The 53460-nt window shown below is 71.1% G+C and carries 50 protein-coding genes; 13 read left to right on the top strand and 37 right to left on the bottom strand.

All coding sequences use genetic code 11. The features are described 5' to 3' along the window. Positions 1 to 118: 118 nt before the first annotated feature. The 17 genes from VF647_04140 to tssI form a co-directional block, all read right to left on the bottom strand. Positions 119 to 817 carry a hypothetical protein gene (locus tag VF647_04140; GenBank protein ID HEX8451262.1) on the bottom strand — a complete coding sequence of 233 codons (699 nt, stop codon included), beginning with the start codon at positions 815 to 817 and terminating at the stop codon, positions 119 to 121. A gap of 239 nt (positions 818 to 1056) precedes the next feature. Beyond that, the gene (locus VF647_04135; GenBank protein HEX8451261.1) at positions 1057 to 1941 is read right to left on the bottom strand and encodes a hypothetical protein; all 885 of its coding nucleotides are present in this window, start codon (positions 1939 to 1941) and stop codon (positions 1057 to 1059) included. 176 nt (positions 1942 to 2117) lie between these two features. Continuing rightward, positions 2118 to 3803: an EAL domain-containing protein gene (locus tag VF647_04130; protein ID HEX8451260.1), complete on the bottom strand. Its 1686-nt coding sequence runs from the start codon at positions 3801 to 3803 to the stop codon at positions 2118 to 2120. A 293-nt stretch (positions 3804 to 4096) separates the two neighbouring features. After that, positions 4097 to 4957 carry a hypothetical protein gene (locus tag VF647_04125; GenBank protein ID HEX8451259.1) on the bottom strand — a complete coding sequence of 287 codons (861 nt, stop codon included), beginning with the start codon at positions 4955 to 4957 and terminating at the stop codon, positions 4097 to 4099. Between the two features lie 50 nt (positions 4958 to 5007). Next, entirely contained in the window at positions 5008 to 5571 is a 564-nt protein-coding gene (locus VF647_04120) for a type VI secretion system baseplate subunit TssG (protein ID HEX8451258.1), read from the bottom strand. 55 nt (positions 5572 to 5626) lie between these two features. Next, entirely contained in the window at positions 5627 to 6226 is a 600-nt protein-coding gene (locus VF647_04115; GenBank protein HEX8451257.1) for a hypothetical protein, read from the bottom strand. Between the two features lie 227 nt (positions 6227 to 6453). Continuing rightward, entirely contained in the window at positions 6454 to 7512 is a 1059-nt protein-coding gene (tssG, locus tag VF647_04110) for a type VI secretion system baseplate subunit TssG (GenBank protein HEX8451256.1), read from the bottom strand. Next, positions 7509 to 9326, bottom strand: a complete 1818-nt coding sequence (gene tssF / locus VF647_04105; protein HEX8451255.1) for a type VI secretion system baseplate subunit TssF — start codon at positions 9324 to 9326, stop codon at positions 7509 to 7511. The genes tssG and tssF overlap by 4 nt, the downstream gene beginning before the upstream one ends. Next, positions 9323 to 9796, bottom strand: a complete 474-nt coding sequence (gene tssE / locus VF647_04100) for a type VI secretion system baseplate subunit TssE (protein ID HEX8451254.1) — start codon at positions 9794 to 9796, stop codon at positions 9323 to 9325. The genes tssF and tssE overlap by 4 nt, the downstream gene beginning before the upstream one ends. Positions 9797 to 9798: 2 nt before the next feature. After that, positions 9799 to 10281, bottom strand: a complete 483-nt coding sequence (locus VF647_04095; protein HEX8451253.1) for a type VI secretion system tube protein Hcp — start codon at positions 10279 to 10281, stop codon at positions 9799 to 9801. Between the two features lie 92 nt (positions 10282 to 10373). Continuing rightward, positions 10374 to 11861: a type VI secretion system contractile sheath large subunit gene (gene tssC / locus VF647_04090; GenBank protein ID HEX8451252.1), complete on the bottom strand. Its 1488-nt coding sequence runs from the start codon at positions 11859 to 11861 to the stop codon at positions 10374 to 10376. Positions 11862 to 11909: 48 nt separating this feature from the next. Beyond that, complete coding sequence (gene tssB / locus VF647_04085; protein HEX8451251.1) at positions 11910 to 13385, bottom strand: type VI secretion system contractile sheath small subunit; 1476 nt, start codon at positions 13383 to 13385, stop codon at positions 11910 to 11912. Between the two features lie 75 nt (positions 13386 to 13460). Beyond that, positions 13461 to 14555 carry a type VI secretion system protein TssA gene (tssA, locus tag VF647_04080; GenBank protein HEX8451250.1) on the bottom strand — a complete coding sequence of 365 codons (1095 nt, stop codon included), beginning with the start codon at positions 14553 to 14555 and terminating at the stop codon, positions 13461 to 13463. Next, the gene (gene tssK, locus VF647_04075) at positions 14552 to 16021 is read right to left on the bottom strand and encodes a type VI secretion system baseplate subunit TssK (GenBank protein HEX8451249.1); all 1470 of its coding nucleotides are present in this window, start codon (positions 16019 to 16021) and stop codon (positions 14552 to 14554) included. The genes tssA and tssK overlap by 4 nt, the downstream gene beginning before the upstream one ends. Next, positions 16018 to 16404: a DUF4280 domain-containing protein gene (locus VF647_04070; protein ID HEX8451248.1), complete on the bottom strand. Its 387-nt coding sequence runs from the start codon at positions 16402 to 16404 to the stop codon at positions 16018 to 16020. The genes tssK and VF647_04070 overlap by 4 nt, the downstream gene beginning before the upstream one ends. Next, positions 16401 to 17486: a hypothetical protein gene (locus VF647_04065; GenBank protein HEX8451247.1), complete on the bottom strand. Its 1086-nt coding sequence runs from the start codon at positions 17484 to 17486 to the stop codon at positions 16401 to 16403. The genes VF647_04070 and VF647_04065 overlap by 4 nt, the downstream gene beginning before the upstream one ends. Continuing rightward, entirely contained in the window at positions 17483 to 19327 is a 1845-nt protein-coding gene (tssI, locus tag VF647_04060; GenBank protein HEX8451246.1) for a type VI secretion system tip protein TssI/VgrG, read from the bottom strand. The genes VF647_04065 and tssI overlap by 4 nt, the downstream gene beginning before the upstream one ends. Before the next feature lie 198 nt (positions 19328 to 19525). Here tssI and VF647_04055 point away from each other — a divergent pair, with 198 nt between their 5' ends. Then, complete coding sequence (locus tag VF647_04055) at positions 19526 to 19795, top strand: hypothetical protein (GenBank protein HEX8451245.1); 270 nt, start codon at positions 19526 to 19528, stop codon at positions 19793 to 19795. 183 nt (positions 19796 to 19978) lie between these two features. On the opposite strand, the gene VF647_04050 is transcribed toward VF647_04055, so the two are convergent. The 4 genes from VF647_04050 to VF647_04035 form a co-directional block, all read right to left on the bottom strand. Next, entirely contained in the window at positions 19979 to 22105 is a 2127-nt protein-coding gene (locus VF647_04050; GenBank protein HEX8451244.1) for a hypothetical protein, read from the bottom strand. Beyond that, complete coding sequence (locus tag VF647_04045; GenBank protein ID HEX8451243.1) at positions 22102 to 23349, bottom strand: prepilin-type N-terminal cleavage/methylation domain-containing protein; 1248 nt, start codon at positions 23347 to 23349, stop codon at positions 22102 to 22104. The genes VF647_04050 and VF647_04045 overlap by 4 nt, the downstream gene beginning before the upstream one ends. Positions 23350 to 23485: 136 nt before the next feature. Next, on the bottom strand, positions 23486 to 24001 hold the full coding sequence (locus VF647_04040; protein HEX8451242.1) for a hypothetical protein: 516 nt from the start codon (positions 23999 to 24001) through the stop codon (positions 23486 to 23488). Next, a complete protein-coding gene (locus tag VF647_04035; GenBank protein HEX8451241.1) occupies positions 23998 to 24582 on the bottom strand; it encodes a prepilin-type N-terminal cleavage/methylation domain-containing protein in 585 nt (194 codons plus the stop codon). Before VF647_04035 ends, VF647_04040 begins: the two co-directional genes overlap by 4 nt. A gap of 125 nt (positions 24583 to 24707) precedes the next feature. On the opposite strand from VF647_04035, the gene pilM reads away from it, so the two are divergent. Genes pilM through VF647_04010 form a run of 5 tightly spaced genes read left to right on the top strand, consistent with a single transcriptional unit; the run spans position 24708 to position 29326 of the window. Then, positions 24708 to 25790, top strand: a complete 1083-nt coding sequence (gene pilM / locus VF647_04030; GenBank protein HEX8451240.1) for a pilus assembly protein PilM — start codon at positions 24708 to 24710, stop codon at positions 25788 to 25790. Next, on the top strand, positions 25787 to 26440 hold the full coding sequence (locus VF647_04025) for a PilN domain-containing protein (protein ID HEX8451239.1): 654 nt from the start codon (positions 25787 to 25789) through the stop codon (positions 26438 to 26440). The genes pilM and VF647_04025 overlap by 4 nt, the downstream gene beginning before the upstream one ends. After that, complete coding sequence (locus VF647_04020; protein HEX8451238.1) at positions 26437 to 27198, top strand: hypothetical protein; 762 nt, start codon at positions 26437 to 26439, stop codon at positions 27196 to 27198. Before VF647_04025 ends, VF647_04020 begins: the two co-directional genes overlap by 4 nt. Then, positions 27198 to 27596 carry a hypothetical protein gene (locus VF647_04015; protein ID HEX8451237.1) on the top strand — a complete coding sequence of 133 codons (399 nt, stop codon included), beginning with the start codon at positions 27198 to 27200 and terminating at the stop codon, positions 27594 to 27596. The genes VF647_04020 and VF647_04015 overlap by 1 nt, the downstream gene beginning before the upstream one ends. After that, a complete protein-coding gene (locus tag VF647_04010; GenBank protein HEX8451236.1) occupies positions 27593 to 29326 on the top strand; it encodes a hypothetical protein in 1734 nt (577 codons plus the stop codon). Before VF647_04015 ends, VF647_04010 begins: the two co-directional genes overlap by 4 nt. Before the next feature lie 38 nt (positions 29327 to 29364). On the opposite strand, the gene VF647_04005 is transcribed toward VF647_04010, so the two are convergent. The 3 genes from VF647_04005 to VF647_03995 all read right to left on the bottom strand — a co-directional run bounded on the left by VF647_04005 (position 29365) and on the right by VF647_03995 (position 33195). Next, positions 29365 to 30153, bottom strand: coding sequence for a hypothetical protein (locus VF647_04005; GenBank protein ID HEX8451235.1), 789 nt, complete (start codon positions 30151 to 30153; stop codon positions 29365 to 29367). A gap of 3 nt (positions 30154 to 30156) precedes the next feature. Beyond that, positions 30157 to 32571 (bottom strand): N-6 DNA methylase, encoded by a 2415-nt coding sequence (locus VF647_04000; protein HEX8451234.1) that lies wholly within the window; start codon positions 32569 to 32571, stop codon positions 30157 to 30159. 105 nt (positions 32572 to 32676) lie between these two features. Continuing rightward, positions 32677 to 33195 carry a hypothetical protein gene (locus tag VF647_03995; protein ID HEX8451233.1) on the bottom strand — a complete coding sequence of 173 codons (519 nt, stop codon included), beginning with the start codon at positions 33193 to 33195 and terminating at the stop codon, positions 32677 to 32679. A gap of 413 nt (positions 33196 to 33608) precedes the next feature. Here VF647_03995 and VF647_03990 point away from each other — a divergent pair, with 413 nt between their 5' ends. The 4 genes from VF647_03990 to VF647_03975 all read left to right on the top strand — a co-directional run bounded on the left by VF647_03990 (position 33609) and on the right by VF647_03975 (position 37249). Then, the gene (locus VF647_03990; GenBank protein ID HEX8451232.1) at positions 33609 to 35210 is read left to right on the top strand and encodes a hypothetical protein; all 1602 of its coding nucleotides are present in this window, start codon (positions 33609 to 33611) and stop codon (positions 35208 to 35210) included. 87 nt (positions 35211 to 35297) lie between these two features. Further along, the gene (locus VF647_03985) at positions 35298 to 35906 is read left to right on the top strand and encodes a hypothetical protein (protein ID HEX8451231.1); all 609 of its coding nucleotides are present in this window, start codon (positions 35298 to 35300) and stop codon (positions 35904 to 35906) included. A 9-nt stretch (positions 35907 to 35915) separates the two neighbouring features. Next, the gene (locus VF647_03980) at positions 35916 to 36530 is read left to right on the top strand and encodes an ADP-ribosylation factor-like protein (GenBank protein ID HEX8451230.1); all 615 of its coding nucleotides are present in this window, start codon (positions 35916 to 35918) and stop codon (positions 36528 to 36530) included. Between the two features lie 248 nt (positions 36531 to 36778). Further along, positions 36779 to 37249 carry a type II secretion system protein gene (locus tag VF647_03975; protein ID HEX8451229.1) on the top strand — a complete coding sequence of 157 codons (471 nt, stop codon included), beginning with the start codon at positions 36779 to 36781 and terminating at the stop codon, positions 37247 to 37249. Positions 37250 to 37693: 444 nt separating this feature from the next. On the opposite strand, the gene VF647_03970 is transcribed toward VF647_03975, so the two are convergent. The 8 genes from VF647_03970 to VF647_03935 form a co-directional block, all read right to left on the bottom strand. Continuing rightward, the gene (locus tag VF647_03970) at positions 37694 to 38077 is read right to left on the bottom strand and encodes a hypothetical protein (GenBank protein ID HEX8451228.1); all 384 of its coding nucleotides are present in this window, start codon (positions 38075 to 38077) and stop codon (positions 37694 to 37696) included. 99 nt (positions 38078 to 38176) lie between these two features. Beyond that, complete coding sequence (locus tag VF647_03965) at positions 38177 to 39295, bottom strand: tail fiber domain-containing protein (protein HEX8451227.1); 1119 nt, start codon at positions 39293 to 39295, stop codon at positions 38177 to 38179. 42 nt (positions 39296 to 39337) lie between these two features. Beyond that, positions 39338 to 41032, bottom strand: a complete 1695-nt coding sequence (locus VF647_03960; protein ID HEX8451226.1) for a hypothetical protein — start codon at positions 41030 to 41032, stop codon at positions 39338 to 39340. A gap of 175 nt (positions 41033 to 41207) precedes the next feature. Beyond that, positions 41208 to 41363, bottom strand: coding sequence for a hypothetical protein (locus VF647_03955; GenBank protein HEX8451225.1), 156 nt, complete (start codon positions 41361 to 41363; stop codon positions 41208 to 41210). A 148-nt stretch (positions 41364 to 41511) separates the two neighbouring features. Beyond that, positions 41512 to 42465: a hypothetical protein gene (locus VF647_03950; GenBank protein ID HEX8451224.1), complete on the bottom strand. Its 954-nt coding sequence runs from the start codon at positions 42463 to 42465 to the stop codon at positions 41512 to 41514. 19 nt (positions 42466 to 42484) lie between these two features. Then, complete coding sequence (locus VF647_03945; protein HEX8451223.1) at positions 42485 to 44161, bottom strand: hypothetical protein; 1677 nt, start codon at positions 44159 to 44161, stop codon at positions 42485 to 42487. A gap of 78 nt (positions 44162 to 44239) precedes the next feature. After that, positions 44240 to 45892 carry an FAD-binding dehydrogenase gene (locus VF647_03940; protein HEX8451222.1) on the bottom strand — a complete coding sequence of 551 codons (1653 nt, stop codon included), beginning with the start codon at positions 45890 to 45892 and terminating at the stop codon, positions 44240 to 44242. 23 nt (positions 45893 to 45915) lie between these two features. After that, positions 45916 to 46836: an aldo/keto reductase gene (locus VF647_03935; protein HEX8451221.1), complete on the bottom strand. Its 921-nt coding sequence runs from the start codon at positions 46834 to 46836 to the stop codon at positions 45916 to 45918. A gap of 220 nt (positions 46837 to 47056) precedes the next feature. On the opposite strand from VF647_03935, the gene VF647_03930 reads away from it, so the two are divergent. Together VF647_03930 and VF647_03925 are read left to right on the top strand one after the other, a co-directional pair. Beyond that, complete coding sequence (locus tag VF647_03930) at positions 47057 to 48067, top strand: hypothetical protein (protein ID HEX8451220.1); 1011 nt, start codon at positions 47057 to 47059, stop codon at positions 48065 to 48067. Continuing rightward, positions 48064 to 49083 (top strand): saccharopine dehydrogenase NADP-binding domain-containing protein, encoded by a 1020-nt coding sequence (locus VF647_03925; GenBank protein ID HEX8451219.1) that lies wholly within the window; start codon positions 48064 to 48066, stop codon positions 49081 to 49083. Before VF647_03930 ends, VF647_03925 begins: the two co-directional genes overlap by 4 nt. 3 nt (positions 49084 to 49086) lie before the next feature. Here VF647_03925 and VF647_03920 read toward each other — a convergent pair whose 3' ends face one another. Together VF647_03920 and VF647_03915 are read right to left on the bottom strand one after the other, a co-directional pair. After that, positions 49087 to 49839 carry a hypothetical protein gene (locus VF647_03920; GenBank protein HEX8451218.1) on the bottom strand — a complete coding sequence of 251 codons (753 nt, stop codon included), beginning with the start codon at positions 49837 to 49839 and terminating at the stop codon, positions 49087 to 49089. 22 nt (positions 49840 to 49861) lie between these two features. Next, positions 49862 to 50536: a hypothetical protein gene (locus VF647_03915; GenBank protein ID HEX8451217.1), complete on the bottom strand. Its 675-nt coding sequence runs from the start codon at positions 50534 to 50536 to the stop codon at positions 49862 to 49864. A 514-nt stretch (positions 50537 to 51050) separates the two neighbouring features. On the opposite strand from VF647_03915, the gene VF647_03910 reads away from it, so the two are divergent. Then, on the top strand, positions 51051 to 51929 hold the full coding sequence (locus tag VF647_03910) for an Abi family protein (GenBank protein HEX8451216.1): 879 nt from the start codon (positions 51051 to 51053) through the stop codon (positions 51927 to 51929). Between the two features lie 59 nt (positions 51930 to 51988). On the opposite strand, the gene VF647_03905 is transcribed toward VF647_03910, so the two are convergent. From VF647_03905 to VF647_03895, 3 genes are all read right to left on the bottom strand, one after another. After that, complete coding sequence (locus VF647_03905; protein HEX8451215.1) at positions 51989 to 52396, bottom strand: hypothetical protein; 408 nt, start codon at positions 52394 to 52396, stop codon at positions 51989 to 51991. Further along, complete coding sequence (locus tag VF647_03900; GenBank protein HEX8451214.1) at positions 52381 to 53040, bottom strand: hypothetical protein; 660 nt, start codon at positions 53038 to 53040, stop codon at positions 52381 to 52383. The genes VF647_03905 and VF647_03900 overlap by 16 nt, the downstream gene beginning before the upstream one ends. A gap of 227 nt (positions 53041 to 53267) precedes the next feature. After that, positions 53268 to 53460: hypothetical protein (locus VF647_03895; GenBank protein HEX8451213.1), on the bottom strand; the 193-nt coding region annotated here is incomplete at its 5' end.

Genomic DNA, 53460 nt, shown 5'->3' with positions numbered 1-53460 from the left:
CGCCGGCGCGTTCCCGCACCCGGATGCGACCCCGCCAAGCCTGCGAAGGCAGGCTTCCCGCCGTTGTTGCAGCGGTTTCAACCGCCGGGTCGAGCCCCAGCTTATCGAACCGCCCCCCCTACTGCTCCACCGGCAGCACCGCCAGGATCGCCTGCACGAGGAGCACGGTGTAGTCGTGGATCTGCCGGTCGGTGAGGCGGTCGCGGAGGCGGCCCATGCGGCGCGACATGCGCAGGGGCTGGATCAGCGCGCGCCCCAGCTCCTCGCCGATCTCCACGCGGAGCCGCGCGGAGTCGTAGTCGGCCTCGGACGCGCGCAGGTGGCGCTCGGCACGGCGCACCAGCTCCACGTGCGCCTCCCGGACGGCGGTGCGCCCCAGGCCGCGCAGCTCGTTCAGGTAGGGGAATTCGGAGGCGATGGCCTCGTCGATGGCGTCGTCGCGCTCCTTCTTCCGCATTCGCAGCCGCCGCTGCTCCCCCTCGTCCGTCGGCTCGCCCTCGCCCAGGATGATCCAGCCGGTGCGGAACCCCAGCACCGCCGCGGATTCTTCCCAGAAGCTGATCGGCGGGTTGTCCACCGCGCCCGTGAGGTAGCGGTGCACCGTGCTGTACGACGAGATCCCCTCCATGCCGCGAGCCAGGAGGGAATCGTGGAGCCACTTCCCCGGCTTGCCGCGAGTCTTGAGGGCGAGGTCCACGCGCTCGCGAGGCCGCGCCGGCGTCTGGTTGAACTGGGTCCAGAACCCGGAATCCACGTCGTGCTCGACGGAAACCTCCAGCGGGAGATCCGCCTTCTTGCGGGTGGGCGTCTTGGGCACCGGCGATCGGGGAGCGGGGGAGCTGCGGAAGCGCGTGGTACCAAAATACGCGCCCCTACCCCCGCACGAAAGAACGATTTCGGCCATCTCACGCCAGACGGGGCACCGCTTTCAATCTGAAGCGTGCGATTCGTGGCGCACCCGGCACGGCAACGCTCTTCAGAAGCCGGTCAGCGTGGGCATCGGGTGTGACGTTGTGGATGCGGAGAAAGCGCGGAAGGTCTCTCTTCCCCGCCTTGTCAGTTGAGGCGTGCCCAGCGGGTGTTCGCGCCGGCGGGGGCGGCCTGGAGGCCGGCGTTGGGGATGGCGGGCTCCACTGCGGCGAAGAGGACGTCGAACATCTCCGCGGCGAGTACGTCCCTCACCAGCAGGGCATCCACCGCATCGGTGACGGCGCGCACGAAGGCACCCGCGGTGGGCTCATCCCAACCCCCGGGGAGCTCACGCAGGAAGTGGTGGATCCGGTCCACCTCCGCGTCGTGGTAGCCGCGCTCCATCACCCACACCTCGATGGCGTGCGTGGCGGCGGCGCGCGCCTCCCGGTACGTCAGCGTCTTCGCGGCCTCGCGCGAGCGCGCTGCGATCGCTTTACGCTCAACAGCGTGCGTGCCCTCCAGCCGCTCGCGGAAGCCGCCCAGGAGCGCGCGGTTGAGGTCCAGCTTCGCCTCCGTCTGCGCGATGCGGTCGGCGCCGATGGAATGCTGGCAGCGGAAGAGGCAGCCGGCGCGCGCGTGCCACTCCCCCGCCACCACGGCCAGCAGATCGAGCGTGGTGAGCGCGTGCGGCTTGCGCTTCGGGCACCACTCCTCGCTGCAGTCACAGGCAAAGAACCCCAGCGCGCTCCCGAACTCCAGCATTGCCTGCCGGAGCAGCTCCATCGGCCCCACCCCGGGGTCTTCCGGGAGGTCGTCCGGGTCCCACTCCCCGGCGAGCACTCCGAGGATGCGCCCCAGCGTAAGCGTCTCCACCGCCGCGTCCGGGCAGCCCGGGCGCGTGCACGCGTCGTGGTCGCAGGTGACGCGCTCCAGCATGTTCATCTCCGTGCCGAAGCGGAGCGCCGCCTCGCGCAGGAGGTGGATCTGCCGGTCGATCTCGCGCAGGGTCGGGGTATGGACGCTGTCCATCAAAGGCGGGGGAAGGGGCGGAAGGATTGCAGAGGGCGCAATCCGGCTTTCCCAAAATGCAGCCAAAGTGGACGAAACGCCAGCTTTGCGGGACGTGCGTGTGCTACGGGCCACGGCGTGGCGTTCCGCGTTTGCGGAACACGTCACAAGCCCGACTTGCCCGCTGCGGGCTTGGCTCACCTGCGCAGAAGAGCGCAGAGCGCGTCGGCCGGGACCGGGCGCGAGAAGAGGAAGCCCTGCGCGTAGCCACATCCCAGCTCGCGCAGGATCTCGTGCTGCACGGGTTCGGAGACGCCCTCGGCGATCACGCGCACGCCCAGGCTCCCCGCCAGCGTAACGATGGACGACACCACCTGGCGGCTCCACGGCTCGTCGCGCAGCCCCTCCACGAACGACCGGTCGACCTTGATGGCGTCCATCGGCAGGCGGTGGAGGTAGGCGAGCGAGGAGTAGCCCGTGCCGAAGTCGTCGATGTATACCCGCATCCCCGCCGCGCGCAGATCTCGGAGGACGTGCGCCGCCGCGTCGAGCCGGCCGAGCAGCGCACTCTCGGTGATCTCCACCGCGAGGTCGCGCGGCGCGGTGCCGGTCTCGTGCAGCGTGCGGCCCAGCCGCTCGGCCAGGTTCCCCCAGGCGAACTGGTGCGCGGACAGGTTGATGGAGAGCGTGAACCCGTCGCCGCCCGCCGCTTTGAGCGCGGGAAGGGCGCGGCACGCCTCGCGAAGGACCCAATCGCTCAGCGCGTCGATCATCCCCGTTTCCTCGGCGACCGGGATGAACTCGGTGGGTGAAATCGGACCGCGCTCCGGGTGGTTCCAGCGCAGGAGCGCCTCCGCGCCGACCGCGCGCCCCGTCGCCATATCGACGACGCTCTGGAAGTGGAGGTGCAGCTCGCCGCGCTCCATCGCGTTGCGGAGGTCGCACTCCAGGCGGAGGCGCGCGCGGGTCTGGGCGTGCATGGCGCGGTCGTACCACTGCACGCGCGCGCCGCCGGCCGTGCGCGAGCGCTGCATCGCCACCTCCGCGCCGCGCACCAGCGCCTCGGCGTCGCCATCGTCGGCGGCGAGCGCGACGCCCATGGCCGCCGCGGCGACGACGGTGTGGTCATCGACGGCGAACGGCTGCGCCAGCGCGGACTGCATCCGCTCGCAGAGGCGCCGCACCCCCACCGCGTCGCGTACGCCGCGTGGGAGGACGGCGAAGGCGGCGCCGCCGAGCCTTCCCAGGGTGTGCTCGGGGCCGAGCGATGCGCGCAGACGTGCGGCGGCTTCCACCAGCATCCGGTCGCCGGCCGCGTAGCCGACGCCCTCGCTCACCCGCTCCACGCGGTCCACGTCCAGGCAGACCACGGCAAACGCGTCGTCCGCCTCGCGCACCTCGCGCACGAACTCCGCGCGGTCGGCGAGGCCGGTGAGGGGGTCGTGCCGCGCTCGGCGGAAGCGCGCCTCGCTCTCGCCCAGCGCGTGCTCGGCGGTGGTGTCCAGGAGGAAGACGCCGGTCCCCTCGCGGTCCGCGAAGGCGCGCACGCGGTACCAGCGCGTCGGCGTGCCGAGGCGGAGCTCGCCGTCCGCCGCGCCTTCGCCCACGCACGCGGCATGGAGGAGCGGCTCCAGCCCGGCGGCGCGCAGCTCCGGGAGCTCGTCCCAGATGCAGCGGCCGACCAGCGAGTCGCGGCCGCGCCCCAGCGCCCGCTCCGCCGCGGCGTTGACGAAGCGGACGTGCGCGTCGAAGTCGAGGAGGAAGAAGCCTTCGGCGCCGCGCTCCACTCCCGCGAAGAGGGCCTCCGCGAGCGCGCCGGGCGCCGGGTTGCGGCCGGGGCGGGTGGCGCGGGATTGCCGGGGGCGGGCGCTGCTCTCGCTCATCGGGGAGGTGGGTAGGGGCTTCCGCCGCAAAGGGCACGCGTCTCCCACCAGATACCCCGGAGCCACGGACGGGGCCCACGGGGAGAGGGTAACCGAACACGGGTTGGCGGATACACGTCTGAACGGAACCGGGGCCCCCAGAAGCCCCCGCCCCTGCAGCCCCGGCGTTTCCAGCCCCACCAGCGCGCGCGGGCGCGGCACCTTCCACCTTCGCTCCATGGGGTGATTTGCCATTACCCGCAGCAGCATCATGGGTAGCCGGGAAGTGGTGATTCACGGGGCCCATACCATGATCACTGGATGTCGAACTGGGAGACGCCGTTGACGTTGCTCTCGTCCCCGGGCGGAAGAAAGTAAGCTATCCAAAGGATACCGTTTTTTGGATCCAGGACGCACCCACCCCATTTACCTTTGTAGACCGACGATTGCGCGCCGTGGACATTTGATCCGCGGTTTGTGCGCAGGTCCTGAAAGTCGGGGGTATTCTGCCGCAAGCGTGTCACGTGCTTGGTCACGCTTTCCCCAAGCCGTTTGGTAAGGTCGTCGCCGCCGGCAGCGTTCCCGAGCAGCACCACCGAGAGGTCTCCGCCCCTTGCCTTTCCCTTGTTGAGCGTTTGCATCATTGTCTCCAAGGCCCCGTCCACCACCGCGGGGTAATCGGCGGCGGCGGCGGCTTCCACGTGCGCGACAATGCCGCACTGGCCAGCCTGGTTGTAGATCACGATCCCCAGACAGTTCATCAAGCCTGTGGTGCCGATGGGGGGTCCTTCGCTGTACACGGCATATCTCTGCTTGACCCCTCGGTACGGCGGTGGCGTCCCCTTTACGTCCAATACGGGCCTGCTAGGCGTGAACAGGTCTGCCGGCGAGGAGGAGGAGGAGGAGGAGGAGGAAGCATTTTCGAGCGGAGCGCCAACGGGCTTTCCCCACGCCTTTACAAGGAGTTCTATCGCCCACCTGTACTTTCTAAGGCGCGGATCATTGCTGTCGCCGCACTTTGCCAGGGCTTCGTAGTCGTCCTCCAGGGGTTTGGGGGCCGTCTTCGTTTGCTCCAGGTAGTCCAGCAGGCCCTTAAGACTACTGGCGGCCTTGCGGAAGCCCTTGTTTGTCTTGCGAATGTTGGCCATGAACCGGTCGAGATTTTCCTGCGACATGCGTCCTCGCCTCGTGTAGGTGAGTTAGAACGAAGCCCGTGGCGTGAAAACTAAGCCCCTGCGCACCCGCACGCTGTCCCTGGATCGATCCGCGCCTCGGCGTCTCCGGCAAACGGTCGCGTCCGCACCCACGCGCTCCATCCCAGCCGCGGCGACTCCGCCGTGCGGGCGGCGGAGAGGCGGGCGCGGGGCACCTCGGCAGCGCGCAGGACCAGGGTGACCACGAAGTCGGTCTCCACGCCGGCGTAGAAGCGCACCAGCTCGCGCAGCTCCACCAGCGCGCGCCCGTCCGCCGGGTCGCCCGTCACGGGGTCGGCGGGGAGGAAGGAGCGGTAGAGGTCGATCCCCATCGGCCCCAGGCGGATGCCCACGGCGGCCTGCGGATCGTGCCAGCGCGTGCCCAGCACGGCGTCGCTCCCCAGCGTGCGGCTGGCGCCCGTGCGCCCGATGCGCGTCTGCTGGTCGTCCGGAATCGGCAGCCAGCGGCCCACGAGCGGCTCGACTTGGACGGGCGCCCCGAAGTGGTCGGCCGGCGCCGCCGCGATCTCCTCCCACACCCACGCGCCCCCTCCGCCGCTCCCCCGCGGCACCCACCGCGCTGCCCCCGTGCCCATGCGCCCGGCACCCACGCCGCGTGCCTGCGGACGAGTGGAGGGCGTGCCGCACCCGTCATAGCGTTCGGTATTTCTGCATCGGTAAACCCGTCCTGGGGGCCTGCGTGTCGATGCTGCGGTAACCTCCGGAATCGGCATTCCATTCCAAAAGCACATGCTTGTTTGGCGCTGCCCTTCCAAACGTCATCTGTCCCGCGAAGATGACACTGGAGGCTAGACGAGCCAGGTGAGCGTGGTTGACGGTCATGGTCCCGCCAATGCGCAGCGGCGGGCCGATGAAGACTTCGCGGCGTTGCAGCATGACGAACGGCACGGACAGCACGGGCTCCAGGTCGCGCTCGCTCTGGACCACGGAACGCGCCGTCACGGGGCGCCCGTCGATCAAGTCGGCGAAATCCCTGCTGAGTTCCGTGTCGGCGATGCGCCATCGGAACGGGAAATCCGCGGCTCCCTCCAGCGCCTTCATATATTTCGTCAGGCTGTCCGTCTTGCCGCCCCGTGTCCCGGCCAGACCCAGGCGTCCGGCGCCGGGCGTCGTGGTTCCGAATTTCGCCTGTGTACGAGCCATATTGCCGAGGCGCTGCCAGTTCGCGCGGGCCCTGTAGGAATTGTGTTCCGGGGCCACCCTTCTTCCCGGGATGATCGGGGAAAGCATGGCCTCCTCTAGATCACGGGTGATCGTCGAGCCGCCCCCCGTACCCCCGTGTCGAACCCTGTACCCTCCTCCCCCGAGAGGGTGGACGACCTGGCCGTACCAGGCAGGACCCCCATCGTCCACACGAACGTATTCTCCGATTGCGAAAGGCATTGCGACCTCCGTAGTGTGATGATGCCGCGCCGTTGGCGTGGCGCGGACGTGAGTTGGAACCGGAACTGGGGGCGTCAGCGTGTGACGCGTGCGCAGCCGCAGCCCTCCGCCGGGTCCACGAGCACCGCGGGATCTTCGCCCAGCGGCCGCGTCCTCACCCACGCGCTCCACCCCAGCCGCGGCGATACGTCCGCCCGTGCCGCGGAGAGGCGCGCCCGCGGCACCTCGGCGGCGCGCAAGACCAGGGTGACCACGAAGTCGGTCTCCACGCCGGCGTAGAAGCGCACCAGCTCGCGCAACTCCACCAACGCGCGGCCGTCCGCAGGGTCGCCCGTCACGGGGTCGGCCGGGAGGAAGGAGCGGTAGAGGTCGATCCCCATCGGCCCCAGGCGGATGCCCACTGCGGCCTGCGGATCGTGCCAGCGCGCGCCCAGCACCGCGTCCATCCCCAGCGTGCGGCTGGCGCCCGTGCGCCCGATGCGCGTCCGCTGGTCGGCGGGGATCGGCAGCCAGCGGCCGACGAGCGGCTCGACATCGACCGGCACCCGGAAGTGGTCGGCCAGCAGCCCCCGCAGTCCGGCCTGCGAGCGGACCTCGTGCGCCAGCAGCCCGGCGCGGGCCAGCAGCGCCCGGTCGTCCACCCCCGGCAGCCGCCCCCGCAGCCCCGGCGTGCCCAGCCCCACCAGCGCCCGCAGGTAGCCCGCGGTTTCCGTCTCTTCCGGCGGCACCTCCTGCAGCACCGGCCGCGTCCGCCTCCCGATGCGGTAGGCCAGCGAGACCAGGCGGTGGTGGAACAGGTCCAGGAAGTCGCGGGTGGCGGTGTCGTTGTCGGAGAGCCGGTCCTGCACCCGCTCGGCCAGCGGCACGGGGAGTGGGCCCTGCGCGCCGCCCAGCGCCAGGAACGCCACCGTCATCTCGGGCTGCCTGCCGGGCTCCGCGCGCACCGACACCAGGTCCGCCGGGGGAAAGGCGAAGTCGTTGGCGGCCCGGAAGCGCACCGGCTCGGCCGCCGGGTCGGCGCCCTCGCCCGGGCTGGCGACGGCGTGGCCGGTCCGCTCCAGCAGGCGCACCGCCTGGTAGAAGTCGAAGGCGCCGGGGTGCGCCCGCAGCCGGGCCAGCAGCGGCGCGCTCACAGCAGGGGCCGGTCGCCGATGCGGGCGTCCCACGTCTTCCACACGCCCTCCTTCCCCTGGCGCCGCACCGAGAGCCGCGTCCACGAGTTGAGCGACGCGTACAGCGCGAAGAAGCGGTCCAGCACCGTGGCCAGAAGCAGGGCGCTCCCCCCGTCGTACGCCGCCTCGTCCATCAGCAGCTCGATCTCGGTGCCCCGGGCAAAGCCCGACCACGGCGCCGTGCCCGCGCGGCGCACGCCCGGGGTGGCGGTGAGCTTCCGGAGGCCGCCCACCTGCACCTCCGCGGTGGGGTCGCCCCAGGCGGCGTACAGGCGCAGCATCTCCTGCAGGGCGCGCAGGCTGGCGTCGGCGTCGGCGCCCGCCAGGGAGAGGTGGTTCAGCGACAGCTGCGAGACCAGCCGCCACAGCGCCTGCGCCCCCAGCGGCGGCTGCACCGCGGGCGAGGGCGGATGCAGCACGGTGACGGAGCGGACGGGGGCCGCTACCTCCATCTGCAGCGGGTCGCCGGGAAGGAGCTGCTCGGCCAGGCGGCGGTTGGTGCACAGCACCCGCCCCCACACCGTCTGCGCGGGCGGGGCCACGTGCGCCCCCCGCAGGTCCAGAAAGGAGAGCATCACGTCGCTCCCCGGCAGCCCCGCGCGCTGCGAGGGCACCCGCCGCGCATGCCAGAAGGTGCGCTGCCCGGCGTCCATGGCGTGCGTATACGAGTAGAACGGCTCGAACACCGCCGCCTGCCCGCCGCCGGGCGCGGCCGTGAGCTCGAGCACCGAGTGGATCTCGGTCACGCGCTCGCGGCGCGCGTCGGCTACCAGCCGATACTCCACGCGCTGCTGGTCCACCCGCAGCGGCTCGGAAAGGCGCTCGAACAGGTTCACCACCGGCGTGCACCCCAGCCGGAAGTTCTGCGCGGAAACCGCCAGCCGCCCGGGCGCGCGGCGGTCCAGCACGAAGAGCAGCTCCACGTACTCCTCGGCCCGGTGCCGGTCCACCCCGTCCAGGTCGAAGAAGAGCAGCTTGCGGGGGATGGTGAAGTACTCCTGCAGCAGCCGGTACGCGGGGTGCGCCGTGGTGGGGGAAGGGAGCAGCCCCTCGCCGGCGCCCAGCCCCACGGGCGCCAGCGCGCCGGGCGGCAGCATCCGCGGCCCGCCCTCGGGCAGCTGGCCGTCGGAGAGCACCGCCACCCCCAGCAGGTGCCCGAACAGCAGCTCGTACAGCACCGCCGCCGTGCTCATTTCGCCGCCCAGGTAAAAGCGCAGGCGGCCGGGCCGCACCTGGGCCATGGGCACGCCCTGCGGGTCCAGCCGCACCCGCACCACCTGCACGGCGCGGGGCACCCCGCGCAGGAAGGGGTACGCGGCCGCCGGCTCCAGCGCCGCCTCGCCCACCTGCAGCGGATGCAGCGTCACGGGGTAGCCGGTGCGAAAGCGGCACACCTCGCCGCTGCCGTCGGCGTTGGCGGCGAAGAGGGGGGTCCCGGCGGGCACCTCGTACGGGGTGCCGGGCCTGGCCTCCGCCGCCAGCTCGGCCACCGTCACCGGCGGCACCGGGGCCAGGTAGTGCGGATACAGCACCTCCAGCAGCGCCGACGAGATCCCCGGCACCTCCACCTCCAGGGTGCGATGCAGGCGGGCGGTGAGAAAGGCGAACGACTCGATCAGCCGCTCCACGTGCGGGTCGGGGCACTCGTGCGCGCCCAGCTGCAGGCGCGACGCCACCTTGGGGTGCGCGGCGGCGAACTCGCCGCCCACGTTGCGCAGGTACGCCAGCTCGGCGTTGTAGTAGTCCAGCAGCCCCTGGGGCGGCAGCTCGCTCATGGCGTCCTGGGGCGGGGAGCGCCCAGTGGAAGGGTGAACCCGACGGGGACCGGGGCGGTCCCCGCCGCCAGCACCGCGCGCACCTGCGCCACCAGCTCCAGCGGCCGCCCGTGCACCGGCTGCACGGTGACCTCGGCGTTCCTCAGCCGGGGCTCGTAGGCGGCGATGGCGGCCCGCAGGCGCGCCGCCAGGTCGCCGCGGGTTGCGGCGTCGGCCGGGTAGGCGGGGCCGCCGCCCGGCACGCCGTACTCAAGGGTGGTGCGGGCGCGACGCTGCAGCTCCGCCTCGGTGAACGAGGAGCGGGTGTCGAGCAGGTCGCCCAGCTCGCGCAGCACCGAGGCGCGGAGCTGCTCCCCGTCCAGCGCGCGCAGCGGCACCCGCTCCCGGGGGGCGGCCAGGTCCATGTCGGCCAGGCGGTCGAAGAGGAGCGCGGGCGCCGGCGGCGCCGGACGGGGAGAGGGGTTGGCCATGGCTACTTGGCCGAGTTGTCGGCCACGTTCCAGCTGGTGGACGCCGTTCCGCCCTTGCCGCCGGTTTCCTTCTGGGCCTGGTAGGCCCACTGGATGGAGCCGTAGTTGATGGACAGCGACTCGACCGGCTTGTCGCCCCCGCCGCCGCCCACGCTCATCGACGACAGCATCGCCTGGCCGAAGGTGTAGACGATGAGCGGGATCACGGTGCCGTTGTCGTTGCGGCCCACGGTGACGATCACGGCGCCCAGGTCGGCACCCTGGCACAGCTTCTGGTAGAGCGTGGGCGACGACTGGTCCATGTACTTCGTGACGTGGAAGTCCTGGTGGCGCGGCTTTCCCGAGGTGCGCTCGGCGTTGCTCACGTCGCCGGTCACCTGCATGGAGATGCCGTGGCTGTACGACATCAGCTCGATCTGCCCTTCGAATCCCTTCACCATGCTGGTTCCCGTCACGCTGGGGACCTTCATCAGGATCATGTCCATGGTTCGTTCCTCGTTCGGTGGTTGGTTGCGGTTCGCGGATCAGGGGGTGCCCCCGGACGCGCCTTTCGCGCGTCCGGCGGGCGGGTTCGGGCTCAGGACGCCGACGGCGCCGCGGGGAGGCTCGCCACCAGTCGGATGGAGGCGGTGAGCTCTTCGAGCTGGAAGTGCGGCTGCAGGAACACGGTGGCGTTGTACGACCCCACCGAGCCCGTCACCTCGGTGACGTCCACGCGCGCAGCGCGCAGCGGGTAGCTCGCCTTGGACGTCTGCGACGCGTCGTCGTTGATCAGCACGTAGTCGGCGATCCAGTTGTTCAGGTAGTTCTCCAGCTCGAGGCGCGTCTGGAAGCTGCCCACCTTCTCGCGCACCATCTTCTTGATGTAGTGGGCGAAGCGCGACGCGGTGAGCATGTACGGCAGCAGCGCCGAGGCCTTGGCGTTGGCGTTGGCGGCGGGGTTGGTGTAGACCGCCGGCTTCTGCACGGTGGCGCCGCCGAAGAAGCACGCGTCGGTGGTCCCCTTCTCGTAGCACAGGGCGATGAAGCCCAGGTCGTTCAGCTCCTTCTCGCGCCGGTCGGTGATGGCCACCTCGGTGGGCACCTTGGCCGTCACGTCGCCGGCGGGGGTGGTGAAGGTGTGCCACGGCAGGTCGCTCACCAGGCCGCCCCCCTCCTTGCCGCGGATGGCCGCGCACCACTGGAACTGGCTGAACGCGTCGGTGATGCGCTGCCCCAGCGCCCACACCGCGGTGCCCCACAGGTAGTCGGCGTGCACGAGCGTCGGCTCCTCGAAGTCCATCCCGTCCACCGGGGTCATGCCGGTCACCTTGTCGGTTTCGAGGCCGTACGGCAGGCGCATCAGCACCCGCGGCATCACCAGCGACAGGTACCGCGAGTCGTCGTTCTTGGCCCGCAGCTCCGCCCACGGCAGCATGTCGAGGCTTTCGAAGATCTTCGACAGGTCCCGCGGCACGCCGAGCCGGGTGTAGTCCGTCCAGTCGGCGTCGAACAGCGAAGGATCGGCGGCGGCGATCAGGGGGGCGTGCGCCGCCGCGGCCACCCCGGAGAGGCGCTTGGCCAGGTCGATGTCGTTGACGTGGTCCGGGCCGCGGCCGAACTCGTAGTCGTAGAGCAGCACGCCGTACGGGTTGCCCCCGAAGGTGCCGTACTCCTCCTCGTACAGCTTCTTGAACAGCGCGCTCTGGTCCGGGTCGATGGCGTTGGAAAGGTCGGCGTACAGCTCGGCGGCCGTGGCGCTCAGCACGCGCAGCTTGAGCATGTCGCAGGTGTCGGTGTTCATCACCAGCCCCTGCAGGCCCCGCCACGACGCCTCCAGCGCCTGGAACGTGGAGTCGTGCAGGATGTCGCTTACCATGGCGCTCAGCAGCAGGTCCAGCTCGGTGATGCGCTGCAGGATGGCATACGCCAGCGGCTTGCCCGGGGTGAAGATGATATTGCCGTTCGAAACCTGGGTGGTGAACTCCGTGGCCAGCGCGCTATCGCTCACCAGGGCCATGTTCCCAACCTGGACGCGCGCGAGGGCGGCCGTGGAACCGGTGAGGGTCGTCTGCGTGTCGATCATGGGTACGAACTCCGGAAAGGGTGAAATGGATGAACGCGAGGTGCCGAATCAGGCGCTCGTGGACGGGTTGGCGGTGAGGAGGCCGGCGGCATACCCGGGCAGTGCCATGAACGCGGGCTCCACGGTGGCGGCAGCGGCGTCGGCGGCGTTCACGGCAGTCACCGCGGCGGTCTGCTGCGGCGTCTTCGCGTTGCTGACCCAGGGATCGGTGAGCCCGTGCAGCGTTGTGAGCTGCGCGCGAATCGCGGTGTTTACCGTCGCCGCTGCCGCCGCAAGCGCCTGGATCTTCCCCGATGCGTCCGTTGCCTTGGCACCGCTGGTGGGTGCGCCATTCCAGGCAGTGATTGCGGACGTGGCGCCGGTGAGCGCCGTACCGTACGCGCTGCTGGAACCCTGCTCGCCGTCGACCGTCGTCTTGAGGGCGTCCGTTCCGGTGGCTCCGGCCGCCTTCGCCGCATCAGCCGCCGCGTCGAAGACCTTGACGACCGCGGTGAGCACGCCATCGGCGGCGTTGATGGCCGCGGTGGCGCCGTCGAACGTCCATTGGGGCGCGGCCGGCGGGTCGGACGGATTGAGCGCGAGGATGCTCCTGACGTACGCGTCCAGCTCGGCAAACGCGGACAAGGCAGCAACGGCCGCCGCGCCTGCGGTGCTGGTGGCAGTCACCGCATTGGTCTGGGCGGCCGGCGGGTTGGGCGTCGTCTGCCAGGGGTCCGTGATCGCGTGAATCTGAACGAGCGCACTGCTCAGGTCGTTGCTCACCGTAGTTGCGGTAGCTTGGAGCGTTGCGATGGCGCTGGACGCGGCCATGGCATTGCTGCCGGTGGAAGGCGAAGCCTGCCACGTTTTGATGGCGCCTTTCGCGGCGTTCAGGTTGGAGGTGTACGTGGAGTCCGTCGCGACGGTGAGCCCGTTGGTGGGCACGTCCGGATCTGCCGCCACCGTTGCGTCCACCGCGGTGCCGAGTAATGTGATGGCGGTGCTGAGCGCGGCGTCCGCGGCGGCGATGGCCGTCGTGGCAGCGGCAAAGGTCAGCGGGGCTACCTGCGGGAAGAACGTTGTAGACAGCGTTCGGCTGGTGTCCAGCCGTGCGGCCAGCGTGGAAAGCTGCTGGCGTTGCGTCATGAGCGCCTTCAGCTGGGGGATGTTCTGGATCACGGTCGCCGGGCCGAAGTCGTCCAGCTTCGTGAACGCCAGGCTTTCAATCGTGAGCGGGCCGGTGCCGTCGGGGACCGCGACGTTGCCGTTGCCGCCGCCTCGCTGGATTGTGCGGCTTTGGATGCCCGTGATGCTGAGCGTGGGTGCCAGGCCGCTCATCACGGTCGCGAAGTTGTCGCGGTCGATCTCGGTGAAGCGGCGGTCGGCCATCGCGGGGAGCGTGGTGTCCCCGGCGAAGTCGCCGATGATCCCTACCACGAACGGGATCTCGGCCTGGACGGTGGAGTTCAGCGTTTCCACGTCGTAGGTGATCTGCACCCGGGGCGGCCGGTTGCTGCCCAGCCAGTGCTGCATTTCGTTGATCATTGCATCTGCTCCTGAAAAAAGGTGTGGTGCGTTCTCCCGCCCGGACGGATGGGGGACCGCGGCGGAACTCTCCGCCTACGAACGCCCGTCGCCGGCCATGCCGAGGAGAAGGCGCAGGGACTTCAGGTCGTATCCTTCGTCGATCAGCGTTTCCAGCAGCTCGCCCAGCTCCATCCCGCCCCACGCCACGGCGCGGCGCACCAGCCAGGGCGTGGGGCTGTGCGGCTCCGTGCGGCCCAGGTATCCCGCCGCCGCCTCGAGCAGCGCGTACGCCTCGTCGCGGCCGCGGATGGAGGGCCCCGCCGGGAGCGCCCGGGGCGAAGGGTCGACATCTCCCGGATCGTCCGCCGCGATGTGCTCGAACTCGGCGGGGTGGTCCGCCCCGCGCGGGGCCTCCGCTTCCGCTTCGTCCACTCGGGCCAGCTGCGCCTGCACCCAGGCGCGGATCTCCGCCGCCCTCCGGTGCAGCGGCTGCAGCGACGGGGGCGGCCCCTCCCAGCGGCGTTGCAGCAGCGCCTGCAGCCGCTCCACCCCGTCGATCAGGGCGTCCAGCTCCCGCACCGTGCGGGCGTGGAGCTCGGCGGGGGTGCGCGCGGCGGCCTGGTCCACGTCGTCGGGACTGGCCTCACCGGGGGCGGAGCGCTCGCCCGCGGCACCCTGCACCCGGTGCCGGTGCAGCGCGGCTTCGCGCTGCGCCCAGGTGAACCCCGGTCCGCCGCCGGCCGCGCGGGTGAGCTCCACCCGCGCCAGGGCGCGCGGAAGGTGGGTGGCCATCCAGGCGAAGGGCCGCTCCAGCGCCTCGGGGTCGTACGCGCCCCACAGGGCGTCCCACCCGCCCTCGCACAGCCCCAGCACCACGCCGATCCCGGCGCCGGCGCCCGCGAAGCCGTCGCTCATCGTCCACGCCTGCGCCAGCCACCCGGCCACCTGCAGGTCACACGCGCCACCCTCCAGGGCCTCAAGCGCCAGCGTGGCGGCCAGCCGCGGGTCGGCGCGCTTGAGCGGCTTCTCCCAGATTCCCTGCGGCAGAGAGGGGTCGTCTTCGCGCAGCGCTTCCTGGATGTGCGCCCAGGTGCCGTCGGCGCGCAGGTCGGCGGGCGCGGGCGCGGCGGCAAGCACGCGGCGCACGCGCTCGTCCAGCCCGGCGAGGAGGGGGGCGGTGGCGATCATGCGGGCACCATGGGCTCGCGGGTGGAAGCCGAGGTGGCGGAGGGCGCCAGGGAGAGGCACAGCGCAAGCTGGCGCGGGGTGGCGCCGGCGCAGGCCACGGGGGGAAGCACGTGCAGCCGCTCGCCGGGAACGATCCAGGGGCACTCCGCCACCACGCGCAGGTACAGGCGCCCCTCGCCGCCCGGCAGGCCGCCAGGCGCGGGCACCACCTCGCGGGGGGCGCCCACGCAGTCGCCCGCGGCCAGCCCGCGGATGCGCGAGGCGCTGGCGATGCGGGCACGGGCCACCCACTCGCGCAGCTCGGCCGGGCCGGCGCACGCCGGGCCCTGCACGCGCACCGTCAGCTCGCGCAGCTCCCTCCATGCGGCGCGCGGCGCCAGGTCGAAGCCGCCCCGGCGATGGTGGAAGGGGACGAGGACGTAGCCGTCCTGCACCTCCTGGGTGGCGCGCTCACAGAACCTGAGCACGGGGCCCAGGGAGCCGTCCGGGTCGTCGTGGTCGTAGGCGGGGAAGAGGGGAACGGCGCGCCCGGGCCCGGCCGCGGCCAGGTGCCCCGCCAGGTCGCACAGCGCCAGGTGGATGGCGAAGGGGTGCGCCGCGCCCGAGTTCACCAGCGCCTCCAGACGCGGCAGCGCCGCGCACAGCGCCGCCATCCCGCACTGCGCCGCCGCAGCGCGTCCGTGCTCGCCCGCCGCGCGGGCACGGCGCAGGGCGTGGCCCATCTGCACGGCGCGCGCACGGACGGCGCACGCCAGCCGCGCGCAGCGCCGGCCCAGCGGCACCCCGGGGGGAAGGGAGAGCAGTGGAGGGAGCGCCTCGGCCAGGGCCCAGCCGTGCTCCGTGCGGCGCACGCGGGCCAGCGGCAGCGACACCCACCCGCGCGGCCGCTCCGCCGACAGCTGCAGCGACAGCCGGGGGCGCAGGCGCGGGACCTCCACCGCGCCCTCGCCGGTCAGCTCGTCGGCCACCGGCGCGCCCGTGTAGCACTCGTAGCGGGCCAGGGCGCCGCTGGCGGCGGGGCGGGCGGCGCGCGAGCGCACGGCCAGGTGCACCGTGAGCACGCCGTGCCGCGCGGTGTCGGCGTATGGCTTCAGCACCACCGTCAGCGCGCCGCCGTCGCTCGCGTCGTGGCGGGCCACCAGCCCGTCGGGAAGCACCGCCTCGAGTTCCTGCACGGTGAAGGTGCCGCCGGGGAGGGCCGCGCAGTCCAGCACCAGCCGCCGCACGCCCCAGTGGTAGGGCGAGAGCGCGGCCAGGTGGTAGCCCAGAAGCTGGTCGGCCTGGAGCTGCGCCTGCTGGAAGTGCTGGGGCGCCAGCAGCATCCCCTCGTACCAGGCCACGGCGTCGTCCACGCGTCCGAAGCGCGTGGTCTGCCCCGTGGCGGATGCAGTGCCGCATTCGCCGTGCGGGCCGGGCTCGGCCGCGATTGGGGGGCAGCCGGGCGATCCGCCGTCGCGCGCCCTCACGGGACCAGCTCCACGGCCTGACCCGGCTCCAGCACCTCGATGGTGCCTGCCCAGGCGCACGCCAGCGTGGAGGAAGTGTCGAGCGCGGGGCCGTTGCCCAGCACGACCGTCGCGGCGCCGGGCATCCACGGCGCCGGTGTTACGGGGACGCACGGCATGGGCGTGAGAACGCCCTCCGCCGCCGCGGTGGCCGCCACCACCACGGGGTTCGCCAGCGACGAGCACAGGCCGAACGACGGCACGTTCACCACCGGCAGGTGGTCCATCACGCTGGCCGCGGGGGTGCCCGTCAGCACCCGGTTGTGCGGCGGCACCGCCAGCGCGCCCGGCACCTCGCCCATGCTGCACCGCAGCAGCGCGCCCATGCACACCTGCAAGCTCATCGTCCGTACTCCTGGTGGAGGTCTGTCCCCGCGCCGCGGCGGCGCCGGGCGGCCCAGCGCGCCCGGAAGCGCTTCCATGCGTCGACGATCCTGGACAGCAGCGACCGCCCCGGCCGCGCCGCGCCCCCGCCGTCCTCTGGCGCGCCGCCCGCCCCGGCTTCAGTTTCGTCCTCGGCCGGCGCGGGGGGTGCGGCGGGAGAAGGCGCGGCGGGAGCGGGAGATGGGAATGCGGCGCCGTGCCTGCCGTCCTCGTTGGACGCGGGGTGGGCGGACGGTGGGTTGGTGGCGGCGGACGCGGCGCCGTGGGTGCCCTCCACGATGGACGTGGGATGGGCGGTGGACGGGATGTCCACGGCGGGCGCGTGCGGGTCGGACGCGGGGCCGGGCGCGGTGGTCTTCCAGAGGCAGCTGGTGCGCCAGAGGGGCTGGCCCTGGTCGAACCAGGCGCGCATCAGCACGCGGCCGTCTTCGGCGTACTGGGTGAGGGCGCCGTGCAGGGCGCCCGCGCGGTACTCCGAGCGTGACCGGACTGCCTCGGCGGCGCTCGCGGGGAAGAAGTCGATGGTCTCCCCGTCCAGCGCGCCCGCGCGGTAGGCCGAGCTGCGCGTTCTGCGGCCCGCGGGCGAGAACCATTCGGCCGTTCCCTCCAGCCGGTCGTCCACGTAGGGGAGCGACGAGGCGGTGGTGCCGTCTGGCCACCAGGTGAGCGTTCTGCCCTGGCGCCGGCCGGCCGCATACTCCACGGTCTCCACCCGCACCGCGAGCTGCCAGGTGGTGACCGGGCCGTCGGGCACGCCCGCGCGGTACCCGGCGCTCCACGAGACGCGGCCCTCGGCATCGCGCAGCGTCATGGGTCCGTGCAGCACCCCGCCGCGGAACTCGGCGCGGCCCTTCTCGCGCCCTTCGGCGGTGTAGAAGACGGTGGTGCCGTCCAGCAGGCCTCCCCGCGTCTCCGCGCGCTCCAGCAGGTGCCCGCCGGGGCCGCGCGTCTCCACCACCACGAGCGGCGCGTGAGGGGCGGGCGGCGGCACGGGGGCCGAGCCCGGGGGGCAGACGGGGAGCACGGGTTCGCGCGATCTCATGCGTTCACCTTCACCAGGGTGCCCTTCACCGTCGACACTCCGCCGCTCGACAACTCGGCCGAGATCCCGCCCGCGGCGCTGAGCGTGGTCCCCGCGGTGATGCGCAGCGAGGTCCCCGCGCTCAGCGTGATGGAGCCGGTGGCGCTGATGGCCAGGTTCCCGGTCACGCTCAGCACGTAGTCGCCCTCGGTGGTGTGCCTGAAGGTGGCGCCGTTCGCGTGGGTTTCGGCGCCCTGCACGTTCACCGTCCGCGTGCCCTTGCTCACCTTGAGCGTGTCGCCGCCCTCGTACACCGTCACCGAGCGGCTCCCCTTCTTCACCACCAGGGTGTCGCTGCCCTGCTGCACCGTGGCGGTGCGGTCGTGCACCACGTCCACGGTCAGGTCGCGCCCGGCGTGCAGGTACAGTTCCTCGGCGTCCTTTGCGTCTTCGAAGCGGATCTCGCTGCATGCGGCGCCACCCGGCGAGCTGCTGCTGCGGAAGGTGCTGCGCGTCTGCCCGGCCGGGAGCGCGTACGGCACCGTCTGCGCGGCGTTGTAGACGCACCCGGTAACCAGCGGCCGGTCGGGGTCCCCTTCCAGGAAGCTGACCACCACCTCCTGGCCGATGCGGGGGAGCACCATCGCCCCCCACCCCTTCCCCGCCCACGCCTGCGCCACGCGCACCCAGCACGAGCGGTCCTCGCCGTTGCGCTCCGCGCGGTCCCAGTGAAAGCGCACCTTCACGCGGCCATAGCTGTCCGTCCAGATCTCTTCGCCGGCCTTGCCCACCACCACCGCGGTCTGCGTCCCCGCGATCACGGGGCGCGGGGTGCGCAGCGGGGGGCGGAACGTGACCGACGCGGGGAACGCCTCGAAGTCGTTGGCGTAGCCATCCTGGTTGGCCCGCAGCGTGACGACGCGCAGCACGTAGGGAGCGTTGGCGTCGGCGCGCGGGTGGCCGGCCAGGGTGAAGCGGTGCCCCGCCACGAAGCCGCGGCAGGTAGAGGCGCCCGCCAGCCTCGCCGCGCCCGCCACCCGGGCTTCCCAGCGCCGCCGGGCCACGCCGTCGCCGTCGGCCTTCGCCGCGTAGCCGCCGGGGTAGTCGAACACCGAGTAGCGGTCTGCTTCGCCCGCCGAGCTCGCCAGCAGGTCGGTGGCCGGCGTCAGGAAGCTGTAGTCGTCGAGCTGCACCCGGTCGGGGGCGGCCGCGTGCTCCAGGGTGCAGGCGGTCACCGCGTCGCCGAGCTCCTTGCCGGTCACACCGGGGCGCAGGTGCGCGGTGGAAAGCCCGGGACAGGGCCCGAACCCCTGCGCGTCGTCCACCAGCACCAGGGTGTGCCCCCCTTCCGCGTGCTCGAAGCAGTAGGCGATCCCCGCCTCCTCCATCAGCCGCGAGGCGAAGGCGAAGTCGGTTTCGCGGTACTGCACGCAGAACTCGAGGGCGTCGTACGTCGCCGTGAGCGCGCTCCGCACCGCCTGGCCCGCGAACAGCACGTCCAGGATCTGGGGAACCGTCTTTCCCTGGAAGATCCGGCAGTCGGCGCGCAGGGTGAGCAGCCACAGCCACGGGCGCAACTCGGCGCGGTAGCGGGCGGTGCGCACGGGGGCGGGCGCCTGGGCGAACCGCGTCACCACGCCGTGGATCCAGCGGGGGGTGGCACCTGTTCTGCTGACCGCGACCGCCAGCTCCTTTCCCACGGCGCCGGCGAGGTCGATGGCCCACTCGTCGCTCTCCAGCTCCACCTCGAAGAGGAACGGCTCCGACACGGCCTCGCGCCCCTGCACCGAGCCAACCCGTAGCGAGCCCGCCGCAAACGGGGAGGTGACGGTGAGCGGGAGGTGGTTCTGGGAGATCGGCATGGGGTGGCGGTGTGGTTGGGCGGTTCGCGGCGGACCCGTGTCGTTCGCGGAGAGCGGGCGCCGCGGCAAGGGGCCTTTCAGCGCCCGCTCGCGGTGACGTATATCTATGCGGCTGGGGCGGGGCCCCTGTATCCGCAACGGCCACCCGTCGGGCCGGTGCGGCCACGCCGCCGTCGTCCACGCCGCAGGCGCGCTGGAATGGGGCACGGCCAGCCGCAGCCCGCCGCGGTCGCGCAGCTCGCGCGGGGCAGGCCGGTGGGCCGCATCAGGCGCTTCCGGAGCGCCGAGCCGCTGGAGAGTTCCGGGGTGCAGGCGACGGCCGTCGTCCATCAGGCGGACGGCGTAAAGGACGCAGCTCCGCGCCGCGCAGTCCTACGGCGGGGAGCAACCGCCGCAATTTGTGCGGGCTGCAACGGGTCGCGCTGCGCCGTGGCACCGGGCGACTACGACGACGCCCGCGAGCTGTGAGCCCGGGGGCACGCACAGTTCACGGGCGTATGGCCCTTTTGGCGTGTCGGCTGAGCCCTGCCGCGCCCGCAGGGCCGAAGCGGTGCAGCCGCTCCGTGACGGCCTTCTTCAGGTCGTTCCTGCCGTTGGCAACATCTTACTGCGAGGCTCCGTCGGGTCTCCCTGTGAGCCTGCGGTCGCCGCTCAGAGCGCCGGCGGCAGCGCTGGCATCGGAATGGGTGTGGGCGTGGTGCGGCCCGTGGGGCGCAGGGCGGAGCCGCGCCGGGCGGGCGGGATGGTGCGCAGGTCCTGGATCAGGCGCAGCACCGTCGTTCCGCCGAATGCGTTGATCTGGCGGCCGCGCGTTCGTGTGGGCGCGCCGGGGATCGCGGTGTTCAGGTAGTCGAAGTTGTCCCAGTGCCACGAGCCGGGCGGCTGGCCGTCGGGGTGCAGGAGGCGGCGGTTGAAGAGGACGCTCCGCTGGAAGGGAGGAAGCACCGGGACGTCGCCGGGCTGCGCGCCGTTGAGCGGCGCCCAGTACGCCCCGCACGCGGCGGCCCCGGCGGAGGTCAGGTCGTAGCCCTCCACGGCGCCGTTCACCCGCAGCGCGGCGCGGCTCCAGTCGCCGTACGCGGCGGGGATCCCTTCGAACGAACCGCCGAAGTACGCACCGCCGATGCTTCGGCAGAAGCCGGAGCGGAGCACGGCGTAGATGGTCGCGTTGCTCTGCGCCTGCACGGGCATCACAGACGGCAGGGTCTCGCCTTCGCCCGCCACGCGGTCCCACGCCATCGCGAACCCCAGCTGCTGCTCCGTTTCCGCGGGCATCACCGTGATGCGCGGGGCGGAGATCATCGCGGGCTTGGGGTTGTTGACGTTGAAGCTCCCCCAGATCACCACCGGCACCTCGGAGACCAGCGTCAGCGGCCCGGCCAGCGTGCCCGCGTTGCGGAGGAGGACGACCTCCTGCGCGCCCGGGCTGGCCGCCGCCTGGCGCCGGATGGCGATCATCCCGCCCTGGATGGCCGGGAGGAGACTCAGGTCCAGGTGGAAGCCGTAGGCGTTGGTGGGGCAGCGAAAGGTGGCGTACGGACGCCCCACGATCTCCGACGCATCGCACGCGGCCTCGCGTCGGAAGTCGGGGAAGAGGCCCCGCCACAGGTGCCCGGCGTTCGCGGGATCGGGATCGCGCGCCGCCTTTCCCGCGGGCGGTGCAGCGGCGAAGGGCCAGGGGAGGTAGCGGATGGCCGGCGCGCGCGCCACCGTGCCGCAGGTGTACGTCCCGTCATCGTAGTACGCCGTGCCGCAGCTGTACGAGTACTCCGTGCCGATGCCGGTGGTCACGCGGCGCAGGGTGATGGCGGGGCCGAAGCTCGCGCGGCCGAAGCAGGCGGCGTCGAAGTCCGGGCACTCCCCCGTGCCCGCGACGGAGGAGCTCTGCATCCGCCCCGGCCCCAGCCCGCCGCCGACCGACGGGCGGATGCGCACGCGCCCCTGCCACGGCGCCAGCATGGCGGCCGGATTCGCTTCCGATGCGGCGCGCGTGAGGCTGGAGAGCGCGGGCGCGCCGCCGACGTAGCTGGTGCCGGACACCACGTGTTCTGCCCGCCCCACCGTAATGCCGTCGCGCGCCTCGATCCCGCCCAGGTACGTCATCAGGTGGGTGCCCCGGCCGAACTCCGCCACCCCGTCCACGCGCAACGGTCCGCCCACCAGCCCTTCCGATCCCCAGCCGGCCACCTCGGCGTGGCCCTGCGCGTAGAGCGCGTGCTGGTGTGGCGCGATCACAGAGACGGCCAGGCGGCGCGTGACCATCCGCCGCCCCTCGCGCGGGCTGTGCGCGGTGGCGTACACCTCCACCTCGATGGTGCGCGCGGCCACGCTTCCGCCCACCTCCGGCAGCCCGTCGTACGAGACGCGGGGCTGGTGCGTCCACGCGTCCAGGATCTTCTCGTCATGCGGGATGACCTCCCACTCGCGTACGTCCACGATGCGCACGCCGGTCAACGCCGTGTCGGTCTGGACGGTGGCGCCGGTCGTCTTCAGGTCGGACGCCAGGCTGCTGGCGCTGATGTTGATGGCGAGCATGTCCGGCCAGGAGAGGTTCCCCAGCCGCTGCGCCGCCACGGCGCGCACGCGGTCGGTGAGCACCTCCACGGCGCTGGCCGCCGCCAGCTCAGTGCGCGACACGGAGTTGCGCTCGTACATCCGCCGCTCCGCCATGCGCGCCAGGAGTTGGCTGGCGCTGATCACAATCCCCAGCGTCACGATGAACCCGAGCACCCACAACAGGGCGCTCCCCCGCTCGCCGCGAAACGCCGCGCGCGTCACCAGCCCCCCTCGCTTCCGTTGCGCGTGCCGCCGTTGGTGGCGACGACGGTCACGTACGGCACGTTGTGCACGGTGCCGTCCGCCTGCTCGGTGGGGACGGTGAAGCGGATGCGGACCGCGCCCACGTCGTGGTAGCCGCGGCGGAAGGAGAACCCGGGCTCGGCCGTAGCGGTGGGGAAGACGGTGTAGGCGTAGTTGGGATTGCCGGTGGAGTGCCCCAGCGCCGCGGCACCGACCCCCACGCCGCGCCGCCAAGCCGTCTCGCCGGTGTGCAGCGTCTCGACCTCCAGCGTGGCGACGGGCCCGCCGATGGGGACCGCCGCGCTCCAGGCGCCCCCGTCGTCCAGCCCCGTCTGCCGCACCAGCACCGGGGCGCCGCGCGTGCCGTCGCGCCGCACGAAGAAGCGCGACGCCGTCACCCGCTGCGTGCGCACGCGCGGGGTGAGCGACGCGCCGGACTGCGTGGGCGACCCGACATCCGGGAAGCCGAGCGCGGCCGTCAGCTCCGCGACCGGCACCTCGGTGTACGCGGACACCCGGCCGCGCGCGCGGCAGTCCCACGTCCGCTTCGGCCGCGGCGCGTTCACCCGCTCGCGGCGCTCCGTGCAGACTCCGCCGTCCTCGTAGTACGTCTGCCTGCAGGCGGTTACGGGCGTGGGATCCACGGGTGGCGAGGACCGTGTGTACGTGCCGCCGCTGACCACCGTCACCTGCTCCGCCGTCTCGTCGGTGTAGGTGGGGCACACGACCTCCTCCTCGCAGTCGGCGCCGCAGGCGGCGTGGTTGGCGTGGGGCTCTCCCGTCACACGGTACACGCGGGCGCCCATGGCCGGCGCGCTCACCAGCAGCACTTCGCCCTCCCCGATCACCCCGCTGTGGTCGCCCACCAGCAGGAGGCACGCGCCGCCGCCGGGGCACGGGCGCGTGGAGTTGGTGATGGGCGCGTACTCCGCGCGCAGCACCAGCAGCGTGTCGCTGGATGCCGCGCCGCTGCCCGCCACCAGCACCTGCACCGGCCCGGCGTTGGGAGCGGCGAGCGTCCCCAGCGTGGCTTGGCGCAGGGCGTTGCGCAGCACGCCGTCTATGGAGGCCACGGCGCTCGCGCGGTCGCCGTCGTTCATCGCCTGCACCTGCCCGCGCGTGACGGACTCGGCGACCGACCACACGCCGGTCGCGATGACGGCCGTGACGACCAGCACGCCCAGGATCTCGATCAGCGTGAACCCCGCGCTTCGGTGCGACATCTTCAATTCCTGCTGGAGAGGAGAACGGCAACCGGCTCACACAGAGACATGGAGACACAGAGGAAAGGCGAAGAGGTTCTCTCTGTGCCTCTGTGTCTCTGTGTGAGACCGCTGTTTGGATCACCGCGGCGTCGCATCAGCTTCCGGGGGACCACGCGGTGCCGTGGCGGTCGCGGGGCCAGAGGGTGATGGTCTGCTCGAGGGCGCTCGTGCCGTCGTCCGTGTAGCGCGACGGAAAGACGACGCGCACGGTGAACTCCGCCACCGGACCGGAGCCGGCGCCGCACCCGACCTGCGTGTTGGGCGCGGTGGCGTTGTCGCGCACCTCGGCGCCGCCCAGGCAGCGTATTCGCCGCGAGACCGTCACCGCCTGCGACCCGGGCCCCGCCGCCGCGACCTGGTTTCCCGCGCGGTCGGTGAAGAAGCTGGCCGGGAACGTCCCGGACAGCGGATCGGCCGCGCGCAGCCGCTGCACCTCGTTGCGCAGGGTTCGGTGCGCCACCAGCCGCGCCGCCCGGTCCGCGTCCGCTCGCGTGTTGTCGGCTGAATACTGCACTAGCGTCAGCAGCGAGATCCCCAGCAGCGCCAGCGCCAGGATCACCTCGAAAAAGGTGAAGCCCTCCCGCCCCAACCGATCCTTGCGGATGCTCATCGCGGTGCCTCCGTGCTCCACGTGGCGCCGTTCGGGATGTAGCGGTACAGGTGCGCGATGCCGTCTGGCGTGAGCACCACGGCGGCGACGGCGGATGCGTCGCGGGCGTGCGTCAGGTAATACGTGACCGAGCCGCCCACCCCCACGTTGCATCCGCGCCCCGCCGAGCAGCGCACCAGACGCGGGACGGGGCCGCCGTTGGTCGCGCTCCCCAGCGGCCCGGCGATGGCGGCGCCGGCGCCCCACTGCACGCCCGCGGTCAGGCGCGTCCACTCGCGGTCCAGCACGTCCGCCTCCTGCATCCCCACCGTGTCCGCCGTCGCCAGGAAAGAGCCGCCCACCCCGCTCCCCGCGGTCGCGTCCGCCACCAGCAGCGCGTCGCCGCCGCGCGCCTCGGCCACGGAGACGGCCTGCGCGGCGTCCGCGCGGATCTGCACCGCTTGGTGGTAGACCAGGCGGTGCGGGTTCTCGCGGTTCGCGGCCAGCGCCACCGAGGTCAGGGCGACGATGATCATCGCCACCACCATCACTTCGATCAGTGTGAAGCCGGCGCGGGGGTCCCGCGATGCGAGTGCTTTCATGGGCCGGGGAAGCGGGTCGTGAACCAGATCGGCGGATGCTCGGTATCTGGTCTCAGGCATAGGAAGATACCCCGGACCGCGAAGAGCGGTTTCCGAACGGGCAAACCCATTCCCGCATAGCCGCCGTGTTCACCGACAGGATCCGCTCCCTCCTCCCCGCCCGCCGGGGCCACGTCCGCGCCTCCGTCTTCGTGGGCGTTGACCTGGGCGAGCGCCGCACCAAGCTGGTGGGCGTCGCCCGCGGCGATGAAGGCGTGTGCGTGACGCACGCCGCCGACGAGCCCACCCCCGCCGGCCTCTTTCGCGACCGCCGCATCGCCGATCCGGCCGCGGCGGGCGCCTTCCTGGCCGGGCTGGTGCGCGCCCGCGGGCTCACCGGCGCACACGCCGCTCTAGCCGTCCCCGCGGGTGATGCGCGCGTGCAGCGCCAGCAGCTCCCGCGCATGGACGACTCGGCGCTGCGGAACGCGGTCGAGGCCGATCCGGCTTTGCGACTGGGTGGGATGGAGACGGTGGCGGCCCGCTACGCCTTCGCCGAGTTGGAGCCCGACGCGCGCCGCGGCGACCCCGCGCTCATGTCGCTCCTCACCGTCTCCGCGCGCGAGGAGACGATCCGCGCGCTGCAGACGGCGGCGGAGTTGGCGGGGCTCGCCCCCGGGCCGGTGACCGTGGCTCCCGTGGCGCTGGCCAACGCGTGGACGGCCGCGTTCCCGGAGCGGGTAATGGCGGGGTCGCGCTCCGTCCTCCTGCACGGCGGCTTCGGCGGGATGCTGATCGCGGTGCTGGACGGCGGCGTTCCAGTGACGGCGTATGAGGCCAACCTTGGCGTCGACTACCTGGCCGAGCGCTCCGGGCGCGCCGGCGAGGCGCTCCTATTCGAGCCGGGCGGGACGGACGAGCTGGTGCTTGAGGAGTGGGTGCGGCGCGTGGTGGGCGACGCACGACGCGCCGCCGGAGCCATGTCCGCCGGCTACGGCGTGCTGGGCGACGCGGATGGGAGCGGCGCAGTGTGGATCTCGGGCGGAGTCGCCCGGCTTCCCGGGATCGCGGAGCGCTTCCGCGCCGCGCTAGGGGTGCCGGTGCACCTCTTCGATCCGCTCGCCCCCTTCCCCGCGACTGGCGACGCCCCCCTCCCCTTCGCGCCCGCACTGGCGGTAGCCGCGGGGCTGGCGCTGGAAAACCTCACGCTCGCGCCGGTGCACCCGTGATTCACCTCGACCTGCGAATCCACAACGCGGGGCGCGCCGAGGGCCCTGTCACCCCCCGCGAATCGCTCCACGCCGCCGCGCGCGACCCGCTGCTGATCGGCGCCATCCTGGCCGCGCTCACAGCGACCGGCGGAGTCAGGATGGGAAATGCCCGCCTGGATGCCCAAGAGGCGCGCGTGGAGGAGGAATCTGCGGCGGCGGCGCGCGATGCGGTGCGGCTGCGCGGCTCGCTGAAGCGGGTTGCGGCGCTGACCCGCGAGCAGGCGCGGCTGGCCTCCACCGTGAGCGCCATCCGCGCGCTGGACCCGGACCGCTTCGCATGGGTGCGGCTGATGGACCGCGTGGGGAGCGCCGCGCCGGAGAACGTGTGGGTGGACCGCATGGAGATGACGTCGCAGGACCACGCCACCGGCGGCCTGGGCTTCCGCGTCACCGGCTTCGCGCCGTCGGTGGAGCTGGCCGCCGCCTTCCAGCGCCGTCTGGCAGCATCGGCGGGGGTGCGCGACGCGGTGCTCTCCGGCACCACCAGCACGCAGATCGCCTCCTTTCCGGTGGTGCGCTACGAGATCACCGGCACCGCCGGGGACGGCACGCCCGACCCGGGGTATCTCGTAGAGCAGACCGCCGTTTCCCCGGAGCCCGCGCCGTGACCCTATCACCCTACCTGCGCTCGCGAATCGCGCTGGGACTCTTCCTCGCCGCCACAGTCCTTTCGGGGATGTGGTTCTGGAAGACGTACCGCCCGCGCGCCGCCGAGCTGGCCGAGCGCGAAGCGGCCCTCGCCGAGATGCGCACCGCAAACCGCGACGCCCGCGCCCGCGAGATGGCGATGGGCGCGGACAGCGTGGAAGCGCTCCGCCGCCATTCGCGCGGCGAGGCCGACCAGCTCGCCATGCGCGTTCCGCCGCAGGGTGGGAACGCGGGGAGCACGCAGCCTTTCGTGGAAGCGCTTTCCGAGGCGGCCCGCCGGCTGGGCGTGCGCGTGCACGACTACCAGCCGCTGCAGCCCGCCACCGAAGGACAGTTCCAGGTAGACGGTCTCAAGGTGCTGGTGGCCGGCCGCTATCACGACATCGGCGCGCTGATGACCGAGCTTCTCTCGCAACCGCGCCTCACACAGATCCGCGGCGCGCGGCTGGCCGTCGTGCCGGACTCACTGATGAACGCCTCCGTCGAAGCGCCGCGCCCCGGCGCCGGCCCCGCGTTCGCCACTGCTGCGCCCACCGATTCAGTGCTGACCATCCCATCAGGCGAAGCGCCGTTCAACGTGGTCGCCGCCTTCTCGCTGCACTGGTTCTCCGTGGCCGGCGCGCCGGCACTCGCGTCCGACTCCACCGCACCCGCGCCCGCCCTGGTGCAGCAGGTTGGCGAAGAGGTGACCGTCCCCCTCTCCGGAACCACCCGCTGATGCGCATCGTCGTCGTGCTGGCCGTGCTGGCGGTGCTCCCCGTGGCCCGCGCGCAGGCGCAGGCGGGCCCCGGCCCCGCTGAGTGGAGCTACCCGCGCTCGCCCACCCGGCGCGACCCCGTGATCCCCCCTGAGGCGCTGTACACCGGCGACGGATTCCCCGAGCTGCGGGTGCACAGCATCGTGCACGACGCGCAAGACCCGCGCGACTCGCGCGCGCTGGTGGTGCTCACCGGCAAGAACGGCGGGCGCTCCGTGGTGCGCGTCGGCGACCGCGTGGGACAGTACCAGGTGGTGGCGGTGCAGCGCGGCTGCATCACCGCCCGCCAGAACGTCCTCGGCAGCACCCGCAACGTCGTGCTCTGCCTTCCCCGCCCGGGCGAAGCGGCCCGGCCGTGAACCTCCTGCGCAACACGCCCATGCCCTCCCCACTCGCCCCCGCGCCGCACCTCCGCGCCGCCTTCGCCGCACTGGCCCTGGCAGCCGTGGCGGGCGCCTGCGCGTCTGCGGCTCCCCGCCAGGGGACGTTCGTGACGCTCGACCAGATGCGCGCCCGCGCCGCCGCGGACTCGTCCGTCGTGGCCCCCGTGTCACCTTCGCCGCGCGCTACCGAACGCCGCGCCGCCGAAGAGGTGGAGCTGGAGATGCCCCCCGCCGCCCCCGCGCCGCGCAACCCGTCACGCCGCGACCGTCAGGCGCAGCAAGAGGCGCCGCGGCAGGAGCGTCCGCAACGCGGCCGATGGATCACCCCGCCACCGGGACGCGAGCCGCCGGTGGTGGACCTCTCCGTCTACGAGCGCCCGCTCGCCGACGTCATCTCGCTGATTTCGGCGCGCGCCGGGGTGGCCATCGTCCCCTCCGACGAGAAGGCCGTGCGCGAAAAGGTCGTCACCGCCGAGATCCCGGGCTACCCCTGGCACATCGCGCTGGAGGCGCTCCTCTCCGCCCACGGGCTCCGCGCGGTGCAGGAGCCGTCCGGGATCATCACGGTGGTGACCGAGGGGCGCGCGGAGGTGGAGCGCACTCCCATGCCGGTGCGCCTCAAGTTCCTGTACGCGCGCGACTTCCTCCCCTCGCTGGAGCGGGTCGTAGCGGCGGGGGACAGCAGCGAGAACAGCGTGGAGGTCTTCGGCGACCCCGAGAACAGCCGCGACCTGATCGTCTACGCCTCGCCCGACCGGCTGGACAAGGTGCGCGCGCTGGTGGACTCGATGGACCGGCGCCCGGCCACCATCACCGTGGAGGCGCGGCTGGTGAGCGTGAACCGCTCGCGGCTGCACAAGCTGGGGTTCAGCTACTCCTTCGTTCCCTTCAGCAACGACAGCACCGGCCGCCTCACCACCGGCGTGGACGTGCGGCAGAGCAGCCAGTCGCCGCGCGGCGGGTTCAGCAGCGAGGGCGGCCCCGCATTCCGCGTCCTGCGCCGCTTGGCTGGACTTGGAACGCTGCGCCTGGACGCTTTCGTGGACGCGCTGGACGACAACGGCATCGCCGAGACGGAGACGACGCCCATCATCACCGCCACTTCGGGGCGCACCTCAGAGATCCTGGTAGGCGACCAGATCATCCTCCCCAACCCGGGCTACAGCGTCTTCGCTGGCGTCGGCGGCGGGGCGGTCCCCTTCCAGGCCCCCGCGCAGGGCGGCCAGAGCGGCTACCCCGGCGGCGGGCAGGCGGGCGGCTCCCTCGGCGGCTCGGCCGGCATCCCGGCGGGAACGCAGCTCGGAGGCGGTGGGGGCGGCGGGTTCAGCCAGTTCGAGACGGGCACGCGCCTCAAGGTTACCCCGCACTACCTGGGCGACGACATGGTGCGCGTCAACATCGAGCTGGTCCGCGACGGCGGGCAGCTCGACCCCGCCGGCCGCTCCATCACCGGCGGAAAGCAGACCGCCTTCACCGAGGTCACGGTGCGCAACGACGAGCCCATCGTCATCGGTGGCCTCACGGTGAACGGCCGCTCGCAGACCGCCAGCGGCTTCCCCCTCCTGTCGCAGCTTCCCGTGGTCGGCCGCGCCTTCCGCAACGAGGCGACCAGCGAGAACCACAACGACCTGGTCATCATCATCACCCCCCACGTGCATCCGGACGGGGCGGTGACCGTCACCCAGACACCCCGCGCCCCGCGCTGACTGAAGGCGGGCGCCCGAGCCGGTCGGACACAGAACTGCTAAGCAGCGAGATCCAACTGGACCAGAAGGTAGGTGATGCACCGGTCCAGCCACCGTGCAAGGCTCGTTTCGGTAAAATGGACTGAGTGTCCGCCCTCGTCCTTGTGCCACTCGGCGGACATGGCCAAGTGCACGTTTTCGCCCCCGATGCTCGTCATAACCAGCTCCAAATCACCAACAGCAACGGGGTGGGGCTTGGGGACAGCAGCGGGACGGTCGGTAAAAAGGGGTTCCCCGGGCCGATAGTCATCCAAACTCCGAACCACCGCAAGCTGTGGCTCTTGCGGCGGTGGTAGCACCAGGTCTTGCACTGCTTGACGCTGGTACACATGCCAATGCGGCTGCGCGTGGCGCCGCCGCGCGTCGCTTGAGGGGCAGTCCCACTCAGCCCGCAGGATCGGCACGCGCGGACCGTCACGGGCGCCATGGAACACAACAAGACTGGCGGCAGTGAGGCGCAGGTGTGTCTTTATAAGGACAAAGTCCATGTGCAGGCCAACCCAGAACGGGTCCGTTAGGTCGCGGAGCGGGAACACAGTGTAACTGCGCGAGCCCGCCTTGGCCTCGAACGACGATCCCTTTAGCTCAAATCGGATGTTGTTGTTGGCATAGTTGTTGGCTACGAGCCGTAAGCTAGGAGCATTCAGCCGTGACCGCAGTGTCATCTCACAGCGCCGTGCGACCGAGTTTGAGAAATCCTTTTTTTCATCGAATCTCACGTCGAGTGTCTGCGGAGGATCTGGCTCCTTCATCCGCTTCGGAATCTTCCCTTTCGGCTTCTGTCGCATGATCTACAGATCTGGAGGGAAACCATAGACAGCAGCCACGGTCTCCTGGTATGTGCGACCAAACCGCCTCCGCGCCTCACCAACCCCCTGAACGGAGATTGTCTCACCGATAGCAGCGAGCAACGGGAACGCCGAGCCGCCGAGCGCCTCTGACCGAAGCTCGGGAAGTGGCAGCAGCTTCGTGAAGCGTGCGGAAAGGTTCCACTGCCCGCCCGCCATACTGTTCGATGTCGCGGCAAGTAGGCGAGAGAACAATTCGCTGTTCAGGAGCGCTAGGTACGCGTGACCGTACGCTGGCTCCAAGCGCACCGACCCACGAGCCTGCAGGTTCAGAAGACGCTTCCTGGGATTCCAGCCGTATCCCTGCACAACCACAAACTCCTCATCGGCGTTGTCCCAGGCGAAAGAACCGGTATCCCCGAAGTAGGTGGACACCAGCTTCGGCGTAGGCTCGAGCTGCCACGCACGCGCGCGGGTCAACTCCCACCATCGCTTTGCGATGACGCCGGAGCGCTGTTGCAGCGCGGGACGATTCGGGTGGAGCACGGCCTCAAAGTAGCGCGGAACCGCCCGGCGCAGGGCAGGCTCGTCCTTGAGCGTTCGCTCCCCATGCGGATAGAAGACGTACCACTTAGCTGTTAGCACACCGTCGACGATTGAGTCGTTGAGGATTGCGGGCCGGAAGTAGTGCCTCTCCTCCCCCCAGCCGGCGAGTTCGGTGTCACGAACGATAAAGACCTCGTTGAGACCAGTGAGGGTACCCTGCTTCACGTCGAACAACTCGGAGACACGCGGGAGCGATTCCGTCGCCCGCATGAGCAGGCGCGCGCTTCGAGGGCGCGGCGCCCAACTGGCCTCTGAAGTACCTAGTTCGGGAGCGAGATAGATGCTGTACCCCTCGGTCTCAGTGTTCGCCTCTAGATCCGGCTCGGACCGGGTAAAGCGAAGACGGCGCAGGTGCCGCAGCGCTGCGGGCCCTGAAGACTCCCGGAAGTCAGCCCAGACAGCCAGGGGAGGCTCTGCCGCGCCGCCCGCTTTGCCTATGTAGACTCCCGAGTCGACGAGGGCGCCGGCGAATAGCTGCTGATTCCCTAGGCGCGCGGTGAGCCGCGGCGACATGCGCTCCGCGATGGCCGCCCGCACAGGTCGTGTCAGAGTCCCGTCCAGGAAAGATGCAGGTAATACGGTCCCAAGCACGCCACCGTCGCCCAAGCACCGGGCGGCGAGCCAAAGGAATGCGGTCGCCATATCCTGTTTCGCCGGAAATCCTTCCCTCATCACTTTGGACACCGCGTCGCGTTGCGCCTCGTCCATCTCCCGCCAGGATACGAAGGGTGGGTTCATCAGCACTAGGTCAACGCCGCGCGGCCAGTCCTCGGCTCCAAGCAGTGAGTCGCGCAATACGACATCCACCTCGCAAGTACTCCCGAGGTCCCGCGTCTCCCAGGCGAGCGCAAAACGCGCCATGTCCACCGCTGGCTGTGAGTGGTCCCAGCCAATAACGCGGATTCGCTTGACCTCGCGGTGCAGTCCAATCTGGCGGACAGCTTCCCGTAGGAACTCCCCCGAGCCGCAGGCAGGATCGAAGACGGTGACCTCGCGCCTTGCGTCGGACCAGTCGAGCGCGGCGAGAGCTTCCTGAACGATAGTGCGCACCAGCGACAGCGGGGTAAAGTGCACTCCGGTAGTCACGCCGCCCTGCCGCACTGGTGAGACATCGGGAAGCAGCCCGAGGTCGAGTTCGAGAACTCCCTCTGTCGCTACGTAGTGCGCATCCTGGAATAACCGGCCGGATGCATGCCGCAGGATTAGGTGGAGATCCGGCACTAGGCCGTCGTGAGGCCGCGGGCGAGTCAGTTCCTCTTGGAACCGTGCCCAGGCGTTGGGGCCGATCCGCTGCGCGGCTTCGACGGCGGATTCGTCCAGCCCCCACCGGCCAAGCGCCACTACGTCGCGGTCCCGCTCGGTGACCGAGGCCATCAGATACAAGAAGGCACGTAGCGCGTCCTGACCTTCAGGTATCACCGACCGCATTCGGCGGAAGAGCTTAATGGAGTGGGCGACTACCGATGCTTCGGGACGACGCGGCGCCGCGCGTTCGAGAAGGTGGTGGAACTCCGGCAGGCGCCCGGCGATCTCCGCCTCGTTGAAACGGACCAGCGCATGGGGGCCAACATCCCACTGCCGCACCTCCACGAACCCGCGGTAGACACGCACGTGGTGGCGTACGTCCGCAGACCAGGCGGTACTGCGGGGATCCGCCTCTCCTTCTTCCGAGAGGTCGAGGCAGAAGTTGCCGGCCGCGCCGTTGAGAAGCACGTACCGCGGTGCCGTCGATGCCCCATACAGCGAGACTGGCAACAGGCCGAGTCCTAGCTTCCATGTGTCTAGTTCGCTGAGGAGGAGGCGCTGCCTCATCATAGATCCTTCCCGCCGAGCGGGGGCATCTGAGCCGGCGACGCGGTCGGCTAAACCAGACCAGTATGCGTGCAAATTGACAAGTGCATGTGCACGCGCGCCTGTTTAGCTCGCGATCATCTTTAAGGGAGCCTCGCGCTGCAGAGCGTCGAGGTGGCGGAGCAATTCGTAGCCTGCGTTCGGAACAGTCACGCCAGCCTCAGCGACGCTGCCCAAAACCGCGGCGGTTGCGGCTCGCGTGGCACGCACTCGCGCAGCCGCCGGTAAATCCCGGAGGATTAAAGCGAGTTCGCTGAGGAAGTCTGTAACATCCCTCAGAGCGGACGTCTGCGTCGGTACAGCAGCCGGCCAGAACTCTAGCTGCCGGGTAAGCGTGGTGCGGAAGAACTCACTGGGATCCTCTCCAAGAGCAAGAAGCACGGCCCGCAAGGTCGCCTCGTGAGGCCTCTCGGTCTGACGTTTTCCCGGATAGAGCCCGAAGTAACGGGCAAGCGTGGAAGCCTGCACGCCTGCCTCCCTGGCTAGACGGCCGATCACCGTTCGTGACGCGCTCCCACGACGTGCTTCGATCAAAGCAATCAACCTGCTTCGGATCTCCGCGGGAGTGAGCGGGACGTTCGCCATCAGACCCTGGTCGTTGCGGGTTGATAATCCACCGGTCCAGTATCGCAGAAGCGTAACACATGTGCAAGCGAGTTGTGCAAACCGTGCAAATGCAAGCCGCATGCGCGTGGGGGCGAGGATGACCACCGCGGTCGGCGGAGGCTAGATCACGTTTCCTTGCACCTGCCAAATACGAGCAACCTAAGCTAGCATCCGAACTCGTCTGGAAACCGGTTTTGCGCAGCGGGGTATTTATCAATGGGCTTCTAGGGGGATGACGTTTGGCTGAGCCACCACATGGACACGTAGGTTGCTACCGTTGATGATTCAAGCCAAACACCCGATAGCCTACCACCGAGAGTCCCTCGCGCCCGCGCTGACCTAGAGCGGGTCGCCGAGCCGGGCGCCCGCCGCACCCTGGCCGAACCCGAGCCATGCATAACTACATTCCGCCCGCGCGCCGCGCGCTGGCCGCAGGGGCGCTCGCCCTGGCGCTGGCCGCGTGCGTGGACCAGCCGGGGCTCTTCGCCCCCACGACCGAAACCCCGATCTCCCCCGACTCACCGATCCTGCGCCTGGGCACCGACACGCTGGCGCTGCGCGAGGGCGACCGCCTCTCCTTTCCCGTGAACGCGCGCGGTAGGAAGAGCGTGCAGTCGGAGATCTTTCTGGTGGACAGCGCCCGCAACGTCCTCTGGCGCTCCGGCACGGGGCCGCCGGTGCGCGACAGCGCCTCCATTTCGTTCACCGGTCTGCCGGCCGACCTGGCGCGCGGGCGGCGCGTCTTCCTGACCGGCGCGCTGGTGGACGAACAGGGGAAGCGCGTGTACGCCACCCGCGACACCCTCCCCGTCGCGTCGCTGGCGCTGGCGGCGCTGCAGCCGGCCATCGTGTACGAGGGGCACCTGCTCGCGGTGGAGGGACGGGTGGTGGCGCTCGCCGCCGCGCGCGACCTGGGGCGGGTCTACTTCGCGGACCAGGTGAAGGGGACGATCGGGGTGGTGGACCTCGCGGCGCTGGCGCTGCGCCCCGCCTTCGCGGTCGGCGCGCACCCGGAGGCGCTGGCGTACATGCGCGGGCGGTTGGGCGTGCTCTCGGATGCGGGGGTGGAGGTCGCCGCCTTCGACGTGGCGGCGGGGAACCGGCTGCTCTCGAAGACGATCATCCCCCCGCTGCTCGCCAGGATGCGCGTCCCCGCCGGCCAGCTGGACGAGAGCGGGAAACCGACGTTTCAGAGCTTCCGCTACCAGGTACGCCCCTACGCCCGCAACCTGGCGCTGGTGTGCGCGGGCGCGGGCCCCGACTGCCCGGAGGTGGCTGCTTTCGGCTCCAGCGAAATGGTGGATCCCGGCGGAGGGAGCCAGGGAGTGGGGCTGCGCGAGGTCGCCTTCGCCGGGCGCACGGCGTACCCGTTCCTCGCCGCGCCGCAGTTCAACGTGGAGACGGTCGCCAACGACTCGGTCCCGGCGGAGCTGACCACGGTGGAAGCCTCCGTCCCCACCGGCCGCGACAGCATCGTCTATCAGGCGGGGAACGTCGGCCGCTGCAGCGTGCTGAACGCGGGTGGCACCGCCATTGCCGCCTCGCCCCTCCCCGGCGGCCCCGTGTTCGTGGCGCCGGATCGAGAGGTCTCGGATTGCAAGCTGGACGTGCCGCTGATCCGCCTGGACCGGCCGGACGGGCCCACCGCCACGCCCGCTCCCAGCCCTCGGTGGTTTCGCTGCTCGCCTTCCGCAACCTGTTGGGCGATAACCGCATCACGGAGACCCGCGCGCTGGATGTGTCCGAGGACGGCGCGCGCGTGCTGGTGCTGGACCGCGACCGCATCCACGTGCTGGACGACGCGCTGCGCCTCCGCGAGACGCTGGCGGTGCCCGGGGTGCAGGCCGCCACGTGGCTCCGCGAGGAGGGCGCCGTCAGCCGCTTCGCCGTGGTCACGGAGGACGCCGTGGAGATCTACGGCGCGCGCGACATGGTGCGGCAGGGGAGGATCGTGCTGGGCAGGCTCTCCGGGCTGGCGGCGTTCGCGCGGGTGAACGGCGAAACGGTGGTGGTCGTGGTGCCGCGGGACACAAAAGGCATCCTCGTGGCGCGAATCCCCCTTCGCTGACGGGAGCCGGCTGATGAGCAGCCTTGAGGATCTGATGGAGGCGCACGGGCGGGCCGTGCTCGAGTTCGAGGAGCGGTTCGCGATTCGCGCCGGCGGGGGCGAGGTGCTGGAGCTGCGCCCCGACGCGCAGGAGCCCGGCGTGCTGCTGGTGCGGATGCGCCTCTCCGCCGATGCGCCCGCACAGCGCCCGGCGCCGGTCGCGGTGCCGCTCTCCGCCGCAGCGCCAGCAACGCCCCCGGCGGTCTGGCGCGAGCCGGCGGACGAGGCGCCCCCCGTGCGCTCCACGCCGGGGGAGATGGAGGAGGTCACCGTCTTGATCGCGCGCGAGGACGCCGCACTGCGGCTGGACGGGTGCGGCGGCTTCGGGTTGCCGCTGCTGGAGCCGGAGGAGCGCGCGCAGCTCCTGGCCTACAGCCTCATCGGTGACGTGCTGGGCGGGCTTCAGACCCGCCAGATCGCGCTCGGCTCCCCCGCCTGCGCGGCCGACCTGCGCGCGGCGGAGCAGGCGTTCGCCGGCGAGACGGCGCGGCTGGGGCTGGCGGCGCAGCCGCGGCTGTTCCGCGAGGCCCTCGCGCAGCAGGCACCGCCGGCCGCGGTGCGGGCCTTCACCTCCCACGCCTGAGGGGCGACCATGCCAGACTACAGCCACGCGCGCCGCGAGGCCCGCGCCAGCGTCGTGTACGCGGGGCCCGGCCTTTCGGGGAAGACCACCAACCTGGAGTACATCCAGGCGGCGATGGGGCATGGCGAGCTGGTGGGGATCAACACCGAGGGGGAGCGCACCGTCTTCTACGACCTCCTCCCGGTGAAGCTGGGCGAGCTGCCGGAGGGGTGGCGGCTGACCATCAACCTCAAGACGGTGCCCGGGCAGATCCAGTACATCGGCGCGCGCAAGCTCGTGCTGCGCAAGCCGGACGCGGTAGTCTTCGTGGCGGACAGCTCGGCGCGGCGCCTGGAGGCCAACCGCTACGCCCTAGACGACCTGCAGCGCATCCTCATCGACAACTCCCACGACCTGCGGAGCGTGCCGCTGGTGATGCAGTACAACAAGCGCGACCTCCCCGATCGCATGCCGCTCGCCGAGATGCAGGAGATCCTGAACCCCGGCGGCGCGCCGGCGTGGGCTTCCAGGGCGGTGGATGGCGTAGGGGCTTTCGGCACGCTGGGTGAGGCGGTCTCCCTCGTCCGCCAGCGCGTAGTGGCCGAGCTCGCGGCGCGCATGGGTGTGGGACTCGCGGCGGTGTAACGCGGGCTTCTACAGATTGGCCTCACGCGAAGGCGCTAAGACGCGAAGAAAGCTCGCGCACTTCCTTTCCTTTGCGGCTTCGCGCCTTTGCGTGAGATGCTTTTGCCGTACCGGGAAAAGAAGATTGCGTTTTCGGGAACCGCACCCGCTTACCCGCGGTATCTACCTGCAGGCGCCATCGTGGCGCCGCGGGGAAGGCCGCTGGCTCCGCTCCCCGCCAATGAACCACTCTCTCCCCTCGAGGCACCATGCTGCACCACTCCCTCCGCCGTACCGCGCGCCGTGCCCGGCGCGGATTCACCATGATCGAGCTGATCGCCGTGGTGGCGGTGATCGCGATCCTCGTGGGCGTCGCCCAGATGAACTTCGGGCAGACCAAGGAAGATGCCTACGAGCGCGCCATGGAGAGCGACGCCAAGAACTTCATGACCGCGCAGGAGCAGCACTACAACCGGCAGGACCAGTACATGACCAGCGTGCAGACCCCCGGAACCGCCGCCACCGCGACCGCCGGATCGTTCCGCCTCACGGACGACGTCGGGATCAAGATCACCACGGGCGGGCAGACCGGCTACACGGCGGATTTCGTGCACCGGAAGTTCAAGACCCGCACCTGCCGCGTGGTGTACTCCACGGCCGCGGGCGCGCGCGTCACCTGCACCAGCGTCACCGAAGCGGCGTGGCCCGGCGGCACCGGCTACACCTTCCAGGATAGCTGAGCCGAACCGTTGGAGGCCGGACGCCTGAACGCTGTCGGAACGCGGCGGCGGAGCACGGCGGCGGCGAAACACGACGGCGGCCCGCAAAGAGATCCTGGCGGGCCGCGGTGGTTTGGGGTGCGAGGAGTGGCGGGGGCGGGGGCGGCGTGGTGAGGCTAGGTGGCCGGCAGGGGCCCGGCGGTTGAAACCGCTGCAACAACCGCGGGAAGCCTGCCTTCGCAGGCTCTTGGGGCGGGCGCCGGGGCCCGCATCCCGGGGCGGTGGGTGCCGCGGCCCGCATCGCCGGGGGCTGAAGCCCCCGGCTGGAACGACGGGAAGACGGCTGAAGCCGTCTAGCGCGCCGCGGCCAGTCCGCGCAGGCACTTTGCGACCGGCCGGGATCTCGCCCGCGAGTCCGCGAAGGCGGACTTTGTGCCGTGGTTGCCGCGAGTTTACTCGCCCCCCTTAGCCACCCCCCTGGCCACCCGCCGGGGTGCTCGGCTGGGCCTCCAGGCGCTTGCAGGCGGCGAGGAGGTGCTCGCGGATGGCGCCCTCGGCCTGGGCGGCCTGGGTGCGGCAGAGGGCGACCTGGTCCTGCTTCGTCTCCCGGTGCGGCACCGGCTTCGTCTCCACGCCGCGGACGGCGCGGGTGATGGAGTCGCTGTAGGCGGCGCGCTTCTGGACCACCGCCGCGGACTCGGCGGGGGTGAGTTGCGGCTGCGGCACCTCGAGCACCGTCTCCTGGTCCTCGGCGGGAGCGGGGGGGCTCTGCGGCGGCTCGTCGTCGCCGCCGCAGGCGGCCAGGGCGGCGATCGTCAGCAGGGCGGCGGCGGTGATGCGGATCGGCATACGTGTGGCTGGGCGTGGGTGGCGAATACGGAAAGCTCGAACGGCGAGAGGCCGCCCACGAGCAGGTCGTGGACGGCCTCGGCTACCGGCGGGCGCGGATCAGGGCTTGGACTGCTGGCCGATCAGCGCTTCCAGGCGGGCGAGACGCGCCTCCAGCTCGGCGTTGCGGGCACGTAGCGCCTCGATCTCGGCGGCCTGCCGCGTGGTGCGCTCGTCGAGCGCCTTGACGCCCGCGAAGTTCACGCCGTCGATGTCCAGCAGGCCGATGCTCTTGTTGTCGACGCCCACCCCGAACGCGGCGTGGAAGTCCTCGGCGAAGGGGCCGATGTGCCGCACCTGCGTACCCTCGGCCGTGTAGCTCCACCGGTTCACCGGCACGCCGCGGATGCGGCTGAGGATGTCGTCGCTGTCGACCCCCTCGAAGCGCTCCTTGAGCGTGCGGCTGGACGAGCAGGAGAACACGCCCGAGCCGGCCGGCAGGTTGCACCCGGTGGTCAGGGTGGCGTTGGTGCGGAAGCGGTACCCGCCCGCGGCGCGCACGGCGAACTCGTTGTTGGCCACTGCCTCGATGGAGTCCGTGGTGGAGGCGTCGCCGAAGACCTTGGCGCCCGTGTGGCCGTTGGTGCTGGCGCGGTAGCCGAACGCCATCGAATAGTCCGCGTCGGCCGTGGTGGTGTAGCCGATCGCCACCGCCGCGTCACCGTCAGACCAGTTGTTCTGGCCGATGGCGACGCCCGCGTGGTCAAGCACATCGTTGTTGAGGCCGAACGCAAGGCCGCAGGTGCCGATGTGGGTGCCCGCGCCCCACACCTTGTTGCCGCTCCCCAGCGCCATGCCGCACTGCGCGGAAGCCTCGACGGTGTTCTGGTTGCCCATGGCGAAGGAGTAGATCCCCGCCGCGGTGCTCAGCGCGCCGCCGGCCCACGAGTAGTAGCCGATGTTCGACTCGTCGAACTGGCCGCCCGCATCGGCGTAGCCGGCGCGGAAGGCGACCTTCTGGGGGTGCCACATCATCCGCCAGCCGGCGCCGGAGGCGGGGATGATGCCGTAGCCGATCTGCCCCAGCGCCACCATGCCGCCGGCGCTGTCCACGCGGAAGCGGTCGCCCGCGGGCGAGCCCGAGCGGAGCTGGAGGAGGATGTCCGACTGCGCGGCGGCCGGCATTGCGGTGGCGGTGAGCGCCGCGGCGGCGAGCAGAGTCTTCACGATGCGCTGCATCTGGATACCGTTGGGTAAGGGGTGGTGGCTAGAGAGGAAGGTTTACGAGGGCCGGACGCGGATGCGGAAGCCGGCGCTCCGGAGCCTGCCGCCCTGCACTACGATGCGGCCGCCCGTGACGTTGATGTTGCTGGTGGCGGAGTACGTGCCCAGCACGCGGAGGTTGCGCACGTCGAAGTTGCTGAGCCCGCCGCCGATCGTGCTCGCGGTGCCGGCCAGGATCAGCCGGCCCGTTCCCAGGAAGTGGCCGTTGTTTCCGAGCGCGACGCTTCCGTTCACGGTGAAGTCGAACGCGCCGAGGTTGATGAACGGCTGCACCGCGGTGCCGTCCGTCATCGTGACCCCCGCGATGGTCTGGTTCTGCACCAGGAGCGGGTAGTTCACGCGGTCGCCGGGGATGATCACCGAGTCCTGCACGCCGGTGGTCATGTTCTCCAGCCAGTCGCCGTTCTCGGACCACAGGGTGTTCACGTTCCCCGTCCAGGTGCGCGTCATCCCGTTCACGAGCACGGTGGTCTGCCCCTCCAGCCGGCGCCCGCGGGCGAACAGGGTGGAGGTGCCGTAGGTGGTGTAGTTGGCCACCTGCGTCGCGGCTCCGGCCAGGAGGCCCGCCGCCACCGGCATCGTCGCCGTGAGGTCCGTGGAGCTGAGCACCGTGGTGTCCGCGGTCAGCGCGTTCACGTTGCCGTAGCGGTCCATCGACCGCACGACCACCGGGTACGGCATGCCGTAGTGCGCCACCTGCGCGTCGCCCGCGGTGAAGTTCGCGCCGCAGGCGTCGAGCGATTCGCCGGGGCGGTACATGGCCAGCCGGGTGTACGCCGCGGGCTCCGTGATCAGCGTCTCAGGCGCGCCCGCGATGCCGGCGGTGCGCACGGCGCAGATGCTGCGCTGGCCGGGGTAGTCGGTCACGAAGGGCGACCGGGCCGGGCTGCCGGGAAGCACCGTCACCGCCGTGGCGCCGAGCGCGGTGGCGCGCGCGTGCAACAGCCGCACCGCCGTCGTGTCGGTGCTCTCCTCGATCGACTCCGTCATGCGCGTCTCGCTGTCCTGCACCGCGATCAGCTTCACGACCACGGAGAAGATGTCGCTGGCGTTGCCGGCGGGGGAGAGCGGCAGGCGGTAGGTGAGCGTCACCACGCCCGCGTAGTCGTTGTCCGACGCGGCGGCGGGCAGCGTGCGGCTGCTAGCGTTGGAGGGGTTACGCACCACGAAGCCGTACGGCATGATCCCCGTCACGCCCGCGGGAAGCGTGATGCCGGCGACCTCGGCCTCCTCGAACACCTGGAGCGCGTCGGGAAAGATGGAGCGCATCTTCCCGTCGCCGCCCATCGCCACGGCGCCCGTGGGAACGATCTTCGACGGGAGCGGCGCCGCGGCGTCGGTGCCGTCGAAAAGCTTGACCGACGAGAACGGCGTGCCCGTGAGGGCGGTGGCCGTCATCACCGGGATCAGCGTCAGGTTCGTGAGCGGCGCCCCGGTGCCGTTGCGTAGGCGGTAGGTGAAGGAGATGTACCGCTGCCCGCCTTCGCCGCGGCTTCCCTCGATGAAGGAGCTCGCGGAGATCTGCTCGATGCTGATGGCGGCCGCGACGGGGGTCAGCGCCATGCTCACCCCTTCCGGCGTGAGCCGGACGGCGCTGGCGCTGCTGGACGGCGTGGGGCCGCCGATGCCCGTCATCTTGAACTCGTACACCCCCACCGGGAGCGGAGCCGGACCGGTCGGCGTCTTCTCCACGGGTGGGGCTGTGGGCTGGTCCGCGCAGGCGCTGAGTGCTAGGAGCAGCGCCATGCCGCGAATGGCACGATGATACGACACGTGTACCCTGGCCCTACTAAAAGGTGGAAGGATGCGGTGTGGCGGGGACTGGGTGGGGCTATGGGCCGGCGGGCGGGGCCGCCGGCCGGGTCAGTTACAGCCGGCGGTCCGTGATGAGCGGTCCGCCGCCACTGAACTGCAAGGTGATCTCGGTAAGCCGGCCGGCGTCTTCCACCATGGGCGGCGTGAACGGCTGCCTCGGCGCGGACGGCGACGGCGCGTGGGTCGGGGAGTTTGGCTGCTCCGCCATGTGCATCGTATGGTCTGGGAACTCGGGCAGAATCAAGCGCTGGAACTGCGGAGGCGGTGCAGCGGCTACTTTTCGCGGGACTATAATTATCGATTCCCCCGCGGTTGTCAAGCACTTCCTTGTGCTTGCGCGAAACTGCAACCTGTTCTCACGTACGATTTTGCGCTGCCGCCGACGCGAGAAGCGCCGCCAAGTGCGCGGGTTTGTCCAAGGTGTCGCGTCCCAGGCGCACGTCGTGGGCGGGGAGGCGCGCGATGCGTGCGAGGAGGGCCAGGAGGGGGCGGGCGGAAACCGGGTCCGCCGCCAGCCAGGGCGAGTTGCGCAGGAGCCGGGTGAGCGCGTCCGCGGCGGTCGTGCGTTCCGTCCGCGTGGGCTCGTGCGCCTCCACGCGCGGAAAGAGGACCCCCGCCAGCGGCGCCGATGCACGTCGGCTTCCGGGGCCGAACAGTTCGTCGGGATCCACGGGGGAGCGCACGCCGAGCGACTCCCCGCGGGCGAAGCCGTCGTCCAGGGTGAAGCGGCGGGGGAGGCCGGTGGCGACGAGGGTGCCGGCGCCGTCCGCGTGGACCACCACCTGGTCGTCGGCCAGGTAGCCGTGCCCGGCGCGGACCAGGTTGGCGCACGTGGTCGTCTTGCCGCTGTGCGTGTCGCCGACCAGCACCCACGCCCCTCCGCCCGGCGCGACGACCGCCGCCCCGTGCAGAAGCGCCCGGTGCTGGCGCGCGAGCAGGAGCGCCGCCGAGATCGACAGCGCCTCGCGCACCCGGAGCCTTCCCTCGAACGAATCCTGCGCCCCCGCGGCTACTTCGACGCGAGCACGCAAGGCATCCAGCTCCACCATCCCGCCGACCTCCCCACCGTCTCCGATCAGGACGAGGCGCGCTCCCTCGATCCACCCCTCCATCCCCGGCCCGCGTACCGACGCCGTGCCGCTCGGGCGCGGAGGTGCGCGCCCTTCCACGAGCTCGATCAGCGCACGCACGGGATTCGGGCCCGCGGGCGGAAGCGGATACACCCAGTCCCCGGCGGCGCCCTCCAGCGCGGGCGCCACACGCAGGCCCAGCACGCCGTCGCCGAGGATGTCGCGGGAATCCGTGTGCATCAGGAACCCCTGGGCTGTTTCAGAGGCCCAGGACCTCGGTGCCCTGTTCGAAGACCACGTCGACGGGGATGCCGGCGCCGCTGACGCGGTCCAGGTCGGCGCGGAGCTGCGGATCCACGACGCCGTAGCGCGCCATGAAGGCGCGGACCGCCGCGGCGTCGCCGTTGCCCTGCAGGCGCAGGATCTCCGCGGAGAGCGCGTCCATCGCCGCCTGCATCTTCGGCAGGTCCACGCGGTAGGTGCCGCTGGGGTCACGGGTGAAGGCGCCGCGCTCTTCCAGGAAGTGGAACGTCGCCATGTTCGCCCGCCCATGCGCGTCCGACGCGCCGAAACGAACCGAGCGAAAGATCCCCGCCAGAAAGGTGACGTAGTTGTTCAGGATCGCCGCGCCGCTCATCTCGCCGCGGCGGGAGAGCTGCGTCACCATGTAGAGGCCCAGCACGTCCGCCTTTTCCTCTTCGAGCCCGCCCGCCTGCTCGCGCAGCGCCTCGCGCACGGTGCCGTGGCCGTTGATGGTGTTCTTGATGCCGAGCCCGTGCGCCACTTCGTGGAACATCGTGTTCTCGAAGAAGGCGTCAAAGGTCACGTTCGCCACCTGGTCCGGCGCGATCAGCAGCCGCGCGATCGGGTCCATGATGGCGTCGAACTTGGCCCGCATCGCGTTCTTGAGCTGAAGGCGGCGCGTCCCCTTTCGAAGCTGCACCTCCTCGTCGTTCGGGAGGTTGATGGCGATCGTCTTGGCGCCCGAGTTGGCCTGCCCCGCGTAGAAGACCGCGTCGTAGGCGTTCAGGTCGCTGTCGGTGCCCGGCGTCTCGCGCTTGTACTCCGCGGCAACGGGAAGGCCGCGCTGCAGCTCGGGAAGGAAGGCGGCGTAGCGCGCCAGACGGCGGCTCCACTCCAGGTCCTTGATCAGCACGTACCCCTCGGCGGCGGCCTTGTAGCCGAAGAGGGCGTCCTCGTACGTCTCGATGGGGCCGATCACCACGTCCAGCGTGTTGTCCTTCATGTCCAGCCACGCCAGGTCGCTGGGCTGGTACTGGTCGTTGAGGAGGGCGTCCGCGCGCAGCTCCAGATAGCGGCGCAGCGACGCCTGCGGTGCCAGCGCCGCCGCCTGTCGCAGGAGCGCGGAGGCACGGCGCATCTGCGGCGCGTACGCCACGTGGAAGGGCACCGCGTTCAGCCGTCCGCCCTCGCGCCGCACCACCGTGTACAGGCCGCGCAGCGAGTCCGCCCGCGCGCCGCCGCCTGCCACCGCGCGCTCGAACTCCTCCTTTGTCATGTCTGAGGGATAGAAACGCGCCCCCTCCGGCTTGGCGCCCACGCCCGCCACGAAGGGAGCATCGCCCTGCAGCCGGTCCCACGGCCCATAGTTGATCTCGGCGAAGCGGCGCGTGCTGGGGTTGCGCAGCGACGTGAGCAGCGAGTCGCGGCTCCCGTACGCCTGCATCCAGAAGATCTCGTCCATCTCGCGCGCCGCCTGGATCAGGAGCGGGATCATCCTGCGCTCGGCGGGCGTGAGGGCGCTCAGGTTCGCGGTGAGGCGCACCGTGCGGTACGTGGCCACGCGCGCCGCCATCGAGTCCTGCGCCTGCGCGGCGGCGGGCGTGGACGCGGGCTGCGGATCGGCCACGGGCGCGGCGGGCGCGCAGGCGGCAAGGAGGAGGGCGGTGCCCAGCAGCGGGCTTCGGATCGTCATGAGATTACACGGGTCCCGGGTGATGTGGATTGGCGCAGCGCTCAGAATGACGGTGCGCGGCGCAAACGGCAATCTCGGCTACGCCACCGCGGCCGCCGCGGCGCGCCCCGCCGCGCGGCCGGAGAAGAGGCAGCCGCCCAGAAAGGTGCCCTCCAGCGCGCGGTAGCCGTGCATCCCGCCCCCGCCGAACCCCGCCGCCTCCCCCGCCGCGTACAGGCCGGCGAGAGGCTCGCCGTCGCGGGCAAGGACGCGCGAGTCGAGGTCCGTCTGCAGCCCGCCCAGCGTCTTGCGGGTGAGGATGGAGAGGCGCACGGCGATGAGCGGGCCGGCCTCGGGGTCCAGGATGCGGTGCGGCTTAGCGGTGCGGATGAGCCGGTCGCCCAGGTAGCGGCGCGCGCCGCGGATGGCGTTGATCTGCGCATCCTTGGTGAACTCGTTGGCCACCTCGCGGTCGCGCGCCACGATCACGCGCTCCACCTCGGCCGCGTCCAGCAGCGGCTCGCCCACCAGCGCGTTCATCCGCCGCACCAGCTCGGGAAGGGTGCGCTCCACGATGAAGTCGGCGCCCTGACTCTTGAACGCCTCCACCGGCGCGGGCGCCCTGCCACCGCGCGCACGCCCCGCCACCTGGATCCAGCTTCGGCCGGTGAGGTCGGGGTTCTGCTCGCTCCCGCTGAGCGCGAACTCGCGGGCGATGATGCGCTGCGTGAGGATGAACCAGGAGTGCTCGCTCCCGGTCTTCGACAGGTGCGCCAGCGTCCCCAGCGTGTCGAAGCCGGGAAAGAGCGGCGCGGGAAGGCGGTTGCCGCGCGCGTCCAGCCACACGGACGACGGCCCGGGGAGGATGCGGATGCCGTGGCGGCTCCAGATGGGGCTCCAGTTCTCGATCCCCTCCACGTAGTGCCACATGCGGTCGCGGTTGATGAGGCTGGCACCCGCATCCTCCGCGATCCCCAGCATGCGGCCGTCCACGTGGTCGGGAACGCCGGAAAGCATCCGCCGGGGCGGGGTGCCCAGCCGTGACGGCCAGTTGCGCCGCACCAGGTCGTGGTTGGCGCCGATGCCGCCCGAAGCCACGATCACCGCCTGCGCGCGGATCTCGAACCCGCCGGCCACGCCACGCGAGCTGGCCTGGCCCCGCTCCGCCTTGCTCGGCTCCAATACCTCGCCGCGCACCCCGTCCACCACGCCGCCGGTCATGGTGAGCTCGCTCACGCGGTGGCGGAAGCGAAAGGTGACCAGGCCGCGCCGCTCCGCCTGGCGCACGCGGGCCACAAAGGGCTCGATGACGCCCGGCCCCGTGCCCCAGGTGACGTGGAAGCGGGGGACGGAGTTGCCGTGCTCGGTGGCCAGGTAGCCTCCGCGCTCGGCCCACCCCACGATGGGAAAGAAGCGCACGCCCTGCCCGCGGAGCCAGGCACGCTTCTCCCCGGCCGCCCAGGCGACGTACGCCTCGGCCCAGCGGCGGGGCCAGAGGTCCTCGTCGCGGTCGAAGCCGGCGGAGCCCATCCAGTCCTGCAGCGCCAGCTCGTGCGAGTCGCGGATGCGCAGGCGCCGCTGCTCGGGCGAATCCACCAGAAAGATCCCGCCGAACGACCAGAATGCCTGCCCGCCCAGCGACGCCTGAGGCTCCTGCTCCACGATCGTGACGCGCCGCCCCGCGTCCGCCAGCTCCGCCGCGGCCACGAGCCCCGCCAGCCCCGCCCCCACCACCACGACGTCGGTCTGCACGATCATCCTCCCAATGCGTTAAGCTATTCGGACGATGGCACCAGTGCGTCCACTTCGGCGCGCTCGGCATCGGTCAGCCGCCAGGCGGAGGCGGCGGCGTTGGAGCGGACCTGATCGGCGGAGGTGGCGCCCGCGATGACGGAGACGACTTCGCGGCGCGCCAGGAGCCAGGCGAAGGCGAGCTCCAGCAGCGTGTGCCCGCGCTCCTCCGCGAAACGCGCCAGCCGCTCCACGCGGTCCAGGTTCTCGTCCGACAGCAGCTCCGCGTAGCGCCCGCCCGCGGTGATGCGCGTGCCCTGGGGCGGAGCCTGGCCGCGGCGGTACTTCCCCGTAAGCAGCCCGCTCGCCAGGGGGAAGTAGGGGATGAAGGCCAGCCCCTGCCGCGCGCACTCGTCCAGCACGCCCTGCTCGGGGTCGCGGTGGAACAGGGAGTACTCGTTCTGCACGCTCTCGAAGCGCGCGCCGGGGGCCGCCTCGCGCGCCTCGCGGAGCTGATCCACCGAGAAGTTGCTGCACCCGATCTCGCGCACCTTGCCGGCCCGCACCAGCTCGTCCAGCGCGCCCAGCGTATCCGCGATGGGAACCGAGGAGTCGGGCGTGTGGAGCTGGTAAAGGTCGATGCGGTCGGTGCCCAGGCGGCGCAGGCTGTCCTCCACCGCGCGGCGAATGTAGTCCGGGTGGGCGCCGTGGCGCTCGTCGTCCATCTTCATCCCGAACTTGGTGGCGAGCACCACCTCGCCGCGACGCGGGCCGAGGGCGCGGCCCACGTACTCCTCGCTGAGCCCCTTGCCGTAGATGTCCGCCGTGTCGAAGAAGTTCACGCCCGCGTCGAGGGCGGCGTGCACCACGGCGCGGGTGGCCTCCGCGTCCAGCCGCGGGCCGAAGTTGTTGCATCCGAGCCCGACCACCGAAACGGTGAGCGAGCCGAGGGTCCGTGTATCCATTCCGTCTTGTCTCCAGCGCGATTCGTGAGGGTTCGCCGCGCCTCTGCAAATCGCAAACCTCCCAAACAGCAAGCTCACGCGGAGACGCGGAGACGCAGAGGGGCGGAGGAAACTCCTTGACTTTTCTCTGTGTCTCTGTGTCTCTGTGTGAGCCATGCGGTTGCGGTTTTTCGCGCCTCCGCGTCTCCGCGTGAGACCCTTCTTTTCCCCGCCTGAAAGAATGACCGACGCACGGGAGTTCCGCCGCGATGCGTACCGCGTGCTGTTCGTGATCGCGGGCGCGTACAACCTGGCGTTCGGGGCTTGGGCGGGGCTCTTTCCCGGCGCATTCTTTCGATGGTTCGCGATGGAGGCGCCGCGCTACCCCTCCATCTGGGGGTGCCTGGGGATGGTCGTGGGGGTGTACGGCCTCCTCTACCTGCACGCCGCGCGGCGGCTGGAGGAGGCGTGGCCCATCATCGCGGTCGGGCTGCTGGGGAAGGTGCTGGGGCCGGTCGGGCTGGCGCTGACCGCGGCGCGCGGCGGCGACCTCCCGTTGCGCATGCTCGCCCTGCTGGCGCTCAACGACCTGGTCTGGTGGGTCCCCTTCGGCGCGTTCCTGCTGGAGGGGAAGCGCGGGGCGGAGCGGGTGCGCGCAGTGGCGCCGTACCTGTGCGCGGCGCTCCACGCGGCGGCGGGGCTGGCGATGCTCCTCGTGCTGCGCGGCGGTACGGAAGCGGAGGCGGACCCCGTTGCACGCGCCGCGTACGTGGCCGCCCACGTCGGGCTCTGGCGCGCGGGCTTCGCCGTGTGGATGGCGGCGGGGATGAGCGTGCTTGCGTTCTACGCGTGGTGGGCCCGGGCCGTGCGCAGCCGCCGGCTGGGCATCGCGGCGCTCGTGGTGGCCGGCGCCGGCCTGGCGTGCGACCTGTTGGGCGAGGCGCTGTACGTCGGCTGGCTTCCGTGGCTGGCGGGCGACGTGGCGCGCTTCGTCGCGGTGCAGCGGACCGGGACCGTGCTCACGGCGGTCTTCGCGAACGGCTTCTACACCATCGCGGGGATCATGCTGACGCTTGGCACGCCGGGGCTCCCGCGGCACGTGCGCGCGCTGGCGTGGATCGTGTGGACGGCGGGGATCGTGCTCAGCGTGTGCGGCGCGATGGGGTCGGCGGCGGGGCTGGTGGCGAGCTCGGGCATCCTCTTCCCCGCCCTCGTGCTCCTGGCGCTCGCGGCCGCGCGGGCGCTGCGATGAGGCGGGTGGTGGTGCTGGGCGGCACCGGCTTCTTCGGCCGCTCCGCGATGGAGATCCTGCGCGATGCCGGCATCCCCGCGCTCGCCGCCGCCCGCCGCTCCGCTGAGCTCACGCTCGATGCCGAGGACCCCGCATCGCTGCGCCGAGCCCTCCGCCCCGGTGACGTGGTGCTGGACGCGGCTGGCCCCTTCCAGGCGCGCACCCCCGCGCTCGCCGAAGCCGCCATCGAGCTGGGGTGCGACGTGGTGGACATCGCGGATGCATCCGCCTACGTGCGCTCGATCCTGGCGCTCGGTGAGCGTGCCGCCGATGTCGGCATGCGCCTCCTTCCCGCGTGCAGCACCTGCTCCGCCGTGTCGTCCGCGATGGTGGCGTGGAGTGGGCTGCCGCATCCCGTTCGCCTCACGGCCTTCCTCGTCCCCACCACGCGCTACACCGCCGTCGCCGCGACGGCCGCATCGCTGCTGGCGGGCCTGGGACGACCGATCCCCGTGCTGCGCGATGGTGCGGTGCGGCGGGTACGCGGCTTCACCGAATCGCGGCGCTGGCCCGCGGGCACGCCGCTCGGTGCGCGTCGTGGCTGGATCTTTGACACTCCGGACGGCGACCTCCTCCGGCTCTCACACCCCACGCTCGCCACGGCGGAGGGGTTCGTCGATCCCAACGTCGCGGGCCTCGCGGGCGTGCTGGCGCTGGCGGCGCGCGTCCCTCCGCTCCGCGCCGCCATGACGCGCACGATGCCCGCCGCGCTCCCCCTGGTGCGGCTGCTGGGGCGGGAGCACGGCGGGTTCGGGTGCGAGGTGGAGGATGCATCGGGCGCCGTCGTCCGGCTGGTGCTCACCGCCCCGCGCGATGCGTACCGGCTTGCCGTCATCCCCGCCGTCCTCGCCGTCCGCTCGATCCTCGACGGGCGGATGGGCGGCCCCGGCGTCATCCCGCCGCACGCCCAGGTGGATGCGGCGGAGCTGCTCGATGCGGTGCGGGCGAGCGGGTTCGAGCTGTCCCGATCTTCCTGAAAGCTACCGCCGCACCTGCCCCGCGACGGGGCGGTCCGCGATGCCGAGGTGCCGCTCCACCTCCTGCTCGATGTACATCGCCTGGTCGCGCTCGGGGAGGCCGGTGACGAGCTTGACCAGGCGGCCATCCTTGCTGCGCGCCCGCACCGAGTAGGTGATCGTGGTGCCGTTGCGGCCGCGGCTGACGTGCTCCTCGCAGTAGAGCTGCTCCAGCGCATCGGTGGCGATCTGACGGTTCCCCATCCAGGGGAGCGGCCCGTGGCGCACCGTCAGGACTCCGTCCGCCACCACGATCTCGGTGCTGTTGACGAACAGCGCGGCCGTGAAGTAGGCCAGGAAGAGCCCCACCGCCACGTGCAGCAGCGGAAAGAGCATCAGCACCCAGGCCCCGGTGCTGAACGCCATCACGTACCAGAACGTCAGGAACCCGAACCAGACCACGCAAAAGAAGACCAGGAAGATGGCCGTCCACGCGTACCATCGCCGCTCGATGCGCAGCCCTCCCGCGGCCGAGTGCACCGTCAGCCGCTCGGGGAGCGGCACCGGGAGCGGCGGCGCTGGCGCGAGCGAACCATCCTGCATCAGCACGGCCCCCTCGGCGCTATCGCGCGGGGCGGGCGCGGCGTTGGGCGCGGCCTCCAGGTTCACGAGCGACTGGCACTCGCGGCAGCGCGCGTACATCGTGCTCAGGTTCATGTCGGCGGCCTGGATCTGCGCTCCGCAGGTCGGGCACTTGAGCGTGCGGCTGGTCGGCATGGGTTTCGGCTGGCGAAAAGCGTTACTCCGCGGATGATCGCGCGATGAACAGCGTGTGAGGTCCGCCGGCGGTGGCGTGCGCCCGCACCCGCACGACTTCGACGCTGAGCCCTGCTGCGCGCAGCACGTTCTCGAAGCGCGGATCGTCGTCGGCCGACCAGTAGGCGATTCGGCCGCTGGGGCGCAACGCATCCGCCGCCACGCGAACGCCTCGGCTTCGGTAGAGCTCCGCGTTACCGCCGGTGGTCAGCGCGTCGGCGCCGTTGTCGACGTCGAGCATGATGGCGTCGTACGCGCCGCGGCCCTCGCGCAGCACGTCGGTGACGTCGGCGTGCCGCAGTTCCACGCGCGGGTCGGCCAGCGCATCGGCGGCGAGCGGGTACTCCGAGTTGCGGTTCCACTCGATGATCCCGTCCACGATCTCCGCGACCACCACCCGCGCGTCCGCCGGGAGCACGCGCAACGCGGCCCGCAGCGTGAACCCGAAGCCCAATCCGCCGATCAGGACACGCGCACCGCCGCTCCTCTCCAGCGGCCGGCACACCTGCTCCGCGAGCTGCTCCTCCGAATGGTAGCGCCGCGTGGACATCAGCTCCACGCCCGCCACGCGGATGGAGTAGTCGCGGTCGTGCCTGTACAGCGTCAGCACCGTCCCATCCGGCGCCGTCGCCTCACCCAATCGTTCGAGTCGCTTCAAACTGCCGCCTCAGACAGAGCCACGGAGGCCGAATGACTGCTCCAAAGGGCACACGTTTCGATCACCTCCGTTCGCCCGGTGGCGGTGTTCTGGCGGAGGGTAGACGCGTGTCTCGGCCGCGTTAAATTGGGGGAGAGGCACATTCTAACGGAGGCCGAGATGGCGACCAAAAAGCCGTGGCGCACGGTGCTCACCGGCACCTCCATGGGGCGCTTCACGCGCGAACAGATCCGCGAAGCAATGGATTCCGTGTCGTCCAAGAGTTCGGCGGGACGGACGGAGGTGCGTCGAAGAACGATGGCTCCGCTAAGAGTAAATCTGAAGGCGGAGAGCTACCCACGTTCTGCGGGGCTCTGCACGTTAGTGTCAAAACGGAAAGCGCGCTCCGGTTGACGGAGGGTACCCAGTAAAGTAAATTCGAGTCAATCATAGCCCCCACGCCTCTCGTGGCGAACGAAAGTTCGTCTGACGCGCACCAGGGGGCTTATTTTTTGTCCCTCTCGAATTCGATCCCGTGGCTCCCAGGCCCACGACCGCGTACACCAAACCGGCATTCCCTCCCGCGGCGCTTCTCGCGCATCTGCAGCGTCGCGGGCTGAGCGTTGGCGACCCGATCCGCGCGCTCGGAGCCCTCGAGCACGTCGGCTATTACCGGCTGCTCATCTACATGCGCCCGCTGCAGCAACTCCCGGCGAAGACTTTCCTGCCAGGGACGACGTTTGAAGCGGTGCTGGATCTCTACCACTACGACCGCGAGCTCCGGTTGCTATGTCTCGACGCGATCGAGCGCATCGAGGTGGCACTGCGGGCGGCGATCGTGAGCCAGGTCGCGGTCGCTCACGGCCCTCACTTCTTTCTGGATCCCCAGCAGTTCGAACGTCTGGATGGCTTCGTGGAATTTTTCCAGACCGCCACGCGCGCCAAGTACCTGGGCATCCAGCATTATCGCGATCACTACGGCGCTCCTGACCTTGCGCCGATCTGGACGATCATGGAGGCGATCACGTTTGGGGCGCTTTCCCGGCTATACTCCGGCCTCGTGATTCGCCACAGAAAGGCGATCTCCGGCCGGTTCGGGTTCGATGAGAAGATCCTCGTCTCCTGGTTCCGCTCGATGAACATGCTCCGGAACATGTGCGCCCACCACAACCGCCTCTGGAACTTTCACATGCTCGTTGACCAGCCTATGGCCGCCAAGCGCTTCAAAACGGAGATGATCCGCACCGATCGCTTCTACGCGCGAGCCGTAGTTCTGATCGCGTTGCTCCATCACGTAGCTCCGGCCTCCGGCTGGAAACAGCGCCTCGTCGAGCTGATCGACCGTTATCCAGCGGTGCCGGTATCCGCGATGGGATTCCCCGCGGACTGGCGGACCCGAACGTTCTGGCGCTAGCGGCCTCGCTGGAGGCTGCGACTCAGGACGGAACCGGCATCTGCTGCTCGTGAGGAGCGTCAGCGGCGAGAGCGGCGGTACAGGTACGCGGCGGAGAGAAGGTAGCCGCCGACCGCCCCCGCGACGGCCATGAGCGGGTCGAGGCCGGAAAGCAGGAGCCCCAGCGTCCCGCCCGCGGCGGTGCCGGCAGATGCGCCCGCGAATACGAGGCCGAACGGGACCCGGCGCAGCAGCGTCCATGCGCTGACGGGGACGAGCACGCCGCCCAGCACTCCGCCGACCACCGCCGCGAGCCCGTACGCCTCCACGATGTACGGGAACCCGCCGAGACCATCCACCACCAGGCTGAGGATGGCGAGGAGACCCACCCCGAGCACCGCGCCCACCACTCCACCCGCGAGGCAGAGCGCGACGGTGACACCCAGGGCGCGGGTGGGGCTGACGCGGCTCCCTACGTCGGCAGACATGCGCTCACCTCGACCGCTTCAGTAAGCGGCGGCGTGAGGTTCAGCACGCGCTGCGTGAACACCCGCGCGAAGCTGAACCCGGCCACCTGCCAGAACCACACGCTCGTCACCAGGAAGCCGATTCCGAATGCCAGCAGCCCTAGAAAGGAGAGGAGGAGCGCGGAAATCGTGATGCACCACGCCTTCCAGTAAGCGCGCCCGCCCTGAAAGGTACGGCCCAGCGCACGCACGGGATTGTAGATCTCCGTAGGATCGAAAGTGCGGCAGTAGTGCGTCATGTACCCCGGGATCGCGACGGTGGCGAGCGCGAGGAGGACCGCGGCGACAACGCCGAGCGCGACGCTCCCCCCGGACCACGCGAAGTACGCGAGCACGAGACCCGGCGTGTAGTAGTAGAGCATCCCCACGAAGGTGATCAACCCGTGCTTCAGGAGCTGGGGGAAATCGCGCCAGGAGGGCCACGCCGGGAGCCCCTGCTGCATCCGGTGCACCATCATGATGCGATGGCCCATGTTCAGGAGCCACCCGACCACGGGGATCAGGAGCAGCGCGGCCCCGAGAAGCACCTCGCGCCGGGCGAGACGGTTCTGCAGGGGGAACGCGTACGACGTGCGGAAGCTGAGAGGCGTGTGCAGATCGATCATGGAGGCCGCGGGTCACGGGTGGGAGCCTCAAGATGGTGCCCGGCCGCGGACGACACAAACCTTATCTCACACAGAGACGCGGAGTGGGAACAGAAAGGCGCAGAGGAACGACGTTGGTTCTCCTGTTACTTGCTGTTTGCCTCCGTGTCTCTGTGTGATTCTTCAAAGCGAAGCGCCGCCGCGACACAGGATCGCGGCGGCGCTCACTTCAGTTCTCACGGCACGCGCTACATGTCGACGCGGCGGCGGGCCTGGTTGACGCGGGCGGCGAAGGCGCGAGCCTCGGCGGGCGAGAAGCTCTCCATCACCTGCACGTCGTTCACCTGCACGTCCTTGAAGATCGAGTTGCCCTCGCGGTCCTCCAGGACCAGGCGGCCGTTCTCGTAGCGCGCCTCGCGCAGCTCGGACACCGGGTACTCG

This window comes from Longimicrobium sp., from assembly GCA_036387335.1.
In the GTDB taxonomy this organism is placed as follows: domain Bacteria; phylum Gemmatimonadota; class Gemmatimonadetes; order Longimicrobiales; family Longimicrobiaceae; genus Longimicrobium.
This window is presented reverse-complemented; position numbering and strand designations above follow the sequence as displayed.

Coding starts and splice junctions, on each gene's coding strand:
- VF647_04135 (HEX8451261.1), bottom strand. CDS start 1,941: ATGGACAGCGTCCATACCCCGACCCTGCGCGAGATCGACCGGCAGATC.
- VF647_04130 (HEX8451260.1), bottom strand. CDS start 3,803: ATGAGCGAGAGCAGCGCCCGCCCCCGGCAATCCCGCGCCACCCGCCCC.
- VF647_04125 (HEX8451259.1), bottom strand. CDS start 4,957: ATGTCGCAGGAAAATCTCGACCGGTTCATGGCCAACATTCGCAAGACA.
- VF647_04120 (HEX8451258.1), bottom strand. CDS start 5,571: ATGGGCACGGGGGCAGCGCGGTGGGTGCCGCGGGGGAGCGGCGGAGGG.
- VF647_04115 (HEX8451257.1), bottom strand. CDS start 6,226: ATGCTTTCCCCGATCATCCCGGGAAGAAGGGTGGCCCCGGAACACAAT.
- tssF (HEX8451255.1), bottom strand. CDS start 9,326: ATGAGCGAGCTGCCGCCCCAGGGGCTGCTGGACTACTACAACGCCGAG.
- tssE (HEX8451254.1), bottom strand. CDS start 9,796: ATGGCCAACCCCTCTCCCCGTCCGGCGCCGCCGGCGCCCGCGCTCCTC.
- VF647_04095 (HEX8451253.1), bottom strand. CDS start 10,281: ATGGACATGATCCTGATGAAGGTCCCCAGCGTGACGGGAACCAGCATG.
- tssC (HEX8451252.1), bottom strand. CDS start 11,861: ATGATCGACACGCAGACGACCCTCACCGGTTCCACGGCCGCCCTCGCG.
- tssB (HEX8451251.1), bottom strand. CDS start 13,385: ATGATCAACGAAATGCAGCACTGGCTGGGCAGCAACCGGCCGCCCCGG.
- tssA (HEX8451250.1), bottom strand. CDS start 14,555: ATGATCGCCACCGCCCCCCTCCTCGCCGGGCTGGACGAGCGCGTGCGC.
- VF647_04070 (HEX8451248.1), bottom strand. CDS start 16,404: ATGAGCTTGCAGGTGTGCATGGGCGCGCTGCTGCGGTGCAGCATGGGC.
- VF647_04065 (HEX8451247.1), bottom strand. CDS start 17,486: ATGAGATCGCGCGAACCCGTGCTCCCCGTCTGCCCCCCGGGCTCGGCC.
- tssI (HEX8451246.1), bottom strand. CDS start 19,327: ATGCCGATCTCCCAGAACCACCTCCCGCTCACCGTCACCTCCCCGTTT.
- VF647_04055 (HEX8451245.1), top strand. CDS start 19,526: ATGGGGCACGGCCAGCCGCAGCCCGCCGCGGTCGCGCAGCTCGCGCGG.
- VF647_04045 (HEX8451243.1), bottom strand. CDS start 23,349: ATGTCGCACCGAAGCGCGGGGTTCACGCTGATCGAGATCCTGGGCGTG.
- VF647_04040 (HEX8451242.1), bottom strand. CDS start 24,001: ATGAGCATCCGCAAGGATCGGTTGGGGCGGGAGGGCTTCACCTTTTTC.
- VF647_04035 (HEX8451241.1), bottom strand. CDS start 24,582: ATGAAAGCACTCGCATCGCGGGACCCCCGCGCCGGCTTCACACTGATC.
- VF647_04015 (HEX8451237.1), top strand. CDS start 27,198: ATGCGCATCGTCGTCGTGCTGGCCGTGCTGGCGGTGCTCCCCGTGGCC.
- VF647_04005 (HEX8451235.1), bottom strand. CDS start 30,153: ATGCGACAGAAGCCGAAAGGGAAGATTCCGAAGCGGATGAAGGAGCCA.
- VF647_04000 (HEX8451234.1), bottom strand. CDS start 32,571: ATGAGGCAGCGCCTCCTCCTCAGCGAACTAGACACATGGAAGCTAGGA.
- VF647_03995 (HEX8451233.1), bottom strand. CDS start 33,195: ATGGCGAACGTCCCGCTCACTCCCGCGGAGATCCGAAGCAGGTTGATT.
- VF647_03990 (HEX8451232.1), top strand. CDS start 33,609: ATGCATAACTACATTCCGCCCGCGCGCCGCGCGCTGGCCGCAGGGGCG.
- VF647_03985 (HEX8451231.1), top strand. CDS start 35,298: ATGAGCAGCCTTGAGGATCTGATGGAGGCGCACGGGCGGGCCGTGCTC.
- VF647_03980 (HEX8451230.1), top strand. CDS start 35,916: ATGCCAGACTACAGCCACGCGCGCCGCGAGGCCCGCGCCAGCGTCGTG.
- VF647_03975 (HEX8451229.1), top strand. CDS start 36,779: ATGCTGCACCACTCCCTCCGCCGTACCGCGCGCCGTGCCCGGCGCGGA.
- VF647_03970 (HEX8451228.1), bottom strand. CDS start 38,077: ATGCCGATCCGCATCACCGCCGCCGCCCTGCTGACGATCGCCGCCCTG.
- VF647_03965 (HEX8451227.1), bottom strand. CDS start 39,295: ATGCAGCGCATCGTGAAGACTCTGCTCGCCGCCGCGGCGCTCACCGCC.
- VF647_03955 (HEX8451225.1), bottom strand. CDS start 41,363: ATGGCGGAGCAGCCAAACTCCCCGACCCACGCGCCGTCGCCGTCCGCG.
- VF647_03950 (HEX8451224.1), bottom strand. CDS start 42,465: ATGCACACGGATTCCCGCGACATCCTCGGCGACGGCGTGCTGGGCCTG.
- VF647_03945 (HEX8451223.1), bottom strand. CDS start 44,161: ATGACGATCCGAAGCCCGCTGCTGGGCACCGCCCTCCTCCTTGCCGCC.
- VF647_03935 (HEX8451221.1), bottom strand. CDS start 46,836: ATGGATACACGGACCCTCGGCTCGCTCACCGTTTCGGTGGTCGGGCTC.
- VF647_03930 (HEX8451220.1), top strand. CDS start 47,057: ATGACCGACGCACGGGAGTTCCGCCGCGATGCGTACCGCGTGCTGTTC.
- VF647_03925 (HEX8451219.1), top strand. CDS start 48,064: ATGAGGCGGGTGGTGGTGCTGGGCGGCACCGGCTTCTTCGGCCGCTCC.
- VF647_03920 (HEX8451218.1), bottom strand. CDS start 49,839: ATGCCGACCAGCCGCACGCTCAAGTGCCCGACCTGCGGAGCGCAGATC.
- VF647_03905 (HEX8451215.1), bottom strand. CDS start 52,396: ATGTCTGCCGACGTAGGGAGCCGCGTCAGCCCCACCCGCGCCCTGGGT.
- VF647_03900 (HEX8451214.1), bottom strand. CDS start 53,040: ATGATCGATCTGCACACGCCTCTCAGCTTCCGCACGTCGTACGCGTTC.